The 57,671-nt window shown below is 42.0% G+C and carries 47 protein-coding genes, 1 tRNA gene and 6 pseudogenes (1 of these 54 running past the window's edge); 29 read left to right on the top strand and 25 right to left on the bottom strand.

From position 1 onward, the window contains the following. Together AB9N12_RS17055 and AB9N12_RS17050 are read right to left on the bottom strand one after the other, a co-directional pair. Window positions 1-1,019, bottom strand: a pseudogene (locus AB9N12_RS17055) (glutamine synthetase family protein) (it extends 483 nt beyond the left edge of the window). Next, window positions 1,016-1,234, bottom strand: a pseudogene (locus tag AB9N12_RS17050) (DUF4846 domain-containing protein); the annotation flags it as partial. The pseudogenes AB9N12_RS17050 and AB9N12_RS17055, both read right to left, overlap by 4 nt. A gap of 323 nt (window positions 1,235-1,557) precedes the next feature. On the opposite strand from AB9N12_RS17050, the gene AB9N12_RS17045 reads away from it, so the two are divergent. After that, the gene (locus tag AB9N12_RS17045) at window positions 1,558-2,364 is read left to right on the top strand and encodes a patatin-like phospholipase family protein (protein ID WP_369893331.1); all 807 of its coding nucleotides are present in this window, start codon (window positions 1,558-1,560) and stop codon (window positions 2,362-2,364) included. A 53-nt stretch (window positions 2,365-2,417) separates the two neighbouring features. Then, window positions 2,418-4,115, top strand: coding sequence for an alpha-amylase family protein (locus AB9N12_RS17040; protein WP_369893330.1), 1,698 nt, complete (start codon window positions 2,418-2,420; stop codon window positions 4,113-4,115). Window positions 4,116-4,342: 227 nt separating this feature from the next. Here AB9N12_RS17040 and AB9N12_RS17035 read toward each other — a convergent pair whose 3' ends face one another. The 6 genes from AB9N12_RS17035 to AB9N12_RS17010 all read right to left on the bottom strand — a co-directional run bounded on the left by AB9N12_RS17035 (window position 4,343) and on the right by AB9N12_RS17010 (window position 10,263). Beyond that, window positions 4,343-6,355 carry an alpha amylase C-terminal domain-containing protein gene (locus AB9N12_RS17035; RefSeq protein WP_369893329.1) on the bottom strand — a complete coding sequence of 671 codons (2,013 nt, stop codon included), beginning with the start codon at window positions 6,353-6,355 and terminating at the stop codon, window positions 4,343-4,345. Between the two features lie 18 nt (window positions 6,356-6,373). Beyond that, complete coding sequence (locus tag AB9N12_RS17030) at window positions 6,374-6,820, bottom strand: YhcH/YjgK/YiaL family protein (RefSeq protein WP_369893328.1); 447 nt, start codon at window positions 6,818-6,820, stop codon at window positions 6,374-6,376. 37 nt (window positions 6,821-6,857) lie between these two features. Further along, entirely contained in the window at window positions 6,858-7,532 is a 675-nt protein-coding gene (locus AB9N12_RS17025; RefSeq protein ID WP_369893327.1) for a DUF2461 domain-containing protein, read from the bottom strand. Window positions 7,533-7,808: 276 nt separating this feature from the next. Continuing rightward, the gene (locus AB9N12_RS17020; protein WP_369893326.1) at window positions 7,809-8,405 is read right to left on the bottom strand and encodes an aminotransferase class IV family protein; all 597 of its coding nucleotides are present in this window, start codon (window positions 8,403-8,405) and stop codon (window positions 7,809-7,811) included. Next, window positions 8,389-9,396 carry an aminodeoxychorismate synthase component I gene (locus tag AB9N12_RS17015; protein ID WP_369893325.1) on the bottom strand — a complete coding sequence of 336 codons (1,008 nt, stop codon included), beginning with the start codon at window positions 9,394-9,396 and terminating at the stop codon, window positions 8,389-8,391. The genes AB9N12_RS17020 and AB9N12_RS17015 overlap by 17 nt, the downstream gene beginning before the upstream one ends. A 132-nt stretch (window positions 9,397-9,528) precedes the next feature. Further along, window positions 9,529-10,263 (bottom strand): hypothetical protein, encoded by a 735-nt coding sequence (locus tag AB9N12_RS17010; RefSeq protein ID WP_369893324.1) that lies wholly within the window; start codon window positions 10,261-10,263, stop codon window positions 9,529-9,531. 284 nt (window positions 10,264-10,547) lie between these two features. Here AB9N12_RS17010 and AB9N12_RS17005 point away from each other — a divergent pair. From AB9N12_RS17005 to AB9N12_RS16980, 6 genes and pseudogenes are all read left to right on the top strand, one after another. Continuing rightward, window positions 10,548-10,621: transfer RNA gene (locus AB9N12_RS17005), tRNA-Arg, on the top strand. Window positions 10,622-10,962: 341 nt separating this feature from the next. Continuing rightward, window positions 10,963-11,156: pseudogene (locus tag AB9N12_RS17000) on the top strand (mobilization protein); the annotation flags it as partial. A gap of 175 nt (window positions 11,157-11,331) precedes the next feature. Next, a complete protein-coding gene (locus tag AB9N12_RS16995) occupies window positions 11,332-12,153 on the top strand; it encodes a DUF6597 domain-containing transcriptional factor (RefSeq protein ID WP_369893323.1) in 822 nt (273 codons plus the stop codon). Between the two features lie 79 nt (window positions 12,154-12,232). Further along, window positions 12,233-12,853 (top strand): CatA-like O-acetyltransferase, family 2, encoded by a 621-nt coding sequence (locus AB9N12_RS16990; RefSeq protein WP_369893322.1) that lies wholly within the window; start codon window positions 12,233-12,235, stop codon window positions 12,851-12,853. Window positions 12,854-12,961: 108 nt separating this feature from the next. Beyond that, window positions 12,962-13,798 carry a GyrI-like domain-containing protein gene (locus AB9N12_RS16985; RefSeq protein ID WP_369893321.1) on the top strand — a complete coding sequence of 279 codons (837 nt, stop codon included), beginning with the start codon at window positions 12,962-12,964 and terminating at the stop codon, window positions 13,796-13,798. An 8-nt stretch (window positions 13,799-13,806) separates the two neighbouring features. Further along, on the top strand, window positions 13,807-14,583 hold the full coding sequence (locus AB9N12_RS16980) for a GNAT family N-acetyltransferase (RefSeq protein ID WP_369893320.1): 777 nt from the start codon (window positions 13,807-13,809) through the stop codon (window positions 14,581-14,583). Window positions 14,584-14,712: 129 nt separating this feature from the next. On the opposite strand, the gene AB9N12_RS16975 is transcribed toward AB9N12_RS16980, so the two are convergent. Beyond that, window positions 14,713-14,973 (bottom strand): hypothetical protein, encoded by a 261-nt coding sequence (locus AB9N12_RS16975; protein WP_369893319.1) that lies wholly within the window; start codon window positions 14,971-14,973, stop codon window positions 14,713-14,715. Window positions 14,974-14,988: 15 nt separating this feature from the next. Further along, window positions 14,989-15,660, bottom strand: coding sequence for a hypothetical protein (locus tag AB9N12_RS16970; protein WP_369893318.1), 672 nt, complete (start codon window positions 15,658-15,660; stop codon window positions 14,989-14,991). A 608-nt stretch (window positions 15,661-16,268) separates the two neighbouring features. On the opposite strand from AB9N12_RS16970, the gene AB9N12_RS16965 reads away from it, so the two are divergent. Both AB9N12_RS16965 and AB9N12_RS16960 read left to right on the top strand, forming a co-directional pair. Further along, on the top strand, window positions 16,269-16,661 hold the full coding sequence (locus AB9N12_RS16965) for a hypothetical protein (protein WP_369893317.1): 393 nt from the start codon (window positions 16,269-16,271) through the stop codon (window positions 16,659-16,661). Then, window positions 16,658-17,437 carry a DUF6261 family protein gene (locus tag AB9N12_RS16960; protein WP_369893316.1) on the top strand — a complete coding sequence of 260 codons (780 nt, stop codon included), beginning with the start codon at window positions 16,658-16,660 and terminating at the stop codon, window positions 17,435-17,437. The genes AB9N12_RS16965 and AB9N12_RS16960 overlap by 4 nt, the downstream gene beginning before the upstream one ends. A gap of 190 nt (window positions 17,438-17,627) precedes the next feature. On the opposite strand, the gene AB9N12_RS16955 is transcribed toward AB9N12_RS16960, so the two are convergent. The 12 genes from AB9N12_RS16955 to AB9N12_RS16900 all read right to left on the bottom strand — a co-directional run bounded on the left by AB9N12_RS16955 (window position 17,628) and on the right by AB9N12_RS16900 (window position 41,122). After that, on the bottom strand, window positions 17,628-20,210 hold the full coding sequence (locus AB9N12_RS16955; RefSeq protein ID WP_369893315.1) for a glycoside hydrolase family 3 N-terminal domain-containing protein: 2,583 nt from the start codon (window positions 20,208-20,210) through the stop codon (window positions 17,628-17,630). Between the two features lie 81 nt (window positions 20,211-20,291). Continuing rightward, window positions 20,292-22,463 (bottom strand): alpha-N-acetylglucosaminidase, encoded by a 2,172-nt coding sequence (locus tag AB9N12_RS16950; RefSeq protein ID WP_369893314.1) that lies wholly within the window; start codon window positions 22,461-22,463, stop codon window positions 20,292-20,294. Between the two features lie 52 nt (window positions 22,464-22,515). Beyond that, window positions 22,516-25,023: a glycoside hydrolase family 3 C-terminal domain-containing protein gene (locus tag AB9N12_RS16945; RefSeq protein ID WP_369893313.1), complete on the bottom strand. Its 2,508-nt coding sequence runs from the start codon at window positions 25,021-25,023 to the stop codon at window positions 22,516-22,518. Between the two features lie 19 nt (window positions 25,024-25,042). Continuing rightward, entirely contained in the window at window positions 25,043-26,770 is a 1,728-nt protein-coding gene (locus AB9N12_RS16940; protein WP_369893312.1) for an alpha-1,3-galactosidase B, read from the bottom strand. A gap of 93 nt (window positions 26,771-26,863) precedes the next feature. Then, entirely contained in the window at window positions 26,864-28,399 is a 1,536-nt protein-coding gene (locus AB9N12_RS16935; protein ID WP_369893437.1) for a glycoside hydrolase family 31 protein, read from the bottom strand. Between the two features lie 179 nt (window positions 28,400-28,578). Further along, a complete protein-coding gene (locus AB9N12_RS16930; protein WP_369893311.1) occupies window positions 28,579-30,423 on the bottom strand; it encodes an FAD-dependent oxidoreductase in 1,845 nt (614 codons plus the stop codon). 51 nt (window positions 30,424-30,474) lie between these two features. Beyond that, entirely contained in the window at window positions 30,475-31,647 is a 1,173-nt protein-coding gene (locus tag AB9N12_RS16925) for a ComEC/Rec2 family competence protein (protein WP_369893309.1), read from the bottom strand. 92 nt (window positions 31,648-31,739) lie between these two features. Continuing rightward, entirely contained in the window at window positions 31,740-33,899 is a 2,160-nt protein-coding gene (locus tag AB9N12_RS16920) for a hypothetical protein (protein ID WP_369893308.1), read from the bottom strand. Window positions 33,900-33,980: 81 nt separating this feature from the next. After that, on the bottom strand, window positions 33,981-35,765 hold the full coding sequence (locus AB9N12_RS16915; RefSeq protein WP_369893307.1) for a RagB/SusD family nutrient uptake outer membrane protein: 1,785 nt from the start codon (window positions 35,763-35,765) through the stop codon (window positions 33,981-33,983). Between the two features lie 16 nt (window positions 35,766-35,781). Further along, on the bottom strand, window positions 35,782-39,216 hold the full coding sequence (locus tag AB9N12_RS16910) for a TonB-dependent receptor (RefSeq protein WP_369893306.1): 3,435 nt from the start codon (window positions 39,214-39,216) through the stop codon (window positions 35,782-35,784). Window positions 39,217-39,366: 150 nt separating this feature from the next. Then, a complete protein-coding gene (locus AB9N12_RS16905; RefSeq protein ID WP_369893305.1) occupies window positions 39,367-40,449 on the bottom strand; it encodes a FecR family protein in 1,083 nt (360 codons plus the stop codon). A 100-nt stretch (window positions 40,450-40,549) separates the two neighbouring features. Next, window positions 40,550-41,122, bottom strand: a complete 573-nt coding sequence (locus AB9N12_RS16900; RefSeq protein ID WP_369893304.1) for an RNA polymerase sigma factor — start codon at window positions 41,120-41,122, stop codon at window positions 40,550-40,552. Window positions 41,123-41,617: 495 nt separating this feature from the next. Here AB9N12_RS16900 and AB9N12_RS16895 point away from each other — a divergent pair, with 495 nt between their 5' ends. Together AB9N12_RS16895 and AB9N12_RS16890 are read left to right on the top strand one after the other, a co-directional pair. Beyond that, the gene (locus AB9N12_RS16895) at window positions 41,618-41,995 is read left to right on the top strand and encodes a hypothetical protein (protein WP_369889012.1); all 378 of its coding nucleotides are present in this window, start codon (window positions 41,618-41,620) and stop codon (window positions 41,993-41,995) included. A 35-nt stretch (window positions 41,996-42,030) separates the two neighbouring features. Next, on the top strand, window positions 42,031-42,873 hold the full coding sequence (locus AB9N12_RS16890) for an IS3 family transposase (RefSeq protein ID WP_369889013.1): 843 nt from the start codon (window positions 42,031-42,033) through the stop codon (window positions 42,871-42,873). A gap of 594 nt (window positions 42,874-43,467) precedes the next feature. Here the strand turns inward: AB9N12_RS16890 and AB9N12_RS16885 are convergent. Further along, entirely contained in the window at window positions 43,468-43,677 is a 210-nt protein-coding gene (locus tag AB9N12_RS16885) for a DUF6078 family protein (protein ID WP_369893303.1), read from the bottom strand. A gap of 413 nt (window positions 43,678-44,090) precedes the next feature. On the opposite strand from AB9N12_RS16885, the gene AB9N12_RS16880 reads away from it, so the two are divergent. From AB9N12_RS16880 to AB9N12_RS16855, 6 genes and pseudogenes are all read left to right on the top strand, one after another. After that, window positions 44,091-44,288, top strand: a complete 198-nt coding sequence (locus tag AB9N12_RS16880) for a helix-turn-helix domain-containing protein (RefSeq protein ID WP_369893302.1) — start codon at window positions 44,091-44,093, stop codon at window positions 44,286-44,288. Between the two features lie 18 nt (window positions 44,289-44,306). Beyond that, window positions 44,307-45,572 carry an ATP-binding protein gene (locus AB9N12_RS16875; protein WP_369893301.1) on the top strand — a complete coding sequence of 422 codons (1,266 nt, stop codon included), beginning with the start codon at window positions 44,307-44,309 and terminating at the stop codon, window positions 45,570-45,572. 155 nt (window positions 45,573-45,727) lie between these two features. Next, window positions 45,728-46,393, top strand: coding sequence for a GyrI-like domain-containing protein (locus AB9N12_RS16870; protein WP_369893300.1), 666 nt, complete (start codon window positions 45,728-45,730; stop codon window positions 46,391-46,393). 146 nt (window positions 46,394-46,539) lie between these two features. After that, window positions 46,540-46,746: pseudogene (locus tag AB9N12_RS16865) on the top strand (mobilization protein); the annotation flags it as partial. A gap of 505 nt (window positions 46,747-47,251) precedes the next feature. Continuing rightward, window positions 47,252-48,544, top strand: a complete 1,293-nt coding sequence (locus AB9N12_RS16860; protein ID WP_369893299.1) for a phage integrase SAM-like domain-containing protein — start codon at window positions 47,252-47,254, stop codon at window positions 48,542-48,544. A 13-nt stretch (window positions 48,545-48,557) separates the two neighbouring features. Next, window positions 48,558-49,573, top strand: a pseudogene (locus AB9N12_RS16855) (hypothetical protein). 824 nt (window positions 49,574-50,397) lie between these two features. On the opposite strand, the gene AB9N12_RS16850 reads toward AB9N12_RS16855, so the two are convergent. Next, window positions 50,398-50,832 (bottom strand): helix-turn-helix domain-containing protein, encoded by a 435-nt coding sequence (locus tag AB9N12_RS16850; protein WP_369893298.1) that lies wholly within the window; start codon window positions 50,830-50,832, stop codon window positions 50,398-50,400. 160 nt (window positions 50,833-50,992) lie between these two features. Here AB9N12_RS16850 and AB9N12_RS16845 point away from each other — a divergent pair, with 160 nt between their 5' ends. After that, on the top strand, window positions 50,993-51,352 hold the full coding sequence (locus AB9N12_RS16845) for a hypothetical protein (RefSeq protein ID WP_369893297.1): 360 nt from the start codon (window positions 50,993-50,995) through the stop codon (window positions 51,350-51,352). Between the two features lie 19 nt (window positions 51,353-51,371). Here the strand turns inward: AB9N12_RS16845 and AB9N12_RS16840 are convergent, their stop codons facing one another. Next, complete coding sequence (locus AB9N12_RS16840) at window positions 51,372-51,668, bottom strand: hypothetical protein (RefSeq protein ID WP_369893296.1); 297 nt, start codon at window positions 51,666-51,668, stop codon at window positions 51,372-51,374. Between AB9N12_RS16840 and AB9N12_RS16835 the strand changes: the two genes are divergently transcribed. From AB9N12_RS16835 to AB9N12_RS16790, 10 genes and pseudogenes are all read left to right on the top strand, one after another. Further along, on the top strand, window positions 51,657-53,750 hold the full coding sequence (locus tag AB9N12_RS16835) for a hypothetical protein (protein WP_369893295.1): 2,094 nt from the start codon (window positions 51,657-51,659) through the stop codon (window positions 53,748-53,750). The genes AB9N12_RS16840 and AB9N12_RS16835 overlap by 12 nt on opposite strands. A 245-nt stretch (window positions 53,751-53,995) precedes the next feature. Next, complete coding sequence (locus AB9N12_RS16830; RefSeq protein WP_369893294.1) at window positions 53,996-54,610, top strand: AAA family ATPase; 615 nt, start codon at window positions 53,996-53,998, stop codon at window positions 54,608-54,610. 6 nt (window positions 54,611-54,616) lie between these two features. After that, window positions 54,617-55,255, top strand: coding sequence for an ATP-binding protein (locus AB9N12_RS16825; RefSeq protein ID WP_369893293.1), 639 nt, complete (start codon window positions 54,617-54,619; stop codon window positions 55,253-55,255). A gap of 6 nt (window positions 55,256-55,261) precedes the next feature. Beyond that, window positions 55,262-55,597 (top strand): hypothetical protein, encoded by a 336-nt coding sequence (locus AB9N12_RS16820; protein WP_369893292.1) that lies wholly within the window; start codon window positions 55,262-55,264, stop codon window positions 55,595-55,597. Between the two features lie 116 nt (window positions 55,598-55,713). Further along, a complete protein-coding gene (locus AB9N12_RS16815; RefSeq protein WP_369893291.1) occupies window positions 55,714-55,947 on the top strand; it encodes a hypothetical protein in 234 nt (77 codons plus the stop codon). Window positions 55,948-56,181: 234 nt separating this feature from the next. Beyond that, complete coding sequence (locus AB9N12_RS16810) at window positions 56,182-56,364, top strand: hypothetical protein (protein WP_369893290.1); 183 nt, start codon at window positions 56,182-56,184, stop codon at window positions 56,362-56,364. A gap of 21 nt (window positions 56,365-56,385) precedes the next feature. Continuing rightward, the gene (locus tag AB9N12_RS16805) at window positions 56,386-56,616 is read left to right on the top strand and encodes a hypothetical protein (RefSeq protein WP_369893289.1); all 231 of its coding nucleotides are present in this window, start codon (window positions 56,386-56,388) and stop codon (window positions 56,614-56,616) included. 1 nt (window position 56,617) lies between these two features. Continuing rightward, the gene (locus AB9N12_RS16800; protein WP_369893288.1) at window positions 56,618-56,800 is read left to right on the top strand and encodes a hypothetical protein; all 183 of its coding nucleotides are present in this window, start codon (window positions 56,618-56,620) and stop codon (window positions 56,798-56,800) included. Further along, window positions 56,797-56,967: a hypothetical protein gene (locus tag AB9N12_RS16795; RefSeq protein ID WP_369893287.1), complete on the top strand. Its 171-nt coding sequence runs from the start codon at window positions 56,797-56,799 to the stop codon at window positions 56,965-56,967. The genes AB9N12_RS16800 and AB9N12_RS16795 overlap by 4 nt, the downstream gene beginning before the upstream one ends. A gap of 43 nt (window positions 56,968-57,010) precedes the next feature. Next, window positions 57,011-57,661: pseudogene (locus AB9N12_RS16790) on the top strand (DUF3164 family protein). The last annotated feature ends 10 nt before the right edge of the window (window positions 57,662-57,671 follow it).

The following is a 57,671-nucleotide window of genomic DNA, read 5'->3' as shown; positions in this document are numbered from 1 at the left end:
TACGGAACGGTTACGGTCTCCCCAACACACATTGGTTGGCGCTTCCTGATGCGGAACAAGGCGAAAGTAAGAAGTAGGATTCGTGTTTCCGAAAGCGGTGATTGAGGGAGCAAGCACCATCATTCCGGCAATTGCCTTGCGGGCTGTTTCCGACAACAAACCGTCTTTCAACATTTGATTCTTTCCATCTTTCATGATACGCATATGGATATGCAAACCCGAACCCGCCTTACCAGTCGTAATTTTAGGAGCAAAAGTCACATTATATCCATATTTATATCCTAAATTACGAATTACCCACTTGGCAATCATCAACTGATCTGCCGCCTGTGATACCGGAACGGGTAAGAATTCTATTTCATTCTGCTCATAGATATAACCATCCAGCGTAAAGTTACCCACTTCAGAATGTCCGTACTTTATTTGTCCACCTGCTTGCGCGATATAAGACATGCACTGGGTACGGAACTCATTGAATTTTGCATAGGGACCTGATTCGTGGTAACCATGCTGGTCGGTTGCCTGAAACATAGCCGTGTCCGGAGCTATCACATAATATTCCAATTCACCCATTGCCTGAAATTCCATTCCGGTAATTTCCGTAAAACTTTTGCTTGCTTTGTATAGAGTGTGTTCTGGTGCACTTTCGAGTGGTTCACCGTCTTTATTAAAGAAAGAACAGAGCATAGACAGCGTCGGAATCTCCGCAAACGGATCAACAAATGCTGTGCTAAAGCGAGGAATTACATAAAGATCACTGCTACCCGCTTCTATGAAAGAAAAAGGCTGGAACCGTCTACCCGTTCCCCACAAGTGAGAATAGTTTCCAGATAAGCTTGATTGTTGATGACAAAGTTCAGGGTTTTCAGACGACCGTCTCCCGCTGGATACATGAAATTAACCATGCGGATCTCTTTTTGCCGGATAAATGAGATAATATCGGCTTTGGTAAATTCAGAGGTTGGCTTTTGAAGAAATGCTACCAACTGATTGGCATTCATTGATAAATCTTGATTCATAATCGGTTGTTTTTCGTTGTTGTATGATTAAAACGCTTCAGATCTTTCTTCTCAAAAATCCATTCCGGAGTGTATAGTTTCCCAGTATCCGTTTCGGTCAGCTCGTACCTGGGAGAAAGGTTTCGGCTGGTTGGATTGACGAAGATATGAATCTGCTGGGCAGGCATATAGCTTTGTGCCAGAAGGAATACTTTCTTCCCGGCATTCGGATGAATAGTATCTGCAAGTTTTTCCTGTCCCCATGACTGAAAGACTGTGAAAAGTAAGCCTGCACACATTGACAAATATTTCATATCGGTTCTTATTATTTCATTCCGGACAAATATATGGATTATTATTGAAAACGAAGATAAATCACTTGCGCTTAATCCTTGTATTATTCCAGTTTTGTAGAAAAACATGCAACAGAACTGAATTGTTCGGCATGGAAGTAATATTAGAGCCTTGAAACTAAAAAGTACCTGAAAAAACTATCCATTATATTCCTTCTACTCTCAATAAATTCACTAAATTCGTGGCGAATTAACGAAAGCAATTCATGGAGGTATTCACAAATAACAAGAATAGCCGGAAATATCAGATTGGCTATGCACTAAGCGGAGGATTCATCAAAGGGTTTGCCCATTTAGGGGTTATGCAAGCTCTTTTGGAACATGATATTAAACCGAAAATCATCTCCGGAGTAAGCGCAGGAGCACTTGCCGGTGTTTTCTATGCAGATGGCAACGAACCGCACAAAGTACTTGATTATTTCTCAGGACATAAATTTCAGGATTTAACCAAGTTGGTGATTCCCAAGAAGGGACTATTCGACCTCTGTGAATTTATTGATTTTCTCCGGACTAACTTAAAAGCAAAAAATCTGGAAGAGTTACAACTTCCCCTGATTATCACAGCAACTGATCTTGATCATGGTCGCATGGTTCACTTTCATCGGGGAAACATAGCGGAACGGGTCGCCGCTTCCTGTTGTATGCCTGTCATGTTTTCTCCGGTCAACATAGACGGCACGAACTATGTGGATGGAGGATTGATGATGAATCTTCCGGTCTCTACCTTGCGCAGGATTTGCGATAAGGTGGTAGCTGTCAACGTAAGTCCCATCATGGCACAGGATTACAAAATGAATATTGTAAGCATTGCTATGCGCTCATTCCATTTCATGTTCCGTGCCAATACCTTTCCCGAAAGAAAAAAATGCGATTTGTTAATCGAACCGTATAATCTATACGGATACAGTAACACCGAACTGGAGAAAGCAGAGGAAATCTTCGTGCAAGGCTATAATACAGCTAACGAAATACTCAATCAACTGTTGGAAGAAAAGGGGAAAATATGGAAATAACCTCCTATCCATCGGAAATATGAATTAATACGAATATTAATAATCTACTACGTATGAATGACGAAAATAAAATAATTATCTACCAAGTATTCACCCGCCTGTTTGGAAATAACAACAACCACTGTGTCTACAATGGAGACATTGCCACCAATGGTTGTGGAAAAATGGCAGATTTCACGCTCAAAGCACTGGGTGAAATCAAGAAATTAGGTGCTACCCATATATGGTATACAGGCATTATTGAACATGCCACTCAAACGGACTATCGCCGTTATAATATCAGTCCGGATCATCCTGCGATTGTGAAAGGAAAAGCAGGTTCTCCGTATGCTATCAAGGATTATTATGATGTAGACCCTGATTTGGCTAACGATGTGCAAGGACGCATGAAAGAATTTGAGAATCTGGTACATCGCACACATCGAACAGGTCTGAAAGTGATTATTGATTTTGTACCTAATCACGTAGCACGCCAGTATCATTCGGACGCACAACCGGACGGCACGACCGAATTGGGAGCTAACGATGATTCCAGCCAATCTTTCAGCCCATATAATAATTTCTATTATATCCCGCAAGCGGAGCTTCATGCCCAATTTGACATGAAAGACAGCGCAGCAGAGCCTTACTGGGAATTCCCTGCGAAAGCCACCGGTAACAACCGTTTTGATGCTACTCCCAATATTACCGACTGGTATGAAACCGTGAAATTAAATTATGGAGTAGATTATCAGAATGGCGGTACTTGTCACTTCTCTCCGACTCCGGACACCTGGATAAAGATGCTGGACATTCTTCTTTTCTGGGCATCAAAGGAGATTGACGGTTTCCGCTGCGACATGGCAGAAATGGTTCCCGTTGAATTTTGGGAATGGGCTATTCCTCAAGTAAAAGAGGCTTATCCTGAAATACTATTCATCGCAGAGGTTTACAATCCCGGCGAATACCGTAGCTATCTGTTTCGCGGCAAGTTTGATTACTTGTATGATAAGGTAGGATTATATGATACACTACGTAATGTAGCTTGTGGATATGAATCAGCATCTGCTATCACTCATTGCTGGCAAAGCTTGAATGGAATAGAGAAAAAGATGCTCAACTTCCTGGAGAACCACGACGAACAACGTATCGCTTCTGATTTCTTTGCCGGTAACCCGCGAAAAGGAATTCCCGCACTGATCGTTTCTGCCTGTATGAACACTAACCCAATGATGATCTATTTCGGTCAGGAATTTGGAGAGCTGGGCATGGATAGTGAAGGATTCAGTGGAAGGGACGGACGGACCACCATATTCGACTATTGGAGCGTGGATACTATACGCCGTTGGCGAAACGGAGGAAAGTTTGATGGGAAAATGCTCTCCGAAGAACATAAATACCTCTATTCTATCTATCAAAAGGTACTGACGCTATGCAATGAAGAGGAGGCAATCAGCAAGGGAGTATTCTTCGACTTAATGTATGCCAATATAAACGGATGGCGTTTCAATGAGCATAAGCAATATACTTTTATGCGGAAATATAAAAACGAACTCCTATTCTTTGTTACCAATTTCGACAGCCAACTGGTAGATGTTGCTATCAACATACCTTCCCATGCTTTCGACTTTTTGCAGATTCCCCAAATGGAATCTTATCAAGCCACAGACTTAATGACCGGTGCTAAAGAAGAAATCAGTCTGTTACCCTATAAACCGACTGATGTTTCGGTTGGAGGATATAACGGAAAGATTTTAAAGATTACTTTTTAAAAGAAAGATTAGGATGCTCGCACATGCTTCATCCCCGGTCGTTTTATTTGTAATGAATGAATTTACTAAAACTAAAGACACGCATGTCAGCGATATATATATGATGTTCGCGGACCGAGTACTTCTTCGAAAACTAAGAACCGAATCATAGAATGCTATCATCTATGAAAAAGAGGGTGTGTCAAAATTCCCTTTTTGACGCACCCTCTTATAATTTAGAACTTGAATTATTTCTTCTTTCTAAGCACTACAGCGGTACGGGCAGGAATATAAAGCTTCAACCACTCTTTCTTTTCTTTCTTATACAACGGATCCGGAATAGTGAAATGAACGACAGAATCATCCGCAAGACCATTTCCTCCAAATGCCGGATGATCAGTATTCAGTATTACTTCATAAGCTCCCGGAGTGACCAGGAATCCATAATCGGCAAATGACTGTTTCGGATTAAAGTTAAAAACAAATACAAGGTCTTTACGTCCGTACGCAAATACCTGATCACCATCATTATGCCATATTTCCCGAACAGGTGTTGTTTGAAAGTCTTTCACGCTTTTAAGAACTTTCAGCATTTCCTTATCAAAGTCACCCATATAATGATATGTCAGATTCTTGTTGTCTACCAAATCCCATTGGCGACGAGCATATTTGCATGACCATCCGTTACCCTCGCGCGGGAAGTCAATCCATTCGGGATGTCCAAACTCATTTCCCATAAAATTCAGGTAACCTCCGTTGATAGTTGAAGCTGTCAGTAAACGAATCATCTTATGCAAGGCAATGCCACGATTAACGACATAATTCTCATCACCTTTCTGCATATGCCAGTACATATCAGCATCAATCAAACGAAAGATGATTGTTTTATCCCCAACCAATGCCTGATCATGGCTTTCCGTATAAGAAATGGTCTTTTCATCCTGACGACGATTGGTTACTTCCCAGAACATACTAGAAGGTTTCCAGTCTTCATCAATCTTTTCTTTGATGGTCTTGATCCAGTAGTCCGGAATGTTCATAGCCATCCGGTAATCGAATCCGTATCCGCCATCCTCCACTTTTACAGCCAATCCCGGCATACCGGAAACTTCCTCTGCAATGGTGATCGCTCTCGGATTTATCTGGTGAATCACTTCATTGGCCAATGTCAGGTAACAAATCGCATTGTCATCCTGATGACCGTTGAAATAATCTCCATAATTACAGAAGGCCTCACCCAGCCCGTGACTGTAATATAACATGGAAGTCACTCCATCAAAACGGAATCCGTCAAATTTGTATTCCTCCAGCCAGTACTTACAATTGGACAACAGGAAGTGAATTACTTCGTTCTTACCATAATCGAAGCATAGAGAATCCCAGGCCGGATGTTCGCGACGACCACCCGGATAGAAATACTGATTCGGATCCCCCGCGAAATTTCCTAATCCTTCTACTTCGTTCTTCACCGCATGTGAATGAACAATGTCCATAATCACGGCAATTCCCAGCTCATGAGCAGTATCAATCAATGCTTTCAATTCATCGGGAGTACCGAAACGCGAAGAAGCAGCAAAGAAACTAGACACATGATAACCGAAACTTCCATAATAAGGATGTTCCTGAATGGCCATTATCTGTATACAGTTGTACCCTTCTTCAGCAATACGGGGAAGTATTTTCTCACGAAATTCATTATATGTACCCACCTTTTCCTCTTGTTGTGCCATTCCGATATGACATTCGTAAATTAACAAAGGATTTGTGTCGGGCTTAAATGTTTTCTTCTTGAATTTATAAGGTTTCTCCGGATCCCAGACTTGCGCGCTGAATATTTTCGTCTGTTCATCTTGTACCACGCGTGTAGCCCATGCAGGAATACGCTCGCCTTGTCCGCCTTCCCAATATATATTCAGTTTATAAAGATCACCATGATGAATGGCAACTTCCGGTAGGTTGATTTCCCAAATCCCATTCTTTTGTTTTTTCAGCTTGTAGCTTGCTTTTTCTTCCCAGTTATTGAATGTACCTACCATATAAATATGAGTAGCATTGGGAGCCCATTCACGGAAAGCCCATCCCTTATCGGTACGATGCAATCCAAAATAAAGATAACCTGATGCAAAATCCGAAAGGGTTTGCTTTCCCTTATTCGTCAATTCAGCTTCCTTGTCTAATGCATGCTGATGACGACCGGTAATAGCACCGGCAAAAGGTTCCAGCCAAGGATCATTTTTTATGAGATTAAGTGTCTTTTCCATACCAGAATTGAATTAGAATTATGCTTTTACTTTTACAATTACTTTCTTCACGCCATCCGGAGTGATACCGGGAGCATGACCGTCTTGCGGGAAGAAGATAGCAAACATTCCCGGCTTCACAGCAACGTATGTCTCTGCTAGTCCTTCGAAGAAAGTGATATCTTTTTCAGCGTTATAAGGCGCATCTGCCGGAACGCAATCTTTAGCGGCAGTATACCCCATGATTTCTGTTCCCGACAACGGGATCTGTATATCAATAAATTCGTTATGCGTTTCCAGTTTGGCTTCTTCTTTTGTTTTAGGCTTAGTTTGTGCAACGTTCACTAACAGGTCTTTTCCTTGCAGTTCTGTTTTACCAACTTCCATAGCTTGAAGGTCATGAGACTTCAAAAAGTCTATAGCTTGTGCAAACAAAGAATTTAAAGGCGCATATTTTTCCAGATTTTCTAAAGTATCTACTACCATATGAGTTAAATTTTTAAGTTTATATTCCAGATATTATTTATTCAAAATCATCAATCGTGTAATTAATAAAATCGGCAAACCGCTTGAATTGGCGGAATACTTTGTCTATCTGATCAAGCATATCCGACCGGGTGAAGAAATCATCAGAAACATTATAAGAACAAACGTACTCTTTACATTTCAAATAATCGACATACTTGAAATCTTTCGGAAAGCCTTTCGGAGCCGTTTTTAGAAAATCGTCCCCTATCACCGGAAAATATTTCTTGAATTCAGGATCTTCCACAATCGAAACAAATTCTTCAATATTATCGTAAATAGATTGTCGCACTGCTTTCAGGATATTGGAAGGTAGACACAAACTTCCTCCGGCAAGCATGGAACCATCCGGTTGCAAGTGTACATAATATCCGCAATGATCGGATTTCTTTCCTTTGGCATTGATATAACCTCCGAAATGTATCTTATAAGGTGTTTTATCCGCCGAAAAGCGGGTATCCCGGTAAATACGATAAGTACAGTCTTGGGGCTGAATTCCTCGGATGGTTTCGTCAAACAAGGAAATACGGGCAATCACTGTTGCTAAAAAATTGTCGAACTCGGCACGGGCTGTTTCATACTCTGCTTTATGCTCATTAAACCACTCACGATTATTATTCGCGGAAAGATCTTTTAAAAACTGAAAGATAACGGGTATGTTCATCTTTATCATTTTCTATTATTACTCTACAAACGTACAAATTTTATTTCATATAAACTACAAAAGGGGGTAAAAGGAGATAAAAAAAGCATCGGTCTGGTCAAACCGATGCTTTAACACATTTATCAAAAAACAGACTCTTCTGTCTTTGACGTACCTTAGCTTTCACAAGTGGAGTACAATCTCTTTAATTAATCTTATATCTAATACTATGAAAAACACATAAATATAACAGTGTAAAAAGGAGATTTGTTCAGCAGTTCTCTGTATGTTTTAGTTAATTATGGTTTACAGAATTAAATGTTTCTCATTTACGGGCAATATAACACGCTCCCAATCAATCATAGCGTTAAATAACATGATATGCGAATAGTCTCTCAAACTTATTTGTGGAATATCTTTCTCTACGATAAGCTTCCTGTCCAAAAGTTCGGCCCGTTTTGTTCCCCGAAGTAACGGGCGAGCCGGTGTAAACCATGTACGTCCGTCGTAGAGGGCGATATTAGCTATAGAGGTATCTGTCAGAAAGCCATCTTTTACGATTAAAATATCATCCTCCATTCCTCTATGAGCATACAAGGCATTCAATTCTTCCCGATGTGCACTTTTATAAGTATAATCAATGGTATCAGACACAACCAAATGCAAAGAAGATACCTGCCGCATCTGATAGGGAGTATATGTAACATCTTTCACTTCTTTTCCATATACAATCCGGCATTTATAAATTCCGCTTAAGGGCGGTGGGGGTATAAATTCCTGTAAATCCAGTGGAACGCTGTCTTTCCAAAAGACTGCACGGGTTTTATTAAAGCGTTCTGTGTGATAATCAAGATTATAAATCTGTCCATCCTCTACTCGGATAGTCTCAATAAATAGGTACATATACTTTTTGCTTCATTTCATTATACTCACTTTCTACATCGCTCCGGAAAGTGATTCCTCCTCCACTTTTAAAATACATCTTTTCTCCTTCTTGTTCCACAAAACGGATCATTACGGCACTATCCAAGTTAGTCCCATCCGAATATCCCATAACCCCCGTATAAAATCCCCTGTCGTAGGTTTCAGCCTCCCGAATAATCTGCATTGTCTTTTTCTTCGGGGCACCGGTAATAGAACCGGCCGGCAACAACCTGAAAATAATATCCCCCAAATGTTCCTGATAATTTTCCGGCAATATACCCTGAATTTCAGAACTTGTCTGAAGAATGGATCCTCGATTCGTCTGCAATACATCCATATACCGGTACCGGGAAACTGACACATGATTGGCAACCATACTTAAATCATTGCGAATCAGATCTACGATAGTGGCATGTTCCGCCACCTCTTTCGGATCATTCATCAGCAATTGGGTAGCAGAGGGGATCGAAGCGTCAATGGTTCCCTTCATCGGATATGAGCTAATTTTCCCCTGACAAATTCTAACAAATATTTCAGGAGAAAAGACCGTAAAGCGACCTTTAACCCATAACTTATAAATCGCTTTTGAACGAAAATAAATATCTTTCAGGGTGAGATTGGTTTCTACCGGAGTGCGACAAGTCAAATTAGTAAGGAAACTATTTCCCGCCAGAATATTTCGTTGCACAATACTGAACGAACGTTGGTAAGAACAGAAAGATTCGGGGCAAGGCTGCCAATGTACAGAAGGCATTGCCTCTGTGGAGAAAGAGGATACATAATCTTCATCGGATATAGTTTGATTGGTAAATCCGTTCAAATTATATAGCAGTTCAGTTGAATCAACAGCAACTTCCTCCTCTATATAAGATGCATCCTGCAAATAATCTACAATGAAAATAAAAGGACGATGGAGTTGTCCCAGCTGATTCATCCGTTTGATAGCCTGTTCCTTACTATATAAGTGCATAAAATAATTCAGTGTTTAGTTTAGGGAAGGCAAATGTACATAAAAAGTATAGATTAGAAAAAGATAGCAATAAAAAAGGGTTGCCCGGCGTATCATATCGGCAACCCTTTCTCATTTATAAAATTGGTCAGATTACTTCATGGCAGCTTTTACTTGAGGAAGCATCTTCTTCACATTTTCATTTTCCGGAGAAATCTTAGCAGCTTCTTCCAGATAATCCAATGCTTCTTTAAATCTGCCATCAGCTTTTTCTTTCTCCGCAGCATATTTATCTGCATCCGAATTTGCCAATGGAGCAGCCTTCTTCAGAATATTAGCTCCGTCATTATAGCACAGAACTCCTAAACTGTACAGTGCGTTTGTTTTATACTGCTTATGGTTCAAAGGAAGTATTTTCTTGAAACACTCTTCCGCCTCTTCTGCTTTTCCGGCTTTCTGTGCGGTAAGTCCTGCTTTCAGATAATGAAGACTATAATTCTTCACCATTGTGGTATTCTTAGGATCCACTTTCAATCCTTCTTCCAACGTAGCTACATATTCAGCCGTTTTCTTTTGTGCATCTAAGGCCAAAGCTTTACGGGCATATGCATTTCCAATATTAAATTTCTTTTGAATGGCTATATCAAAGTAAGTTACAGCTTCGGGGTATTTTTTCACAGCATCGGCAGCTATACCACAGTAATAAGCAGTTGCAGAATCTTGATTATTCGTTTGTTTCAAATATTCGCTGAATTTCGCATACGCCACCGGATAATTTTTAGCATTGAATGCATCATTTCCTTCTTTTTTCAATTGCTTCGGGTCGGTTTGTGCAAAAACATTAGTCACTACAATACAAAAGGCAAATAAAAAAATCAAATTCTTCATAATTTTATGTGTTTTTTAGTTATTTATCGTTCAAAAGTAAAAGTTATAGTAGAAAAACACAACCCTATTTTGTTTTTTTGAGCTTTTTGAAACCTATATAACGTTCGTTATTCTTCGTAAAAAGAACGATCTTCATTTATTTATCCTATCACATATAGATCAACAGAATATTCCTCAAATATAAATTGCTGATTTATAGACACAATGAAAATATGAATAAAAAAGTATCGGATTTTTTTTGGATTTTCGTAAAAAGCACTACCTTTGCAACCGCAAATAAGGCTGGTTCCGTAGCTCAGCTGGATAGAGCAACGCCCTTCTAAGGCGTGGGTCGAGCGTTCGAATCGCTCCGGAATCACTGATATAAAGAGGGTGTGTCAAAATTCCCTTTTTTGAGGAAATTACCCCTGCTATAGTTATCTGTGGCAGGGGTAAATCTTTATATTTAGGTATTATAACACACCCTCTTTCTTTTTCTAAAATTCACTTCTGAATAAAAAACATAAGAGGTCAGTAGAAATTTAGTGGGGGCAGTAGAGAAAACAGTGGGGATACATTATTAAGGAATGATGATAAAACCCAAGCGATTTATAAACAAATATGCTGACAGATTATTTTTTTCATTGGGATGATTTAAACAAACATCCGGTGTTTAAAAACAAACATCGTAGTGTTTTCTACCATTAACCCAATGATTGCAGAAAGTTGCTACCAATAATAGCCAAGCAATGCCGAGAAGTGGGATTTACGGAAGAAATGACAAGGCAGCTTGTCAACTTCCAGCCTGTTGAATTCAGGGGAAACCTTATTCAAAAGAGAATATCCATACTCTCGGATGGTTCAAGATGAAGTTTCAAAAACTCAAAGAGAAACTGGGTGTAAACTGCACCTGAGAAGAAGAAAGCAGACCGAAAAGGGGACTAAGATTATAAATTTTCGAATCGAGTAGGTCATTCTTACGCGTGTTTTCGCTTTGGCCTACTACAATAGCAGGGTTCCTTTTTTTCAAAGAGTGCACTTTATCTTGCCGATGCAGAAAAACTCGATTTTTCTATCTAATTTTGTAAAATGATTCAAGATGATTTCAAATTTTACAAGCCTTGTACGTTTCTGCAACCTTACATCAGGTATTACTGGGTATTCAAAAGCAATCGACCGCTGAATACCTTTACTTTTCCTATCGGTTGCCCTCAAATCATCTTTCATAAGCAAGCACCGCTGTATATCCCCGAACTGAACGCTACACAAGACACACTGACTGTCAGCGGGCAGGTTAATTTCTCGTCGCACCTATATGCAGACGGAAACATCGAAATGATAGTAGTCGTATTCCACCCTCATGCCATGAGTACATTCTTGAATGTGCCAACGTCGCTTTTTTACAATCAGGAAGTTTCCGGATACAGCCTTGGGGATAAGAGCTTGAACGAATTGGCTGCACGAATATTCGACTGCCAGGATTATACCCTTTGCATACATCATATAGAAAAATGGCTGTTGTCACGGATAGCCGATAGTTTATCTACTGCCGCATACAGAATAGAAAGGATAGGTGCTGCCGTTCGGCAAATATACATTACCCCACAAATCCCCGTAACCGAATTGTCTTCCATTGCCTGCCTAAGTAAGAAACAATTTGAACGGTTGTTTCATTCGTTTGTAGGCATCAATCCGAAAGAATATGCTTGCATCGTCCGCTTCCAAAAGGCTTTGGCGCAGATGCAGCATCAAGCGGGCGAAGAAATCAATCTGGCACAGATAGCATACACAAGCGGTTATGCCGACCAGTCACACTTCATACGGGAGTTCAAGAAATTCAGCGGATATACGCCCATGTCTTTGTTGAAAGTGTCGAATCCTTATGCTGATTTGTTCACCGACCCGGTATAATGTCCCTTTTGTTCTATCCGGGTTCAAATGCTTCTCCTACTTTTGCTGCCTGATTCATTAAATGAAAACAGCATAAAGTATGAGAGAAGTAAATCCCCCAGAAACCAGTCGGGCTTACGCCTTCGAGATGTGGATGAACGCGCCTATGCCGATGGTGACGTTCTTTAAGACACTCAACGTATCACGCCTTGTGAGAATCAGCCGGAAATCAGGCATGAAGTTCAATATGCTGATGTGCTGGTGCGTCGGCAAGGCAGCAAGCGGCGTGAAAGAATTTTATCTGCTGCCTGTAGGCGGCAAACTGATTCGGTATGACAGCATAGCGGTGAATACGATTGTCGCCAACAAAGCGGGCGAAGTCAGTTCGTGCGATATTCCTTTCTGCGATGATTTATCCCTGTTTAATCGACATTACCTGCAACTAACCAGGCAAGTGGCCGAAAGCTGTGTCAATCACGACCTGACGGAAAGCATGGTGATCGGCACTTCCGCATTGGCACAATACGAAATAGACGGTGCCGTCGGTATGTATAGCGGCATCTTCAACAATCCGTTTCTTATTTGGGGCAAATATAAACGCCGATTACTCCAAACAACGCTTACCGTTTCTTTCCAGTTCCACCACACGCAAATGGACGGGGCGCACGCTGCCGGATTTTTGGACGGGATACAGCAGGAAATCCATCGATTGAGAATCTAATCGAAAGACAACTCTGAGGAATCATAAAGTAAAAAGGCAAAATTGGCAAGATTGGACAATCGTCCGTCTATGAAAACTCTATATCTTTGCAAATATACAATGTCATAGATGAAAAATAGTACCGAGAATAGATATAAACAGAAGGTCAATCAAGTAATTGATTACATACATTCCAATCTGCATCAGCCATTGCGGTTGAATGTAATAGCTGACAAAGTAAACATGTCGCAACGGCAATTACTCCGCATGATGCGTGCCGCCCTGAATGAACCATTATCTGCTTACGTGGCAAGGCAACGTATGGAACGAGCCGTGCTATATATGCAAACAGAAGAGATCAGTCTACAGGATTTGGCGGGATGGGTCGGCTACGACAATCCGCAATCGTTCTCCAAAGCATTCAAGAAACAGTTTGGTATTTCTCCCAAAACATATATCGGCAGATTAAAGATGCGGTTAAAGGAGTCCGTGCATGATGGAAAGATGTGCGATTTGCCTTCTGAAGTCTATCATTTTGAAGGATTACATTTAGTATATATCCGCATCTGGGGCAAATACGGAGAGAAAGAGCCGTATGAAACGGCATGGAATAAATTGATACATTTCCTAAAGGAGAACGACCTGCTTGCGTCCGACACACGCTTTATCGGGTTAAGTTTTGACGACCCTCATGTGACACCCCCCAATCAATGCCGGTTCTATGCCTGTGCATCGGTACCCAAGGAAATTGTGCCTACCTGCGAATTCGGTACAATCCGCCTGCCGCAAGGTAAATATGCCGTCTATACGTTGCAGGGAGAGTACACTGATTTGCAGGAGTGGTATGACATGATTAGCGTAAGTCGGGAACATTCCCTTCGTCATGGGATGTCTTTTGAGGAATATATCCATTATTCAAAAAACAAAAACGAGCATATCGCAAAAATATACATACCGATAAAATAGACCCAATCATGGAAAACAGTTTATCCCAATACATCACTCTGACGGAAGAGAACATAGACAAGGAACATATCTGCTGCGCATTCTCCGACAAAAAATACGCAGCAGGCTATCAGTTAAAAAAAGAATGGCTGACAAAGGAGTTTGCTAACGGCTATGTTTTCAGGCGGCTTGATGCTCGAGCCAAAGTTTTCATAGAATATGTTCCTGCCGAATATGCGTGGCTTCCGGTGACTGCCCCCGATTATTTAATGATCAATTGTTTTTGGGTTTCAGGGCAATATAAAGGTCGGGGACATGGATATCATTTGCTTCAGTCTGTGATTGAAGATGCTAAAAAGCAACAGAAGAGTGGATTGGTCACGGTTGTAGGAACGAAAAAGAACCATTTTATGAGCGATACGAAATGGTTATTGAAACATGGCTTCGAGGAAATAGAAAGACTGCCGAATGGATTTTCATTGTTGGCAATGAGCTTTCACGACAACGACGTGGTTCCCTGTTTTAACGACTGTGCCAAAAGCGGAGAATGTGCCGACAAGCAAGGACTGGTTGCCTATTATTCAAACCGTTGCCCGTATACGGATTATTATGTAAATGGAATGCTGTGTGTCCTTGCACAGGAAAAAAACATTTCCCTGAAAGTAATCAAGCTGGAAACGAGAGAACAGGCACAAGCCTCTCCTACACCGGCTACTATCTTTTCCCTTTTTTACAATGGGAAATTTGTAACTACGGATTTGAGCGTTTGTACGAAAGCTGCATTTGAAGGATGGGGAAAACGGTAGGATGGGGAAAACGGTTCAATAATATGCCAGCCCGATATGGCTTGCCGTGAACCTGCAACTTTCATCCATTAAAATAAAAAAGGGTACTCCAATACCCGTGTGAAATACCCTTGAACAAACCATTCGACATTATAAAGTCGATTCCGAGAAATCTAAATCATACGCTATCGTTCCTTTCTCATCTTTTCTGAACCGACCCCTGCAAATGAATTCCGAAAAGAAGTCAGATGTCCAAAAAGGAACAGAGACTTCGCCTCCATCCGGAATGTTTAAAGAGTCCAAAAGCTTTTCCGCCTCCTCTTCGCACTGCTTCGCCAAATTTTCCATGCTGTCCGTCTTTTTCCCACAGTGAACGGATAGTTCATTTTGATAATCTTTTTTCTCCATCATTTTACTTTTTAATGATTATAAATCTTCTCCATTTGGCATATTATATCTATTCTCATAGTACATAGCGATATAATATTCTCCATAAAATTCATGAATCATGAACCAAACAAAGTTATTGGAATATTTATCAAACATATACGAAGCAGCGATTTCCACCATTTCTTTTTGTTGCTCTTCCGTTGGATTTTTCAATACCTCTTCCGAGTATTTATCCTGCAAGATAGTTGTTATTTCATTGGAGAAATCGGCAGCCGGTCGTTGATAATAACCTGCTTCATACCGCTTATGATTTACTGTCATCTCATAAGATATATCTTCTTCTTCCGATAAAGTGTAATCTGACGATGATGCCGGTATGTATTTCTCATTTTTCTGAAATTGCCGGCAGAGTGTGTTGAATCTTATTCTAATATCCCCGGCATTCATCAGATTTGCATCACAAACCATAATCCGACACACTTTATCGTTATTGGTATCAATAAAGACTTTAACTTCGCTCCCATTAAAATTGCCAACTAAAGCATCTTTGTTATAGGCATCATTTTTAAATCCTTTCTCTTTCAATTTTTGTATCATCTCCGATTTTTCCCCGTCCACCGGAATTCCAAGGAATCGGGTTACTTCTTGCTGTGCAAACAATGCCACTGAACATACAAGCAGCATCATTACTGATAAGTATCTTTTCATTTTCTTGTTTTTTAATAAAAGAAAGGCGTGCAACCATCCGTGACTTATCTTTCGTAGGCTACCGCCAAGTGGCCTTCCCAGCAACAAGCACGAATAAATCCACGCCTTATGACGTGAACTTTTCATCTGCTTGTTCTCGCTGGTAAATGTTTGGCGGTATTCACGAAAGAGAACAAGAGCTAAAAGCTCAATTCAATATGTTCAAGTACGAACAGGAACGCTTTCCGTATGGGTTAATAATGTAATTTAATTTAAAATGCGGCAATGCCCGAAGGTAGCCCGCATTCCAAAGCGTCTGTTTCCTGTCTATTTTTAATTCATCGGCATTCGTTTTAAAAGGTTAATACTCAAAAATCAAATGCAAAGATAGCGAAAACAGTCAATTGGCATATATTTCAAGACCGATTATTTGAAAAGATTTGTTGCAAAACATGCCCGCGGAAAAATAGTTGCCGGAAAACACCGTCCCCACTCCCCTATGAACCGCACAAAATGCAAGAATCGCCCACCGCGACCTCAAACCAAGGAAAGCCCTGTAAGAAACACCGTTTCCAGCCCCGCCCAACATTCACACAAACAAGAAACACCGTTCCCGACACCAACCGATAATGAAACAAATCGAAATCGCCCGTCACAACTCCCAACCGACAATCAGCCATCCAAGAAACACCGTTTCCAGCCCCGTCCAACACTCACACAAACAAGAAACACCGTTTCCTGCAACATCCATTTTTCAGGCAAAGAAAAAACACGGTATCTTGTGTAAATTCATTCAAAAAGAGAAGGAAATCAGCCGATTATTGTTATATTTGTCAGTGAAATACGCCAGATACCTTGTTACCTGTTTCTTTCCGAACGGAAATATGCTAAAAACAGCGTCTCCAGCTTGTTTCACCGAGAAAACAATGTGGAAACGCCGTATCTTACCGCTCCGCCCCGCAGGGCAATGCCTCGAAACCCGTTTCCACCCATATCAACCCTTTAAAACGAGAAAAACATGAAAGAAATCTCAACCATCAGTCTGGAGCGCATGAACAACGGCGCACATTTCCTCTACGTGAGCGACATCTTGGCACATGCCGAGGCCGACACCACAGTCAAGCAGAAAACCGCCACACAAGTAGCCGCACTCAAGGCGGCCGTAGAACAGGAAGACGAAGACCTGAAACTCTCGCAGAAGAGCCTGCTGACCGACGAAATCGCCCGCGCGGATGCCGAACGCGACTCGCTGTACAGCGGCTACAAGAAGGCCGTGCAGAGCTTCCTCAACCTCCCCGTGGAGGCGATGGCGCAGGCGGCCAAAGTACTGAACCAGCACCTGAAGGACTATGCCATCAGCCCGCAGATGCAGCTGGACCGCGAGACGGGTATGCTGCTCAACCTCGTCACTGACCTCGAAGGGAAGTTCAAGGCGGAGGTGGAAACGCTCTCGCTCACCCCGTTCGTCACCAACCTGAAAGCGGCCAACGAGCGCGTACGCACGCTCACCGCCAGCCGCATGGAGGAGCGGATGGCAGTGCCGGTGGGTGCACTGAAGACATCGCGCAAAGCGTCCGACGAGGCCTACCGCGCACTGGTAAAGATGGTAAACGCGCTCGCACTGGTGGAAGGCGAGGCGGACTACGCGGCGTTCATCGACTACGTGAACGCGGAAATCACGCACTACAAGCGCGAGGTGCTCGGGCAAAGAACGACAACCGGCGGCTCGGGCGACAAAGATGACAGTGGAGATACGGGCGAACCCGGCGGCGGGGAATCGCCAGACCCGTCACTGTAAAGCAATGTCTCCCTTATGGTCAAGACAATCTTATATGCCCACCTTCCGCTCATCATCTGTAACAACGGAAGAGGCTGTCTGACAGGTCTCAGTAATTAGAAGTCACCCCTGCCAAAGCATATTCTGGCAGGGGTGAAATCGTTAAAAATAGGACTTCAAGGGTCACCCACTCGAAACTTGCAAGTCGCTATTACCCTCCTTTAGACATCTGTACATTCAAATCGCCCTGCCCCGCTACCTCAACTTCTTTAGTTATATAACCATCTTTTGAAAATAGTAAAGAACTATTTTCAGGTACCAATATAGAATATTCCCCTTTCAAATCGGTCTGAACGTTGTTGTTCATAACGTTCGAAGTAACCCTTACATCCACAATAGGAGTTGCCTGAATGTCTCGAACCACTCCCTTCACTTGTATCAAATGCCCTCCAACATCTTTTTTCCTCACGACAATTTCATTGGCCTGATACCCTACCGGTACCTTTTTCCCTACATAAATAGGTAAATTAAAGCTGATTCGGTCTGAAGATGTACCTATCTGTATCTCAAACTCTCCCTCTTCCAAAAAACGGTTACCCGACTCATCTGTCTGATAAAGTTCTTTCACCGGAATTTGAATAAGCACATCTTTGCTTTCACCAACCCCCAGCTCCACTTTTGCAAAACCTTTCAACTGCTTGACAGGAGTCATCACGGTGCTCACCACATCGTGCACATAGACCTGTACAACCTCCTTTCCTCTACAATTTCCCACATTTTCAATCTGAGTAACAACTGAAATCGTATCATAAAGCTGATAATGCTTTTTATCTGTATAGGCTTTCTTATATTCAAAATCCGTATAGCTCAATCCATGTCCAAAAGCCCACAAAGGCGCCGGACTTGAAAAAACATAGTCTCTCCCCGGCTTGTCATAGCTACCGGGCTCTTTATAGAAGCCTCTATCGGTTGATAAATGATTATAATATACAGGCAAATGTCCGGTACTTTGTGGAAAAGAGAAGGTCAATTTACCGGAAGGATTCACTTTCCCGAACAAAATATCCGCAATGGAAGCCCCTCCTTGTTCTCCCGCATACCACTGTACCAATACAGACGGTATATGCTCTTTTACCCAAGGAATGGCAAACGGTTTTCCGGCAACAAGCACCACAATGACAGGTTTCCCGGTAGCATATACCGCTTGAATCAATTCATTTTGTACACCCGTTAAAGAGATATCACTCAAGTCTATCCCTTCACCGCAGGTTGGCGACTCTGCGTTATAACGGACAAAAGCCGCGCTGGAACTTCCCACAAATACCACCGCAACATCACTTTGCTGTGCTGCCAAAACGGCCTCTTCAATACCGCTCCTATCCAATGAGGTCAAAGAACAACCTTTTGAATAATGAACTTGTATTCTATCGCCGACCAATTGTCTTATTCCTTGAAGAGGAGTGATTCCATCTTTATTATCTCTACTCCATGTATAATCTCCAAACTGAACACAGTCCGCATTAGGACCTATAACAGCTATTGATTTTAATTTATCAATATTCAATGGCAACAGCTGTTTTTCGTTTTTCAACAATACAACCGATTCATCCGCTATTTTACGGGACAGACTAACACTCTCGTCAGAATGGAGAGGCAAACGATAAGGAGCATGCTCCAGATAGGGATCCTCAAAAAGTCCCATCTCGAATTTGGCCCGCAATACTCTCCTGACAGCCCGATCGATATAGAAAACGTCAAAATCACCAGAACGCACCTTCTCCTCCAAAACAGAAAAGCAGTAACTGGACGCTTCCACATCCAAACCTGCCGAAAGTACTTGTCGGGCTGCTTCCAAATCATCCACAGCTGTTTTATGAAAAGTTTTAAGCATTTCCACTACCCCCCAGTCGGAGTACACATATCCGCGAAATCCCCATTTGTTGCGAAGAATCTCAGTAAGCATAAAACGCGATGCTGAATTAGGCACCCGGTTCCACGAATTATAACTGGACATAACCGCCATTATATTGGTATGCGTCACCACGGTTTCAAAAGGTTTCATATAGATATCAAACAAGTCACGGGTTCCGCAATCTACCGAAGCCAGGTTCAATCCTCCCTGCGGATTTCCGTGAGGTCCATAATGTTTCAGCATTGGAGAAATTCCATGAGACAGGTAGCCTCGCACCTCGGCAAGTGCCATCATGGAACAGATAAAAGGATCTTCTGCAAAAGACTCTTCCACTCTTCCCCAACGCAAATCGCGAACGACATCTACACAAGGAGCCAGCACTTGCTTCACACCTATTTCATTGAGTTCTCCTGCAATATGCTTTGCTTTTTCGTAAGCCAGATCAATATTAAAGGTACTCCCCATTGCTATATTCTGAGGATAAATGGTACAGCCCTCCTGAACCACTCCATGCAACGATTCGGCCACAACAAAGCCGGGAATGCCCAAACGGGTGTTCTCAACCAGATAAGTTTGAATTCTACGAAAGTTATCACGGCAACTGGATGCAGTCAAAGGAAATCCTTCAAAAAATCCATATCCTACTCCCGCACATATATCATGCAGTTTCTTCATATTCAATGTTTGTCCGTCGAACAGCTCCCACGAATGCAAATGTCGGATCTGAGCGATCTTTTCTTTCAAAGTCATACGAGACAACAAATCATCTACCCGCACTTCTACCGGAAGAAGAGGATTTTTATAAGGCAAGTCTTCTTTGGCTTGTATACCGTGAGTAAAAAGCAGACAAGCAGCTGCTGTTAATAGCAAAAATTTATTCATTAGCGTACCACCTATTTTATTATAAAAAATCAAATACAAAACTCTATCTAATCATCCGCTCAAAGACATCAGAGCATCAAACTACCTTAATCTTGTTTCATATTTAGAAAGCAGATAACGGGCAAACGCTTGAAGTTCTCCCTCCATTTTACGTTCCGGCTTTGTTTTAGATGCCACCCAATCAGATTCAAACTTGTCTAAAGCATCATCCAATATTTTTTGATTGAACTCTTGTCCGTTTTCGACCGCACGCACAACTGCGTCTATGTACATTCCCCAACGAACAGAATAATAGTCACCAATCAGTCCTGCCCAAGTCCGACTGGCATAATCATTCAAAATTCCTCCCCACGTAGTTATCAAACTCCGGGCATTTTTCTCATAATAATCTTGAATAGCTTTATCATCGCTATACCTCCGAGCCGTATCGATCCATTTATGAAGTGAAGTGTAATCATGAAAAGATGTCAGTCTGTCGATGTCATTTAAAATCTCACGCATTTCCGAAGCGCGCATCCGCAATGCCGGCAAATCTCTTGTTTGATACATTCGGTCAAACTCATTCTTGACCACCAGAAAATAATTTCCCAACAGCTGCCTGCCAACAGATATTACATCCAGCCGCAAAGCATCCCGTTTCAAATCAGGAGCCTGCAATAACCCTTTCCATACCTGCAACAACTTTTGGTTACAATATTCTATATTTACGCTATCGCAATTTGATCCCATGACAGGCCGATAGTTGGGCAATATTCCGGCCGTCTTCGAAACTTGGACATATATATCATTAAACAATAAATTCCAAGCCTCACGAACCGGTTGAGAAACCTCTCCGGCATGGCGATCGGCCAATGCATTTATCCATGTCTGATTATCCTTACCCATGTCCCAGGCTTTTTCCAAAATGTATTCATAAGGAAACTGAATGACATCCAAGCCTTCCAACGTAGAACCGATTCCTTTCAGATTATCGCCACCTTCATTCAAAGCCTTCTCCAATCTATCACCACTATCTTTCACACTCCCTACGATACTGGTGTTTCCACCAAAATTGCCCAAGTAGCACCAAATATAAGGCTGTCCGTAAAAACGATCGGTTTCCTTCCATAATTCAACTTTCTCACAGTGGTAATCCAATAAAGACAAACGATTTACAGGCACTCCTTTCAAGAAAGCCTCAACTCGGGGAGTCGTCCATTTTTTCTTATCAAAATAGAACATCCAGGTCATTTGCAACCACTCTGCCTTAGAATCGGCATTGAGCAACGTATGATACAAATTAGAAGAAACCTTTTTCAAATAATCAGGTTCCCAACTGGGAGGTTCCACTTCATTAAACGGATCGACCCCATAGATGTGATCAGTTCCAAATAGCCGTTCCTGCTCTTTAAGAAACTTCTTCTGTATGATTGCGAACAAAGGCTCTTCCGGAGATAAAAAAGAACAATGGTATTCATCTGTAAACCCGGCCCAATTACCTAAGCTCTGAATATCCGCATCCGGATAAACCCGTTTTAAGGCGGCCGGAACATGACCGTTGAAAGCCGGCAATACAGGCTTCATGTTCAGCTCCCGCTCGCGCGATAAAATCTGTTGCTGAAGTTTTGTCTGTTTCTCAAGCCATTCCATCGGCAAAGGACCATTCCATGAATCAATGTTCGCCATGCGATGCCAAGGCAAATAAACAGGACCCGTAAAATAGGAAAGAATCTCTTGAGACTTCAGTCCCATATCCTTCCAGACCTTATACCACACAGCTTCCTGACCGGTGATAGCCAAAGGCATATTCACACCATTGAGTGCCATCCAGTCAATAAACCGCTGCCAATCTTTCCAATCCCAAAAGGCCATACTGTAACCAAAAGTACAATAATTCAAAAAGAAACGCCTCTCTACCCTTGCTTTCACTTCCACCGGGAAAGGTATTTGAGGTAAAATCTCCGGCATTTCTACAGGTTGGTCTGCATACCACGATACGGTAGTCAGACAGTAATACTTCAAATAGTAATTCAACCCTACAGCCATTGAATTTGCATTATTCCCGCTAATCAGAATCTTCGAATCAGCAGAAGATTCTATTCTAAAAAAGTCCTCCTTACTATTCACCTTTTTGAATTGAAACATATCAGCACAATCGGGAATCAAACGTCTCAACATGGATTCTGCTGCTCCAACGTCCCCTTTGTTTACCGCCCACAAAGGCATTGCCATTCCCCAAAATATCACTAAAAAACATACTATTTTTCTCATCATCTTTATATTTTTTTAATTTTACGCTTACGCTTAATTATCACATTAACTGATTTTATTCGGAATCTCTTTCTGCGGATATTTCTATCACTTTACTAAGCACTATATCTTCGGAGGAAGTTCCTATCAGAATCTCATAAAGTCCGCTGTCATAACCATACTGCTTTTTATCCACTTTATAATAAGAAAAAGATTCCTTATCAAGCGACATGCTCACCCGCCTCTTCTGTCCTTTGGGTATAAAGATTTTCTCAAAACCTTTAAGCTCTTTATAAGGCCTCGATACGAAAGGATGCATAGGTCTGATGTATAATTGAGCAACTTCGGAACCGTCCCACAAACCCACATTGCTAATTGTGAAACTGACTTCCACATCCGTATCGCTCTCTTCCTGTCGAACCATAAGATCAGCATATTCAAATCTTGTATATGAAAGACCATACCCAAACGGAAAACGGGGTTTCACCTTTGCACTGTCGTAATAGCGGTATCCTAAAAATAATCCCTCTTTATATTCCACCTCCTTATCTCCATCGGTGTCATGATAGTATGGAAATGCAGGATTATCTTCCCATTTATATTCGAATGAAACCGGCAGTTTCGCACTGGGATTGATGTCTCCCGAAAGAATATCGGCAACCGCTTTTCCTCCCTCTTGTCCCGGATACCATAAATACAGAAGTGCCGGAACCTGATCCACCCAGCGATTCATATCAATATTTCCACCTGCATTTACCAGCACAATAGTCCGCTTATTGACAGCAGAAACAGCTTGTATCAAACTATCTTGATAGGCAGGTAACCCAAAATCCCGATCATTGCTTTCGCGTTCAAGGCTCTCATTCAATCCTACATTGATGACCGCAACATCAGCCTTTCCGGCTATTTGAACAGCCTCATCAAATGATACTCGATTTTCCCTCCAACCCAAAGATATATCCACAGGATGGCAGTCCGCAAAATATTCCAATACAACTGAGTACGCTCTCCCTGCCTCTAAAAACAGGATAGATTCTTTCGTCGTAATTCCCTGCTCTTTCCATGCATCAATCACCGTTTCCGAATCAATCCGCAAACGAAAACCATCAAAACCTCTGACTGTAAACAGATAATCAGCACTTTTCGGAGGTCGGATGATTCCCCGCCACCGTATAGAGCAGTGATCGAAGGGAGGGCCTTTCTCAAGGGATGCAACATGCCAACCATTTTGAATACAAATGATCGTATCCACTTTGGTTTCAACCGGTCTCCCGGCCAACCGTGTGTTATCATAATATTCTCCGACAAGTCCTCTTTCACCTCCTTCTGCACTTGTATAAAACAAAGACTTCTCTACCGCATCCCAATGTCCGGCAATTCCCGACGCATAATAAAACTCTACATCCCGAAATTTATCTTTTAGTCCATCAAGAACATTCGTACTATGAAAGGGAAATGTATAGGAACTCCCCCCTCCTGCAACATACGAATTTGCATTAGGACCGATAACAGCCACCGATTTTACCTTAGACCTATCAAGAGGCAACAGATTTCTTTCGTTTTTCAATAAAACAATTCCTTCCTGAGCCAGTTTCAATGCCACCTCTCTCCCGGCCGGATTATCATAAGGAACAGAAGCGTCCGATTGAGCATTATCATAAAACCCGAATCTAAACATTATCCTCAAAATTCTTCTGACCTTATCATCTATCGTCGCCATTTTGACATGTCCCGCCTGCAGTGCAGGAAGTAAATTAGCCCGATTCATACAGACGGCCTGAGGCATCTCCAAATCCAGCCCTCCGTTGGCCGCTTCAATCGCATTGTAAGTCGCTCCCCAATCGCTCATCACCATACCTTGGAAACCCCATCGTTTCTTGAGCAACTGATTGTTCAATTCATCACTCTGAGTGACATGAACACCATTTACAATGTTATATCCGTCCATAACGGCACCCACTTCCGCTTTCCGGATAGCATCCCTATATACAGGAAGATAAATTTCATGCAATGTTCTTTCATCAATATGACTGTTTGCATTATGACGATCCCATTCCTGATTATTGGCAACAAAATGTTTCAACGTAGCAACAACATGCTGATCTTGCACTCCTCGCACGTAAGCTACGGCTATTTGAGAGTTCAAGTATGGGTCTTCCGTAAAATACTCAAAGTTCCGCCCGCATAAAGGCGATCGAATGATATTGACTGCCGGCCCTAGCAATATATGGGCCCCACGTGCTTTCGCATCTCTACCCAATTGCTTTCCCAACTCATAAACCAGCGACCTGTTCCATGTAGAAGCAGTCAATACCCCTGCCGGATAGGCGATAGCTTTTCCATCTTTATGCGCTCCCAACGGACCATCCGTCAATTTTAAAGCAGGAACTCCCAAACGCTCAATGCCTCTGATATAAAAATCCCGATAGCCACCTATATAGTCGATTTTCTCTTCCAGGGTCATCTGATGAAGCAAATCTTCAACACGTGCTTCTACAGCGGCCGTCTTATCTTTATATATCTGTGCATATCCACATTTCGCCCAAAGAGCTCCAATGATACATAACACAATTATTATTCTCATATCTCTACCTGTCCTATATTCAGTGATCTATATCCATACGTCCTACACGCTCCAGCCGATAACGACTTTGATTCCAGTGAAAGGGGGCATATTCCGAATTGATATGAATTGTATTTCCTTTAAACAATAATCCGTCCACAGACTTAGCATATAATATCGGTGCATCGAAAACATCAAATTTATTATTTATAATCCGAATCGATTCAGCTTTTCCTCCATGATAACATCGTTCCTGCTTCTGCAGATTTTTTACAACAGGAGAGATACTAATGACAGCATTCGCTTCCATAAAAATGCTACTTAGCACATTGATAAATCGATTGTTACAAATCAGCACATCCCTACATGCACCACTTTCATACCAATAGGAGCAATCACCACTAATCAAAATTGCCGCTCCCGATATATGATCAAACACATTTGAGTCCACCACAACCTTCTTCGGAGTAGTAAACAACGCTCCACGTGCCCGATTATTACGAATCAAATTTTTCGCAAAACAGACTTCGGGAGTCCATGTCAGGTTTTCCATACAGAATTTATCTTTCCCGAAAAGTCTTCCATCGAGTGGATCTGCAAAAACTATTTTGAAAGAGCGTGCTCCCATAGCAGAATCATTGACGTCCATAGGAACAATATCGACAATCCGATTCATACCAGTAACCACCTCTGAAGTCTCTTTTGAAACAAACTGTACAGTATCTCCAGCAAATCCCCAATCAAATCCATAAGTCTGTTCATACATAAAACGACCAATCACGGTATAATCATCAACTCGCTCTTCCATATTCAGATAAATGCCGTGTACATTGATTGCATCGTCTCCCATGTGCTCGTAAAACCCATGCGTTGAAACAATCTTGCCCCGACAATGCGAAAAATGAGTAGCATCAACAACAGTTGTAATATAACGTGAAGGATTCCTTTCACTCAAACAGATTTTGATGCTATCCAACGTTACGTTTTCACACAACTGGGCCAATACTCCCATTCCTTTAGCATAATTAATTTCCACATTCTTCAATGTCGTATTCACATTATGATGCAAAAAAACTGCCGGAGCCGGACGGTCCCAAGTACGCAGCAACATAACAAATCCGGGCTTTAACCTTTCATCATGCCACAAAGGAGCATGTATCACCCGCTTCCCTTTTGCCACTAAAGAATGATTGGGAAATTCTAAATCTCCCGTATTATAAGCCACACGCTTCGTCTCTCCCTCATACGCCGTGCCATAGAAAGGACGAATCCCCCATTGCCCTAAAGCATAGATATCCAAAACAGAATCTTTGGTAAGCCGATAATCGACATCCGGAAACACCTCAAAAGTAATACCCGCTTTTCCTTCATTCTTCAATATTTTAATTTGAGGATACATTGTCTCTTGAAAATCAATTTGAATGTCTTGAAGCGTACAATTTTGGGAACGAACCAACGAAACAGGCAACATACAACCATGACAGACAAACAGCGCACCGTTTCCTTCCACAGTCAACGACCTAAAGTCTTCCAAAGGAATAGCCACATGCAACGGTTTCTCCAAAGGTTTCTGTTCTCCACGATATTCAGCATGATTGGATATATAATACATCCTACTGGAAGCATTTTCCTGATAAAAGTCATATCTACCCTTCTGGAAACGTATCACAATGCTATCCTTTGATGCTCTTTTATGAATTTCATGTAAAGCAGCCATCATCTTAGCTGATAAGTTTTTCCCTTCCGGTACTATTCCAAAGGATGACATGTCAAACACTTGTATTGCATGTACATTACAAATACATGCAAGAAGTATTGCACATGCTAACAATTTTCCATACATATTACATTGGCATTTTAATTACTTGATACACTCAAAATAAGGTAACCGCTCAATAGGGACTTGAATTGAGATCGTTCTTCCTCCTTTATAAATCTTTCCCTGGTCATCACGCCATTTTCCGGAAGGCAATTTCACCACACGGGAAGTTCCTTTGGTGACCATTGGAGCAACCATATACTTATCACCTATCATAAACTGATCTTTACAATTCAGAAATCCTTGTCCCGGATACATATACTCCATGTGTCTGACCATCGGCTCACCGGTTTGGGATGACTTCTTGGCAGTTTCCCAAAAATAAGCTCCCATTGTCTCATGAAAACGAGCAAACTTCTGACATATTTCCAGATGCTTCTGATCCAATATACGCCAAGGAGCAACAGAAAATTGCATCATAGGCATAAAAGCATGAATCTGACATGAACGCACAATCAATTCTTGATCAAAACTGTCTTTATCAATATTCAAGAAAGTAGAATAAGCACCTCCACCTATCATGTCGGGACACGTATAAGCATGCCCTAAGAGTCCGGCAGCTATCATGTCGGGAATAAGCCATGAAACTGCATCCCATGAATAAGGCTTATCACCTAACCGCTGAACCAAAGGTTGACCTCCCATTTTAAAGGAAGTACGGTATTCATTGTAAGGGAAATACAATCCCATCTCAGCCCATTTTTGGGAAAATACCGCTGCATTGGCAGACGGATTAAAGAACTCTAAGTTATCTCCACACATATACATGACATCTCCCGCATCGAATTTAAACCCATCGACTCCATATTTCTTCTGGGTGTCATACAACTGTTGCTTCAGATATTCAAAAGCCGCCGGATTTGTCAAATCAAAGCAGGCGCTCGAACCATTCCACCAGCGCAAAATAGCTGGTGTATCCTTGCCACGCTCCTTTATCAAATACCCCTTCTCCTCCAAAAAACGAGCCTCCGGGCTGTCTGCTGTCACATAAGGAGAAACCCAGAGCATGATTTTAAATCCTATCGAATGCAGTCGTTCCACCATTCCTTTCGGATCCGGAAATTTCGCAGCCTTGAAATCGAAGTTGCCATAATGATTCTGCCAGTTGTCATCTATCATAAAAATGCCGGTAGGAAAACCATTTGACAAAACTTGCTGTGCATACGCTTCAATATCTGCTTGATTTTGATTGTACATCAGTTCAATCCATGTATTATACTGTGGTTTGGAAAAGAAAAGTTCTTCGGGAGTCTTACCCGAAGCAGGAAAATGCTTGGTTGATGCCGCCAAATAAGCTTCACGTAAATTTTCACCTCCTTGTATCACAGAAAGCTTTTCAAAATTTGAATGCAGCAGCAATGTATCATTCCGAAAACAGAAACGGAAAGGATGTTCTCCATAAACATAACGTCCTTTAGAAGAAATCAATAACGGAACAATTTGGTTATTCTCATTCTGTCTCTCCAAATCATATTCTTTAGTATTGGAAGCATAGGGCATTTGGTTTCCCAATGCGGTCAGACCTCCCCACCAACGCTCGCCATTGAGTGGAGCAATGGTTATTATTTGCTCTTCCATGCTATCTCTTGCCACTTTAGAGGAAACAGGATGTTCGCCTGGCAAGCATTCTTTAGAGTATTTGTGCGTAATGCCATCTTTCGTTGCAATCGGTTCTTGTGCTGACAATGCCATTGACAGCCACATACATACAATAGTTAGCAAAGATTTCATGAGTAACATCATACTATGCTTATTATTTATCCTATTTCATTATATTTCTGATTATTAGGAATCCCCGGTTTACCTACACCTTTTTCCATAAGATTTTTCAATTCCTCCATGTACCGCCAATAGACTTCACGAGGAAGCACCTGATGTTTTCGGCAGATAGATACGGCCATTCCTACTACTTCGCCCATCATGGAAGTAGTTCGCATAATACGTGTCGAACCAAAAGCTACATGCGTAGCGCTGATATTCCGCCCTGCCATAAATAGGTTTTCCACATTGCGTGAATACAGACATCGGTAAGGAATGGGATAAGGCTTAATATAAATATGTTCAGTTGATGACAAGAAAGGAGCATCTGGAAACTTTACCATATTGGCAGAATCCGGAAAATGCAAATCAATGGCCCAAGTAGTAGTAGCTGTAGCATCCTCATGAAACACCTGTTTATCAATATCATCTTGTTTCAAAATATAATCGCCCAGTAAACGACGCGATTCGCGTTTTCCAGCAATATAAGCCACCCACGACAATTTGCGTTTTCCCCATTTATTATCTTTCTTTAATCTGTTTTTCAAATAGCTCCAATTAGAGTAAACTACTAAAAGTCCGTAATCGCGAATACGTTCTGCCTCCGTAATTTGATTGAGATTCATGCCAACTTCCCATTGCCACTCCCCCATAATGACTTTTTCACACTTATTTTCATCAAAAATCAAACCGTACTCAAATAATGGAAAAGAATTTTTATAGGGCAATTCTTCCGAATACCATTGTACTGAAGCTCCCATTGTCAAGGAATCTGCTTTTTCCGGAGCCAGGCTCTCTCCAAATTCCATGCGGCCTTCACGCCCCATGTGATAGTCAGCACCTGCTAAAAAACCAATATTCCCATCTCCCGTGCAGTCAGCAAATAAGGGAGCTTCAAAAACTCTTTCTTCTCCTGTTTCAATATGGACAGCCCGAACAGCTTTAATCTGCCTGCCATTTAATTCTACTGCTGTAGCATGGAAATTTAAAAACAATGAAATGTTTTTTTCCGCCTTCACCACATCCAGTTTTTTCCAGTCCTCATAGTATTCACCCGGTTGTGCATTTCCCCCACGAACAGGCCCGTACTCTTTTACCAAACCTCCTAATCGAGGATAAGGAGGCATTTCGATACTTGCACCTAAATGCACCCGTACCTCAGAACTATTGTTTCCACCAAGTATCGGCCTATCCTGCACCAAAGCAACTTTACATCCCAGCCGTGCGGCAGACAATGCCGTAGATATACCAGCCGTACCTCCACCTACAACGACCAAATCAAAATGTGCAACTTGCGAATCTCCCACAACATCTTTATAAAATTGCTTCCTGAAAGATTTCATCTCCGCAACTGAAACAGGAGGAATTTCATCTGCATCTTGCGTAAAATAAATGGCATCACACCGACCGTCAAATCCGGTTAAGTCTTTCAAACAGATTTCCACCTGAGCTTTGTTAATACGAACGCGACCTGCAAATTGCCACATCCAATCCTCGCCCTCGGTTCCTAACGAAGAAGAAACTTCTCGCCCATCAACATACAATGCGAAACGGCCGGGACCTTTGTTCTTACACCACGGTGATGTCCAATTGTAAGTACGGACATATACATAATATTCTCCCTTATTGGGAACATTGATGTCAGTTACGGCATCTGACACAGGAACTCCCATACCATGAGCCAACAAATAGGGTGACCCCATTTGATCCATGAATTGTTGATCAACAACCCACCCTCCTTTTTGAAAAAAGCTTTCTGCTTCTATCAAAAAATCAGCCGCATTCACGTTTCCGATAAAAAGCGAGCACCATATTATAAACAATATTCTTAATCTTTCAATCATTGTAATCATCATTTTTTAATTTGTAATTTCTAATCATATTATGAATCATAATCAACATGTTCCGGTATGTAACAAAGAAGATTCACTGTCAAAAGGTCCATAAACAGCCTTAACCCGATTTTCCTCATCCTTTGCGGATAATATATAAACGGCATATTTCTTCCCTTTATCAAAAACCTTTATTACGACATGGCCATCTTCCGGACATACCTGCGCCATCCACTTCCGATTAGCATACAACTCTCTGAGATGTTCGGGCAAATTTGTCGGGAAAATCATTCGTTCTGAAGCGTAAAGATTCCTATCCAGCATCCGTTCCATGACAACAGGTTGAATATGCTCATCTTCCCATACAGGAATAACATACTGTTTGGCTCTGATATTCCGAATAAAACCTTCGCTCATAGCGTCTTTCCAAGCATGATGATTAGCTTTGCAAACATCCACCTCTCCACATGCCTTACCCACCAGCGTTTCTACATCCAATTCATTCCCTTGTTCATCATACACATACGAGCTGAGGTCTCCACCGGTATAATAACTAAAAGGTCCATAATCAATTCTAATCGCCAAACTTTTAGTATTTTCATTTTGCTGAGACTCATCAAGATTCAAAGGGGTGAGCCCATAACATTTCACCGTTTTTTCATCTATGCCTGTCCACACTTCTCCATTAGCCGCTAAATTACGTACGGAAAATACGCCTTGGTATTGGCTGCTATCATTCAGCAAATGGATTTGATTCAGTTTACCCACCTTAAACACTTCCCGGCATAGCCCATATTTTTTTGCCTGCCATTGTAGAAAAGAACGATAATTATCTACATTCCGATCATCTATCGGGAGTGGATATTGATAATCGGGAAATCCTCTGTCAAATACTTTCCCAAACCGTATATATTCTCCTACTTCTGCTATTCCAGTCAACATATAATCGGGGGACCGCCCCTTGGTACACATAACCGCATTCTCAACTTCTCCAATATGGTCGCTATGGAAATGACTGATCATCAGGTAATCCACTTTATCTTTATGAGGATTCATTCGTTTCACATAACGTGCTATCCATGTTCCTGCATGTCGGGACGTATCAGGTAACAATTCAGCCATTTTAGGATAATCCTTGGGGTCATAGTCTCCTGCATCTATCAACATGGTAGTTCCATCCGGAAAAATCAGAAAACTACTTTCTCCTCTCCCCGTATAGATATGATGAATTTCCATTTCCCCTTCTTTCCAAGAAGGAAATTCATCTGAATCTTGTTGACAAGAGCACCCCCAAAAAGTAATAATAATAAAGATAATATACCTTATCATTATTTAGCCTCCTTAACCCCTTTGATATAAACCGGGCAACAAGTATAAAGTGAAGTATAAGTTCCTTCCTTATTGTCTACCACTTTTCTATTTCCATACATATCATAAATTTCCAAGTAAGGCATATCAGACTTATATGTATATGTCTTTATTCTCCTGTCCGTCAGTAATCGTTCATCTCTTTGCCAAAAACAAGCAATTTCTTCACCTTTAGCATTTACAAATATGTAAGCAAAATGATTACGCTCATCTTCAGGTAACTCCAACTCCTCCACATTACCTTTGAAAAGAGCATTTCCTACGATATCGTTGAATGCCGCTACGGTGACAAATGCAGGTTTGGCTGAGAAGGGAGTACGATGATTGTGTGAATGGATAATTCCAAAATTACTCTCGCTGTTGAAATATCCCACCTCATTATTTATGAATGAGTAGTGAAAGTACTTGTCCACACGATTAGGATCACTGTTGATTATGAATGAACGAGCGTACCAACGTGCCTGCTCATTTTCGGTACACATAAAGAAATTGCGATGTGCTTCATTCTCGCCCATCTCTCCGGGATACGAACACCAGCCATTCTCTGTAATCCACGCTTGTTTCTCGGGAGCCAAACGCTTCATAAGATCATGAAACAATTGTGTATTGGGAAACATATTCAAATCCGGCTTATTGGTATAGTATGTCTCAGGACCTCCGATAACATCATAAAGATGAATGCTCGATGCATCGCAATAATCATTCAACCCCAATCGGAAAAGTCCTTCCAGATACGGCTTCTCAAAACGCGACACTGCCCCCGAAATAATAAAGGCATCAGCATTTGCCCGCTTGATGGCCGGATATGCCGCTTTGATGATGTCCATGCTCTGATGATAATTCTCGGGGTGATGTACCCCTCCCTTGGTCAGGTTGAATTCATTGGGATAAGTGAAAATATTGGTATATTCTTTCAATGCATCAACCATAAAATAGCAGAAGCGAGCATAAGCTTCCCGTTTATCCTCGTTTTCCAGCCAATAGGGAACCGTATCATATAAAGGGCACTCTTGACTCAATATTCCCACCATCTTCAATCCTTGCTTTTTCAGGCATTGATTGGAATACAATATATTACGGGTCAAAGCAAACTCGCCCTTGCTCTTTTCCATCTGATACCAGCGAAGAGAAGTCCTAACCAAACTATATCCTGCATCTTTTACTAATTCTGCCAAAAATTCAATATCCTCATTACTATAAACATCCCAATCAAAATGGAGGTTAGTTCCGAAGCGCGTATTGATTTCGTCCGCACGCCGGGAATGAGAAAAATCAACAATAGCTTTCTGATAAGATTGCTCCCCCTCCATTTCAAGTATCAACTCATACACACCGTAAGGTAAAGACGGAAATTCAATACAAGTCTGATCACTTGACAAGAACTGTTTTTGGGTATATATACTTTCCCTATTTTCGTTAATAATACTATAAGTTAATGTCTTACAAGCATGTTTACCGGTCACATCCAAGCATTGTACTTGAAACTGTATTTTCTCATCTTCAAAGAATATGTTACCAGCCCTTTTACTTTTCACACTCAACTCATAAGGAGATAGCAGTTCTGACATTTCCACCCTGACAGAAGCTATGCCAACTATATCTTTCGCCTTTCCCATGATGTCCATATCGCAGGTAGTCAGTACAAAATCGGCTTGGTTAATTCCATTGGTCATCAAAGCGTCATATAGCTTAAATGTATGCTCTATCCAAGTACCACTATTATGTAATTGTACATATTCGCCCCGTTTTATCTTTCCCTGCGCCTCGTAACATAATGCAAAACCGCTATATCCTTTATCCAAATAGCATACTTTTATGCAAAGTGTGTGTTCAGGAGCCAAGGCATGCAGCATATCATCATCTATATCGCAATACAAAGTTGCAGTTTCCTGTTTGTCCGGATTTAATTCCCATCCCCGAACCGCCTGATATTCTATGGAAGACATGGTTGCAGCAGCCATATATACCTTCATATTAGACTGTTGTACTTCCTGTTTACCCCAACAAGCCGAAGCCACAAATGCAGTATTCTGAGGAGTTTTACAAGAAGATAAAGCCAGTATCCCCCAAAAAAGAAACGATATGTAAACAAATATATTTTTTACAGTTTCAATAATCATAAATTTTATTTTATCAGTTTCAATAATTTGTATCATGGGTACAAATCTTATGTATAAAATTTGTACCCAATGAATCAAAACTTACCAGAATATGGTCTCCTCCAATGCCGGATTCAGCGCACGCTGCTGTTCGGGTAATGGCCAATAATAGAATTTAGGTTCTTCAAACTTCCGATTGCCTATCTCACTATTTATTACAATATAGCCATGATCGCCTTCAGACAAACTGACCGTACCGGGCTTTCCTCCCTTTTCCAAATAATAGAATGTATATTTACTGCGATCGGCTTCCGGTATGGTGTTGCTCTCCGCATTCTTAAATATACCGACATCAGGTATTCCATCACCGGTAACATCAAATACTCCCAACTTATCTATATAGATGCCATGCTGCACATCACGAATCAGATGAGCCTCCTTCCAGCGAATCAGATCATCCCAACGGAAATTCTCATTCACCAATTCTATTCTGCGTTCGCGGCGAATTTGCAACAAGGCTTTATCTGTTACTTTCGGATATTGAGCACTCAGATTGGGGTCGTCCATAATATCGTTAATAACAATCCGAGGCATTCCTACACGTGTACGAATTAAATTGACAGATTTGTCCATATCATCTTGGGTTAACCTCCCTAATTCAGCTTTGGCTTCCGCATAAATCAAAAGCACCTCAGCGTAACGACAAATAGGCAAATCTGTATAAGCCATTGTACTTACAATCTGAGCCGGATCATTCACCATATATTTAATGCAGGGATAACCTCCCAAATCTATATTGGGGATATAGGCAGTGGATACCCCAGGCTTTTTATATCCCGGATACATGAACGTCTGTTTCATACGGGGATCTCTATTTTTAAAGATATCAACATACCCCATTGTTTCATGACCTTCGACCTGAGAAAATGGAATAGCATTTCCATCAGCATCCAGATATTCATACGATTCCATCAGACTTCGGCTAAAACCTGTAATCCAATTGAATGATTCATTGGGAGCACCATGTTTTATCCGCAATTCATTATCATAATCTTTAAATAAGATTATTTCCTTAGACTTATCCAGCGAATATCCGGTAAACAGCCTCTGATAAGCTACATCCGTGCCTCCCGTTTTATCAATTTCAAACAGTCTGGATTCCATGACCTTAGAAGCGGCCTCAACAGCCTTCTCCAAGAAACGGGTAGCCGTGCTTTGCAGATTCAGCTCATCATGGTATTTACGGTAAGTTCCTTCATGCAGGCAAATACGAGCCTGTGTAGCCAATGCATACCATCTGCTCATAATAGTCCGGTTCCCCATATCAACAGAAACATTTGCCGAAGCGTAATCCAAATCGGCCATAATAGAATCTACTACCAATTCACGGGAATCACGAGGTTTGTAAAGCATTTCCATATCCGTATCGGTCAATGCATGCGAATACCAAGGTAAAGTATTGTACCATTTTATTTGTTCGTAATACCAACGGGCGCGCATCAGACGGGTCAGACCAATATAATGGGCTATCTTTTCCGGATTTCCGGAAGCTTTGTGTACATTATCCAAAAATATATTATATTTTCGTAATGTTCCCCAGTCACCCCATCCGCCGCAAGTGGCCGGAGTCACATTGCCACGGATCATATTATTATTGGCATGTGTATTTGAGTAAGTGGTATAATTATCAGATACATAATCAGAATAACTGGGAGACAAGGTATAGGTATTGGTATACAATTCCAAGTCTGTTGTATTCTTGAAAAATGCTTCAGACGAGATGGACACAATCGGATAACGCTCCAGAAAAGAGTCGTTGCAACCAGTCTGCACGAACATTAGGCATGTTACTGCTCCTGCCAATATATATTTCTTATACTTATTCATTTTATGATCAGTTTTATTATAATCCAATATTTAAACCTAATGAAAACGTTCTTTGGAAAGGATGCGAATTATTATTCAAGCCTTCCGGATCGTAGTTTTTGCAAAGCTTGGTAATTTCAAACAGATTCTCTCCACTAAAATAAAAGCGCACGCTTGAAAGACCTATTTTAGAAATCAGTTGTTTAGGAAGAGTGTAACCAAAAGTTATATTTTTCATCCGCAAATAAGCTGCATTTTGCAGATAACGTGTTTGGTTAATAGACATATCTCCCGAAGTGGCCGTATATGACTTCAGACGCGGAAAATAACCGTTGGGATTTTCTTCGGTCCAGTGGTCCAAATTGTTTTCAAGAACATTTCCCCAAGGTGATACATAAATTCCAAAGAATTTATAATCGCTATTTTGCGGATACCATTGTTTTTTACCTATGCCTTGTACGAAAATACGCAAGTCAAATCCATTCCAATCTGCATTCAAATCCAAACCGAACGGCAAGCGGCTACGCGAATTGCCTATGATTTTAAAATCACCCGGTTCATCTGCCGTAAGCCCTTTCTCAATTTTGCCATTTTCATCCAAATCTTTATACTTCAAGTCGCCCGGCTCAATTTTCCGGTCACCGGGATAGGAAGTCACATTCCATTGATCGGCATGCGAATCAATGTCTTCCTGGTCTACAAAAAATCCTTCTGTTACCAATCCCCATATTTCTCCGATTTCCTCACCAACTCGACGATCAGACAACAAATTCGTAGGATTATCATAGCGAGTAATCCAAGAACGGCTATCTGAAAGAACAAAAGTCGCACTATAATTGAATGGTTTGGAAGCCAATCTAAAGCGGTCTCTCCATGTTACAGAGACTTCCCAACCACGTGTCTTCATGTCTCCACTATTGGCATTAGGAACAGCTGTACCTAATACGCTAGGTAACTTTTTACCCGGAACCAGCATGTCTTTCGTATCCCTGCGATACACATCTCCTGACAAGACTAACCGGTTATCCAGCATATTAATGTCAATTCCACCATTAGTAGTGTAAACTTTCTCCCAAGTCAACGCATTTGATATTAATCCTGCCGGCGAAACAGTCATTGGTAACTTGCCATTCAGCAATACTCCTGATTTAGAGGCATTCATTGAAGCTATATAAGAGTAGTACCCCACATTCTGATTGCCCAACGAACCATAAGAAGCTCTCAATTTCACATGATTAAGCACTTTCTTCAAAGGAGCGAAAAATGATTCTTCCGAAATGATCCAAGCACCCGATACAGAAGGGAAAAAGCCGAATCGGTCTTTCTTGGGGAAACGAGAACTGCCGTCATATCTTCCATTTGTCTCCAATATATAGCGGTCCTTAAACATGTAGTTCACACGATAAAATCCAGAACGAACAGCCCACTGGTAAGCATCTTCCTGCATGGTCATATCGCCAGTGGTCAATTGTACGGTCGGGTAAGATTCTGAAATCAAATCTGTACGCTTACTTTTAAGGTATTCATACGACTTATATTCCTGATTAAAACCGGCAACAGCAGACACACTATGTTCTCCCCAACGCTTATGGAAATCTGTATAAAGATTCAATACGGTATACATCGAATAGTCATTGACGCGCATTGCATAATTCTGGTCGCCCACACGGGTGGCTGCCAGTTCCGGGCCGCGTTTATAAGTATATTCGTTGTCCGAATTCCATTCATTAGAATGCTTGTTATATATCGTGGCCGTAAAATCTCCCTTCAAACTCCATACATTCTTCAATACATCAATTTGTGCCGTGAACTGCGAGGTGATATTTAATGACTTATCTATATGATTACCGCCATGCAGCAAGCGTCCGACAGTCTGCGCTCCTACTACCGTATATGTACCGTCAGGATTATTGACCGGTATCATACAGTTCTTCTCATACACTTCCTTAAAATAATTGCTGGAAAAATGAGTTGGACGGTCGTAGGTATAATAAGACCAACTGGTATTATTTCCTACTGTCAGCCATTTCCAAGGATGATACTCCACCTTGCTACGCACATTGTAGCGGTTATACTTATCTTTATTATATCGCAACAGTCCATTCTCTCCATAATATTCCATACCTAAATAGTAAGTCGCCTTACTTGAACCTCCGGACAAACTAAGACTATGCTGATGAGACAATGCCGTACTTTCAAAAATATCCTCATAATAATTATGGGCGTCCAAGTAAGTATACTGGCTCTTGTCTTTGGTAGAAGGTATGGCAGACGGCAAAGAAGGGTCTTCTACACGTTGCTGTGCATAATCTATCTCTTCATCTGTGTACAGGTGATACCAAGGAGCTCCCATGATGGTTTTGTATGAAGCCTGAATATAGGGGTCTTCTACCACTTGAACAATTCGGGTAGGAGTTCGCACACTGAATGAATTATTGAAATTCACCTTAATCGCTCCTTCCTCTCCTTTCTTGGTGGTCACAAGAATGACACCAAAAGCCGCACGTGCTCCATAGACCGCAGCCGAAGAAGCATCCTTCAGAACCGAAATATTCTCAATGTCCAATGAGTTCATACGACTAAAATCCGCAGCCGTGACAGGTACTCCATCTACCAAAATCAACGGTTCGCCGCCATTGATAGACGTTTCACCACGAATATTGAACGTAGGTGTATAGTCAGCTCCACCACTTGACATCGTAATGTTCAGGTTAGGAACCAATCCCTGCAGGGCCAACCCTACATTATTAGTAGCACGATTGGAAAGTTCTTTTGCTGTAACCGTTTCTACAGCACCACTCAAGTTCACTTTCTTTTGCGTACCATATCCCACGACAACTACTTCGTCCAACATGGCATTGTCTACAACCATTTTGATATTGATCACCTGCAAGTTACCGACCTTCATACTTTGCATCTTATACCCAATGTATGAAAACTGCAACTCTGTATTTGTATATACCTCTATTGAAAAACGACCATCTATCCCTGTGATGGTTCCTCTATTTTCACCTCGTACTATTATGCTTACTCCTACCAATGGTTCGCCAGTAGAAGCATCCGTTACAGTACCCGTCAATTTTCGTTTCTGTTTTTTATCCTGTGGAAGCTGTTGTATCGGCTCCTTCTTTAAAGAAATTTGCCTATCTCTTATTTCATACCGTACATCCGTACCTTGAAATAATTGGTCCAAAATTACCGTAATGGATTTATCTTTTATAGACAAACTGACCTTCCGTTCCGTATCAACGGCTTTATTATAATAAAAAAAGATGAATTCACTGTTCTTTTCTATATAATCAAGCACCTCCTTGACAGTTTTATTTTGAGCTTCTACCGTCAACGTTTTATTCTGGGCATAATCGTCTACATTTACCGCATAAGAATACAAAGAAAGAAAACAAAAACTAAAAAGAAATAATATGCGAGCAACTCTTGTTCCCGCAGAAAATATATTACTATTATTTTTCATATATTAGCAACAAGTTTTATAAAATTAAATAACTAGATGTTGTTTGATTTCTCGGCTGAATGATAATTGCAGTATCATTCAGCCCTTTTTTAAGAACTGTTGTTTCTCATATAAATATACATTAAAGGGTTAACTATAAAATCTCCATATCTATTCTTTTCTCACATATATACTATCATTTATTTCTTCAAAATATATGGGAACAGAAAAAGAAATGGTATGTAAAACGTCTTCCAACTTTTCTTTCAAATCCAATTTCCCGGAGACTTGCAACTCTGCCACACCGGATTCCAAAACGAATTCTTTGCCATAATACAAGTTTAATTTCCTAAATACTTTATCCAAAGGCTCATCTATATACATCAGCATGTTCTCCACCCAACACACGTATGGTTTAACATCCACATTTTGAGGAGAATGCAACTGTCCGGTTTGTATATTCACCAATTGTCCTGGGACAAGCTTCACTTGCTCTTTTTGCTGATTCCTGATATTAACACTACCATCAACCAGCACAACAGAAGAAATATGTTCCGATGGATATGCCGAAACATTAAAAGAAGTTCCCAAGACTTGTATCAGAAAATCCTTAGTCCGAACTATAAAGGGGGAATCTTCATTACGAAATACATCAAGATATATTTCTCCCTCTACATAAATCTCACGATATTTTTTCTCAAAACAACTGGGATAAATGACACGTGTCCCCGAATTTACCCACAAATGAGTTCCATCGGATAAAGTCAACTGTATCCTTTTTCCCTTAGGAGTTATCAATTGATTAAAATCCTGTTTCTTCTCCTCTGTACCCCCCCGATTTATAGTATCAGAATTTACTACTATGGCTCCATTGTTTGAATAGACAATATTTGCATTTGTATCTTTTACTTTCAGGTCTTCCTTACCCGGTCTTAATAATAGAATTTCCTTACTGAGCGTTTCTTTTATTTGTGTATATTTTGCAAACTCAATGATTAAATCATCATCCATATAGGAAGAGATAAATTGTTTACCCAACCCAAACATACATAAAAAAATAATTGCAGCAGCTGAAGCTGTAGCAAAATAAAGAACATGTCGTCGAGTTCTTTTTCTTTTCTCACTATACACACGCTCTTCTACACATCTCCACAATTCATCCAGTTCTTCTGGAGTCACATGTCTCTCATGTTTTCTGGCATGTTCAAGCAATTTTCGTGCAACGTAATACATTTTAAATTTTCCTTTCTCCATTTTTCACTGTCTTTTATATTTAAAACGATGATGTTATAAACATCTACTCACTTTTTCGGGAAAAAATGAGAATAATTATAAAAAAAAGAGCAAAATGTAATCAGGAACAGAATAGAATCATAATCAGTAAATACTCGTCAAGAGTCATTTTCGACCGTAAACTAGTCAATGCACGAGAAACCAAATTCATAGAAGACTGGGGATTTACGTTCAAGACAATTGCCATTTCTTTATAGGACAATCCCCTCACATAACGAAGATAAATTGCCATCCGTTGATTATCAGGCAGACTTTTATAAACGTTTATCAGTTTCTTACTCAATTGAAGATCTTCATCATTGCCTTTAAAAAGGGTTTCTAAAACAGAATTTTCTATTTTCAGCTCAAAGAAATGCTCATCTAATTCTTCCGTCACTTTCAACGAGGACAATTCATCAAATATAATATGCTTCAAAGAAGTCAAAAGATAAGAACGTACATATTTTGTTGAAGACAATCGCTTGCTCACGCAAAGTTTCACAAAAACATCCTGAATGCAATCCTTAACGAATTCCTCATCAGAAGTATATTTAAGACCAAAATTAAGCAATAACTCATAATGCTTCTTATACAATAAAGACATAGCTTTCATATCGCCTTTCAACATAAGATCCCATAAAACTACATCACTCATATTTTGATATGAAGTATATTTCATTAGAAAGATAAAAGTTATTGCGTTAACAAATCAAGTCAATAATTCACCGCAAATATAATTAAAATTTCAAAAGAAAAAAAATAATTTCTCTTCCCTCTACACGGCTCTTTCCATTTAAACCTGTTTTGTTCTCTCAAAAATAGTCTTATTTTATTGGCCACAGCCGACACCATGTCGATGCAGAAAGACATTATACCGGGAGTTCTTCTCTATGTTTGAAAGACACAAAACATCTGCCATCTGCAACAAAATCATGCTAAATCGATGAACACAAGAGACTTATGCTGTTGCAGATACCTGTTGCAGATAGTTGCAGATAAAGTTATCTGCAACATACTATTCAAATACCGGATTAGTACAGTTTGCCTGCACACCGCACAATGTTTATGTAGTGCAAAACAAGTATTCAAACACTTTGTCTTATACGGATTTAGGTTGACACCTTTTTAGAGACATAAAAAAAGAAAAATTATGTCTAAATTATCTCGTAAGATTTATTCTGAGACTTTCAAATTGGAAGTTCTCCGTGATTACTTCAGTAGCGGTTTGTCAATGTTTGCTACTGCCAAGAAATGGGGTTTACCCAACCATACTTATATTCTGCGTTGGCAAAAGTGTTATGCAATTGATTCGGATTCCTTATCTTTGTCCCCCGAACTTCTGTCAGATCTTCAAATGAAAAAGAATCCAAAATCAAAATCTAAAGAAGAACTTCTTGAAGCGGAAAATTTGCGTCTGAGAAAGGCTTTGGAACTTGAAAAACTTCGTTCCCATGCCTTTGAAAGACTGATTGAACTCACAGAAAGAGAAGAAGGGATTTCCATCTTAAAAAAAGATGGTGCCAAATAGTCACCGGCCTTCGTGAAGAGTTTCCTCACATCAGTGTGAAAACCCTTTGCGGACTGTTTGGCATGTCTTCCCAGGCCTATTACAAAAAGAAAAAAAATCTTTTGTCGCGTCATCAGATCAGAACAGCCATCTTGGATGCCGTCTTCTTCTACCGCTCAAAGGCTCCGGGCATCGGTGGTTTGAAATTATACCATGAGCTCCGCTCCCTTTATGGAAGCGAGATAACCGGAGGGCGGGATGCCTTCCTTCATCTGCTGCGTTCGGAACGCCTTATGCTGCCCCCGAAGAAACCCAGGCATACGACGGACTCCCACCATCTTTACAAGAAGTATCCGAATCTGATCAAGGGGGTAACGGCACAATACCCGAACCATATCTGGGTATGTGACATCACTTACATCTGGATTGAAGGTGGCGTATGCTACCTCCATCTTGTAACGGACATGTACTCACATGCCGTTTTAGGATGGGTGCTCTCTCCCAGTTTGCATGCCGAATATACGCTACAGGCACTGGAACAGGCCATCAATGAGGCTGGAGGTGGCAATCTTTGCGGCACAATCCACCATTCCGACCGGGGGGTACAGTATGCCTGCGATGCCTATATCGACACACTGGTCACTCATCATATACGTGTGAGCATGACTGAAGATTACAACCCGACGGACAATGCGGTAGCAGAAAGGATGAATGGCATCCTGAAAACGGAATGGATATACGGCATGTCGCTGTTCAGGGATAAAGAGATGGCACGGGAGCAGATTACGCGAATGATTGACTTCTATAATAATGGACGACCGCATATGAGCATAGGTATGAAAAAACCCATGGACGTATATCATGGAGAGGTGCCGGGAAAATCATTGTGGAAAAAATAAGGTTCCATATGATAAATAAATACTATATTTGCGATACCGAGAACCCGGGACATGACGGTTTAAGCCATTGTCTCACAAAAGCCAATAGGGTGTCGAACCCTATTGACTTTTACCGAGAGCCCGAGCACACTCAGATTTGTCCATTGTTTTTACGTATGACAACTATCTTAGGAGCAAAGGGAAGAAACTAACAACTGTTTTAGTTATGAATAACAGAATGTGACAACTTATTTAGTAACTAGCCTCTAAAAGTGACAACCATTTCTAGTATAAGTCACTTTTTGCGCCTTGCGCCTTGAAACAAAGTGTTTCGCGCCTTGAAACAAAGTGTTCACCGTGTTGAAACAAAGTGTTTCGCGCCTTGAAACAAAGTGTTCACCGTGTTGAAACAAAGTGTTCCACCATATTGAAACAAAGTGGTTCGCTGAAGTAACAAATACAAAATAGCAAAGCATACGAGTTTACTTGTGAGATTGAAAGAGTAGTTTATCATGTTGTCAGACCATCATGAGCTAAAACAGAAGTGTTGCAGATACTTGACCTGCAACATATCTGCAACAGGTATCTGCAACACCATAAGCCATTATATTTCAATTAGATACAACGAAATTGTTGCAGATGGCAGATAATTATCATAAATATATTCTTTTGTGTAGGAATCGGATGTAGGTTCCTCCGGTATTCTTTTCTGACGAAAATCCTACGAATATATTCCTGTTGTTCAAGCGACAAATCTCTCTCTTTACGGTAAAAGCGGTAATACGTCCCGCGTCCGATAAAGATAATTACCTGACAGACAAACATCAACCAATTACCCGGCTCGCATTGGAGCGGATAAGGTCGGCTATTCGATTAAGATTGCACAAATCTGCGACCCAAGCAATCCTTTATATGAGCAAGCCGCTGATACCTTGATTGTATGCAAGGCTATTAACGACTCTTTGTCTGGACAGAAAGTTACAAATCCAACAGCAAAGATGTTCCATTATGCCAATGAATTCATCACAAAAGTGGTTCTGAAACAAGCCCGGACAGATGACGAAAAAAACCAGACGCATGGAATGTCTTTGCTCGTAGATTTGGCAATAGATTTGTTTATGAGCCGATATTCCTAAATCATACACATAAATGAAAGTAACGACTAAAAATAAAAAGTTTATCCAATATGTGGATGACAATATACAATCTATTATCTCCCTCAAAAAATGATTATGATTATGACTATTGACGATATAAAGAAACTCATTGCTTCCGACGAGTCGCAGACTTTGGGGCTGAAGAAGACTACCGGCGAGTTGAAAGACGGTATGCACTCGGCATGTGCGTTTCTCAACACTGAAGGCGGTTGGCTGATATTTGGAGTCGCGCCAAAATCTTTGAAAATTATCGGGCAGGAAGTGACTGACAAGACATAGCAGGAGATAGCTCAGTCTTTGGCGGGACTGGAACCGGCGGTTGATGTCCATGTCAATTATGTTGATGTCCCGGAGTATCCGGGTAATAAGGTCATTGCAATGCACTTTGACGGCAGGGTATGGGGCGAGCGTCCGCATACCTTTCATGGGTGTCCTTATTATAAAGTCGAGAGCACTATGAAAGTCATGCCGCAGGATATGTATGACGAGCGTATTCGTGCGCATCAGCCTCAGATTTATTCATGGGAAAGTCAAATGGCAGATAGTATCACTTTTGCGGATTTGAATGAAAAACATATCCGAGGCTGCATACGTCTTGGTGTAGAAAGTGGACGTATTCCGGCAAGTGCCATGAGCACTTCAATTGAAGACACTTTAGCTAAATGGAAACTTTTGAAGAACGGTGTGCCGACCAACGGTGCAGCGATGTTGTTTTCCGATAATATAGATGAATTTCCGCAGTTCAGGTTGAGAATGGCTCGTTTCGTGGGAACTGACAAAAATGAGTTTATTGACAACCAGCGTGTTGAGGGTGGCTTTTTCGACCTCCTCGATGCCGGCATGGCATTTTTCTTCAAACATCTTAATCTTGGCGGTAAGATAACAAATCATAGCTTGCAGCGAGAGGAACATCTTGAAGTGCCATACAAGGCTTTGAGGGAAGCTCTTATAAACTCGCTTTGCCACCGTCAATGGGAAAAGTATAACCTGACTAACAGCATTGCAATCTACGATGACCGCATAGAAATTGCGAATCCGGGAATCTTCCCTCCACAGATTACACCAGAATCAATCAAAGAGCCACATGAGTCATATCCATACAATCTTAAGATTGCCGAAGCCCTCTACAAATCCACCTATCTGGAAAGTTGGGGTTCGGGAGCCAAGCGCATCATGGATGCCTGTCGTGAGCAAGGCGTAGAAGAACCCGTATGGCGATGGGACGGAGGCTTCGTTATTGTAACATTCAAACGTCCAACTTATGAATTAGTTACTCATGAACAAGAGGCTGTAAAAGAAGACTTAGGGGGTGATGCCACCCTAAGAGTCACTCAAGCACCCCTTAAGCACCCCCAAGTAGAGTTACTGATACGGAAAATGAGCGATTCTTACATGACCATGAAAGAAATTGCTGAATTATGTGGCATCAGAGATTTAAAATATTTCCGTGAAAGCTACATTACCCCGGCATTGGAAATTGGGGTGATAGAACGGCTATACCCAAATCAGCCAAAGCATCCCAAACAGAAATATAGATTAACTGAAATAAAGAATAAACAGTAAATTTCCCGTAAAAATAACTGTATGAGTCGGAATTGGCATAATAGGATAAAAAGAATATGAGTCGTATATAATGTCAATTGGAAAACTTAGCTCCAAGAAAATATATTTAAGATGAGTATACAATAAGCTCAATACGCTTTTGCAAATATAATAAAATGGTTACGATATACTTTGACAAACAACTAAGCCGTTTCATGGTGGGGATAACTGTCCCAACATCATTCAGTGTACCAAATGGTTTCTTTACTTATGAAATAGAAGCCGGAGAATATGCAGTGTTTCAATTCAAAGGGTTATATCACGAATTGAATAGAGTGTATCGTTACATATACCCTGATTGGTATACACGACAGAACAGGGGACTGCCGTATGCCATACTGATAGGAATTGCCATAAATCCGCAATTTATCAAAACTGTGTATGATAGTCCCCATTATGTGCATACTCTCAACGATGAATATGCACAGACAGAAAACCATGCGGGACTGATTGCGGATAAACTGGCTGACCGACTTGTCAGAAAAGGTTACAAAGCATTATCACAGTCAGACAATACCTTGATAACAGAGAATACATTTGACTTCACAACAAAAACATCCGTTCTACCACATAAAACCATTGCCGTACTTAGCGGTATTGGTTATATTGGTAAAAACAACCTGTTCATCACGACTGAATATGGAGCAGTACAATGCCTTGGCACAGTCCTGACAAATGCCCCAATATCAATAATGAAATACAAAATCAAGTCGTCGCAATGCGGTAATTGTAATATATGCAAGGATGTATGCCCACAAAAAGTGTTGAACGGGGTTTGCTAGGACATAACTGTTTCAAGAGACAAAATAGTAAATGTTTATCATTGTGTCACATGCTTGAAATGTTTGGTTTATTGTCCGAAAACACAGGCATACATGAAACGAAATATCAGTATGAAGTAAGATGAAAGAGTATATACCTCTACGGCTATGCAAAGGAATACAAGGAGAAGTTCTGGACGGAGCACTCAACGGCAACAGTGGAGAAGAACCCGCAGGAGAAAGGAAAATTCAGGCTGTGCATTGACGGAATCCCCATACTCGATTGGTTCAGGAAGAAATTTCAGGAAATTAAAGAAAAGTTAGGGCTAAACACACCTGTTGAAAACAAGCAGCGAAAAGGATTGAAAATATAATTACTTAATAACGAGAGGCTATAAATTATTAGAAGGTGTGTCAAAATGCGCACCTTCATTCAACAAAATCTTCGTATATGACAGTAGAATCGTCGCGAATGATTCCCCTTTTTACCTTTTCCGCCTCGTATGTACGTCTTTTCCATTCAGCCGCATCAAATAACCATTTGATCAACCACTAAAATATCAATTGACAATGAAACAGATTGTTGGATTGTCCACCCTTCTGCCGGGCGTGTGTGCGGCAGACACAAGGAGATAAAAAAGCCCCACAAATCATTGAATTTGTGGGGACTTGTCTGCTTACTGTCCGCTTTTGTCCGGATCGTTCAGCGGAGAGACAGGTTCTATCACCTATCATTTCAAACAATATCACAAACTCGTAATATATTGTTAATTACCAAGTTATTACAAAGTAAACAGAAAATAAAATATCTCTTAATATCTTTGCATATCTCACTTTTTGGGTGTATTTTTGGGTGTCAATTTTCAAACACACCCAATTATGAATATCAAAAGAAACATCATTTTCGCACTGGAAAGCCGGAAGAAAAACGGTGTGCCAATCACAGAGAATATGCCTATCCGTATGCGTGTGATATTCGCAAGCCAGCGTATAGAGTTTACAACGGGCTACCGCATTGACGCTACTAAATGGGATACGGACAAACAAAGGGTAAAGAACGGATGCACAAACAAACTGAAACTAAGCGCATCCGAAATCAATGCAGACCTGTTAAGACAGTATACGGAGATACAGAACATCTTCAAAGAGTTTGAAGTACAGAACGTACTACCCACACCCGCACAGATAAAGGACAGCTTCAATGCAAGGATGAAGGATGCACCAGTCACAGAGCAGGAAACAGCCGAAGGACCTAAAATCAGCTTTTGGGAGGCGTTCGAGGAGTTTGTAAGGGAATGCGGGAAACAGAATGACTGGACAGACGCAACCTACGAAAAATTCGCTGCGGTAAAGAACCACCTGAAAGAGTTCAGGGATGAACTTTCCTTTGATACGTTCACCGAGAACGGTCTGAATGACTATGTGGACTTCCTGCGTAACAAGAAAGATATGCGTAACAGCACCATAGGCAAGCAGATAGCCTTCCTGAAATGGTTCCTGCGGTGGAGTTTCAAGAAAGGGTACAATCAGAACATGGCTTATGACAGCTTCAAGCCCAAGCTGAAAAACACACCCAAAAAAGTGATATTCCTCACATGGGAGGAACTGAACAGACTGAAAGACTACAAGATACCCCAAACCAAGCAGTATCTCGAACGGGTAAGGGACGTTTTTCTGTTCTGCTGTTTCAGCGGGCTGCGCTATTCGGACGTGTACAACCTCAAACGGAGCGACATCAAGCCCGACCATATAGAAGTGACAACCGTCAAGACAGCGGACAGCCTTATCATAGAGTTAAACAACCACAGCAAGGCGATACTGGAAAAATACAAAAGCGTACACTTTGAAGATCACAAGGCACTTCCGGTCATCAGCAACCAAAAGATGAACGATTATTTGAAAGAACTGGGGGAACTTGCGGAAATCAACGACCCGGTAAGGGAAACTTACTACAAGGGAAATGAACGTATAGACACCGTCACACCCAAATACGCCCTGCTGGGAACCCATGCCGGAAGACGGACATTCATCTGCAACGCTTTGGCATTGGGTATTCCCGCACAAGTGGTGATGAAGTGGACGGGACACAGCGACTACAAGGCGATGAAACCATACATAGACGTTGCCGATGACATCAAGGCCAATGCGATGAACAAATTCAACCAACTGTAAACACAACAATAGCATGGAAGAAAGAATAACCTCAATGATACCCCGCTACGGGAAACTCAACAAGACATATACGGAAATAACATCCGGTGACGGCCTCTCTTTTGAGAAGCAGAAGTTTATTCATGACTTTTACAAAGAGTATGAAGACACACAGACCTTTGAAAAGGCACTTATCAGCCTCATGCTTGAAACGGAGGGTACGCACTTTTCCATATTGCTGAACAGCCTGAAACGGGAGATTGAAAACAATATCTCAATGTATAATACCTGCAAGGAGTTTTTCGACCGTCTCGATATTGAACATATCTGCCGGCAGCATGAAAGATGTCATGACCGGGACATCGAAAGACAAATGCAAATCACAAACGAATATTACCGGGAACTTATGGAAGCTAACGGCTCTTTGGAGGCAGTCGGTTTTAGGGAACATGATCGTCAGGAAGAGGAAAGGCTGGAAAAAAGATACGGGCAGTGCAAACGGGAATACGACAGGGAGAAAGCCAAGCTGGATGAACTATATGCACAGAAGGAACAGGCAAGGCGGGAAGCCCTACAATACTTGAAAAACCGCTGCGGAGACATATACAGACTGGACGGATCGCTGCTGGCAATCCTCGAAAAATACATGACCGGCCAAAAGAAAAAGGAAGGGGAAGAAAAAGAGGCCGCCACACCGACACCCTCACCCACCTATTTTCCCATGAAACTCTTGTCAGCCGTTTACGAAAAATGTAACGGTGAACAGTTCGAAGCCATTTCTGAACTGGACTTCTACGCCAGCATGAACCTGCAACCGTGCGAAGGCAAACTGATAATAAGACCGAGGGAAAAGGCTCGTGTATGCTATCTTATTTTCCTTATGGGTGAAACACTGCACAAACCAGACAGAGAAAATGGAGAAAAGACATCATGAACCTGCTGGGAATAGACGACACATACTATAAATCAAAATACAAAGAACCCGTTTCCGATTTTCCCAGTGACGGCAACCAAATATTTGCGAAGGAAATGCAGTCAATATTCCGATAGTCAGAGATACGCCACGACATTCCACGAAACAACCACTTTTACTATGGGCGTGAAAACGAAACGTACAAAAGCATAATACTCGTTTGAGGATATAAGGATTTGATAATTAAATATATAAGTAAAAATAATAGGATAGAGTACTATAAAACGAAACGTACAAAAGGTTTAAGTTGGTTTAGTTTTGGTTTAAGACGAAAGCAAAGTGTTTAAGCAGGTGTTTAATGCGGCTTTGCTTCAGGTTTAATTTGCTTTAATCGCATGGGCGGTCAGGTGGCTTTTTAGAGGCTTTCTGACCGCTTCCTTTTGTTTGGCGGCAATGCTTACAAATGGGCAAGAACTGCGTTAAATGGGGCTTTTGCCCGTATGTCTGTTCGTTTCCTAACATGGAGTCGGTATTGGAAAGGTGAGGTTGCAAATGGAACACAAACACTGTTTAATGGGTATTTAACCGCCTGTTAAATGAGCCTTCGGAAATGATAGAATTAAGGTAGTAAATGTTCGTGTAGGTAGGAGGTAAAATGGTACGTTTCGTTTAAAAAAATAGGTGTTGGGTATAGTGTTGGGTATAGTTATCGGTAGGGGAATACTCCCCCCAAATGGCAAAAATGACTATAAAAAAGCGGCTTTTTCGTGAAAATCTACCCCTTTAATTCCTTTTTGAATATAGGAAAAATAACGGCTATAATCTGTATAAGTAATTGATTATAAATGTTTAACACATGGTTTACTCTCCAAAAATGAAGAAGATAGCTAATCATCATCCTTTTTGCCCCATTTTAGGGATGTCGGCAGTATGAATGTAGACAGTGTGTTGGTGTACCGAATTAGCCGACATTGGCAATAGTATCGGTGTTCGCATTGGTTGCATTTTTTTCAAAACGCTGTTGCATTTGGGCTATGCGCTCACGTAACCGACCAATTTCTTCTGCTTGCTGTACAATTTGAGCGTCTTTTTTTTGGATAAACACATCAAACTGTTGTAGAACGGGAGCAAGTTTATCATTATCTGAAACAAGTACAGGTGCATTTATATCTAAATTACTCACACGCATGTGTCCAATGCCTGTGAGTAGCCACATAGCATTAACATCGAGTATTCTCACGATTTTCTCAAGGACATCTGCTTTAGGCATGATACCTTTGATATAACCGCGTATATTTCCTTCACTTACACCTATTTTATTGGCGAATACGGTATTCTTCCCATTGCCATATTCTTGGACTAACGCCCCGATTCTATCGTGAATTGTTTCGTTCATACATGCATATTTCATTATAAAATTAAATTTATCACGATTTTATTTGATTATTCGTGAGAAATTACGATATTTGCAACGGATTAAAAAATTAACCAGCGCCCAAATATACGAAAAAAAGGTGATATGGTGAATTTAAGGTGTAAAACATAAACAAGCAACAATGAAAAAGTACATTCATGTGACTAAGGAAGATCGTCATTTTTTGGCACAAGCATTCGGAGTGTCGGACGTTACGGTATGGAAAGCGCTCAAATATGAGCAGGACACGAGCACCATTCGGAAAATTCAGTTTCACGCGCTTCAACGTGGTGGTATTCTAATGATTGTTTCCCCCGCAATGGAAACAATGCACGATGCTGACGGCTATATGCGTCAGTATTTCCCCAATGGTGTGATGCTGGAATGCGACAAGAACACGGGGCGTGTGGACATCATCAAGGACGGCAAGCCGGTGAAGAACTACAAAAACGTAATGTTAAACCAGTTTCCTGCCATACAGGCGGAAGCACAAAACCTTTAAGCCATGAGCAAAAACAGGATCAATCGTCAAGGTGGTACTCGAAAACAATCTCAACCCCTTTCTTGTAGGCCAGATTTGAGAATAGAGATTTCATTAGTTCAACCCTTAAATATGCCTGTTCCAGACAGGAATATTGAAAGGATAAAGGCAGCGTCAGGGTGCCTTCTTCATCAAATGAATGTTGTAAATAGTTTGGTTCGGGTGCAAGATCGGACTTTTCCCATACAATCAAGAAAGCCCGAGCCACAACTTGTAGAATGCCTGATATATCAGACAGAAACTCTTCTAAATATTCTCGAACGTTATGTTCTTCCACAGCTGGAGCGGACAAGTGACAGTAAATATTGACTTCCATAAATGTAATTTTAACAACCGCTACAAATATACGCAAATTATGGAATATTACGGTAACACGCTTTGTATAAGCCATGCAGAATTAACGGCAGGCATCATGTCGAAATCTAACCTTAACTACTATGTAAGAGAGGGGAAGATTAAGCAGGTGCAACGTGCCTGTTATGGTACACCCGCGCTGTTTGCCGTTGAAAGCCTGCCATTAAAATACCGCACGGAGGTTTACCGCCGCAACCCCGACTTACAGGAAAAAGCCGACAGCAAGCCTTTCATGGATACAATCACCCCGGACGGACAGGCCATGCGGTTTTATGAGGCCTACGTGCTGCCCGATGGTCGCCATCTCTCCCCCGAGAAGCAGGCGGAATACTCAAACAACTGTGCCATCATGAATGCTTTTCGGCAGTGTATCGAAACCAGCAACAGTCACCGCATGCGTCAGAGCAAACCGCGCCTGAATAAGACGGAGTTCTGGCGCAAGGCCGCGGCAGCCCTGCCTCGCCTGACTGACCGCTTCCCGCACTCGTTACCCGAAAGCGATCGCCGCCTGCAACGCAAGTTCAACGAGTACCTGCACGAGGGTTATGCGTGCTTCATCAGCAAGAAATTCCAGAATATCAACGCCGCAAAGGTTGATGACGAAGACAAGGAAAGCGTTTTAACGGTCATACTTGCGCACCATAACAACCTTGACGACGTAACAATCGCGGGGTATTATAACCGTGAAGCCCGCAAGAACGGCTGGAAAGAGATCACCCCCTCCGCCGTCGGTGTGTGGAGAAAGAAAAAAGACCTTATAATTTCAGTCGGCCGCCGCGGTCTTACGAATTTCCGCAACGAAAAGAGTATGCAAGTGAAGCGCAGCCGTCCGACCGCTCCGTTCCTGATGTGGACGCTTGACGGTTGGGATGTGGAACTGCTCTATCAAAAGACCAAGACGAACAGCAAGGGACACAACGTCGCCAATTACGACAACCGTCTGACGTTGGAGGTGGTGCTTGACCCGTGTGTAAATTACCCGATAGGGTATGCCATCGGCACGCACGAGACCCCCGATTTGATAGCCGAAGCACTACGCAATGCAGCCAAGCACAGCGAGGAGCTTTTCGGGGTCATGCTTCGGGCAAACCAGATACAATGCGACCACTATGCCATTAAGGCCATGACGCCTGTTTATGGCGTGATGGGCAAATTGCTGACCCCCGCCCGCGTGAAGAACGCCAAGTCAAAGGTAATAGAACCGTATTTCGACTACCTGAATGAAACCTACTGTAACAAGTGGAACAACTGGAGCGGCTACGGCGTGACGACGAACCCGAAACGCCAGCCCAATGCGGAAGCCCTGAACAGGCTTCGGCACAGTTTCCCCGACGAGGCAGGCGTCCGCCGCCAGATAGAGGAAATGATACAGGCTGAACGCGCCTTAAAAATAGCGCAGTTCCGCGCATTGATGGAGAACCTGCCGACGGAACGCCGCCTGCCTTTGAACCGTGAGGCGTATCTGTACAGCTTCGGCGCGGCGACAGGCTTCAAGAACGCCATCGAGGGCAGCGGCCTGCGCCCCACGCTTCTGGGTATGAAGCGCGACTATGACTGTTTTGACATCCGTTTCAGGGAACACACGGGAACACGCTGGACGGTCAAGTACGATCCTGACAACCTGCATGAGGTTCTGGCTGTGAATGAAGACGGCACGCTGCGTTTCATGCTGACAGAAAAATACGTGCAGCCGATGGCACTTGCCGACCGAAAGACGGGTGATGCCGCGGAACTTCAAAAGGTGTTTGATTTTAACGAACGGCTGGAGGGGTACGTTCTGGAGAACCTGAATGCCGCTTATGAAAAGGCCGATACGTACATGCGTGAGGATAATACGTTAAACCGCCTACTGTTATGTGACAGCCGCGGACAGCATAAACTGCCGAAAGCGCAGAAACGTCTGAAAGCTGTTGATGTGGAGGCGATAGAAGTTAAGACGGTGGAAGTTCCCATTATACCGCAGGGCGCACCCTCGACAGATAAAGACGATTATTCAATTTTCTAAAACGAAATAAGATGCAAAAGGACGAAAAACAACAGATTGCCGCACGTCTTAAAGACTACTGCGCGCAGAAAGGCAGCCAAAACAAGGCGGCCAACAGCATGAACGGCGTAAGCGCGGCCACTGTCAGCAAGGTGCTGGCAGGAGATTGGGACACCATCAGCGAGGAAATGTGGCGCACGATAGCCGCCCAGACGGGACACGAGGCAAAAGCATGGCGCATTGCTGAAACACGCGCGTACAGCCGCATGGGCTTCCTGCTTGACAATGCCCGCGAGGACAGCCTTGTATTGGCCGTTACGGGTGATGCCGGATGCGGTAAGACGGAAGCCATAAAGAACTACGCCGCCGCGCACCGCCACGTTTACCACCTCTGCTGCTCCGAGTATTGGAACCGCCGCACGTTCATGGGCAAGCTGCTGCAATGTATGGGTGTGGACTTCACGGGCAGCACGGTGTCGGATATGATGGACGACATCATCGACACGCTCAAACGCAAGGAAAATCCGCTTGTGGTGCTTGACGAGGCCGACAAACTTTCGGATCAGGTGCTTTATTTCTTTATCAGCCTTTACAACCAGCTGGAGGGACACTGTGGAATCATCCTTTGCGCCACCAATTTTCTGGAGAAGCGCATTAAAAAAGGGCTGCGCACCAAACGCAAGGGGTACGAGGAAATTTACAGCCGCATGGGACGCAAGTTCGTGGAGTTGCAGGTGGTGAACAGCGAGGATGTAGCCGCCATTTGCGTAGCAAACGGCATTACAGCCACGAACGCCATCAACCGCATAGTGGAGGACTGCGAATGTGATTTGCGTCGTGTAAAACGCGCTATTTGGGCTTTGCAAAAGGAGGGTAAATAAATAGCTATGGGACGGGCGATAAGCAATAAAAACGTACTGACGGCAAAATTTGAGGTGGCCGACTTTGACGGGGCATTTCTTGCCAGCTTCGGACGACCGGAACTGCGTGGCGCATGGATAATCTACGGCGGCAGCGGCTCAGGTAAAACCACCTTTGTGATGCAGGTCTGCAAGTACCTTACCCGCTTTCGTCGCGTGGCATATAATAGTCTGGAGCAGGGTTTAAGCCTGTCATTGCAAAAAGCATGGGAGCGCGTGGGCATGGCGGAAGTCGGCAACCGCATTATACTGCTGAATAAAGAACAGCTGAAAGAATTGCGCACCCGTTTGAAGAAGAAACAAAGCCCTGACGTGATTGTGATTGACAGCGTACATTATTTAAGACGCTTCAATATGGATCAGTACCAGACTTTGCGTGACGAGTTCCCCGGCAAACTGTTTATTTTCATTAGCCATGAAAAGGCAGGCCAGCCCAAAGGCACGATGGCACAGAACATCCGCTATGACAGTGAGATAAAAATACGTGTGGAGGGTTACAAGGCATTCGTCACTACCCGTTACGAGGTTGCCGACCTCGGTGAGGGCGGCGCGGACTTCGTGATATGGGAAGCAGGCGCACAGGAGTATTGGATCGATAAAATGTAAAATGATATGACAGAAAACAAAACGATGGATGAAATCCACAGGGATATTTTGAAGAAGTTCCACACCCTTTGCAGCGTGTTGGGGCTGACTGACGCGGAGAAACGCGCCATTGTGGAAAGCTACGGTGTGGAAAGCAGCCGCGACATGGATACCCACGATTTGATAAACGTGTGCGGTCAGCTTTCGGCACAGGTGAATGAAAAGACGGGCGCGGGTGAAATGGACAAACTGCGCAAGCGTGTAATGGCCGCCATCGGCGGCTATCTGAAAGCCACGGGCAAAGAGAGTAACGCCACGGTGATTAAAGGTATTGCCTGCCGTGCCACGGAACACGGACTTTAACAAGATACCGCGTGAAAGGTTGCGCAATCTGGTGGCCGCGTTCAACAACAAGGTAAAAGACATACAGGCGGTAAATGACATTGCCGACACCCTGTTTATGCAAACACTGTTAGGTCATGGGAACAAAAGACAGGCAAATGCGTAAGGAGCGCAATCTGCGCTACTGGATGCGGAAGAAAGGCTACCTGTTCAACCGTGAACAACGGGTGGTCATCTTCCGGAGGACAGCAAGAACCGCAGTGCGGTACAGGAAAAACGGCTGCGGACATTGGGATATCATTTTCAGTATAATATGTTTCAAACAAATCAGTAATGAATATAAAGAAATTAATGACGAAGTCGGAAGTTAGTACATCTAGTATCGGCAATATTGCGATAAAGTAGCGATAGAAGCTCAAAAGTATATCAATTGGGACAAATGGTGTAGGGTTATTAAAATATTTCCTTCTGATGGCGTTTGTCTTACAACGACAGATGCAGATGTTTGTCCCGCTACTGCTTTCTTTAGAGTAATCGAAGAGAAAGGGAAAGATTTCTCAATCGGAGTTTAAAAGTATTTGTGTATAACTAATAACAAAACAGGCATGAATAAAATAAAGAATCGCTGGCTTGCTCTACGAGCCTATAAAATCAGAGTTAAACAATACCCTTACAATAAGCTATTGATTGATAGAAACAATCTCGCTTTTGTCCGTAGAGAAAATGACGGAAACCGATGTGATTGTTTCGGGCATTGGCGTAACTATTGGAATACGATGCCATTTTAATAAACTAATAACAAATCAGGTATGAGTGTAAAAAGCGACATCATCAAAGTAACACCTCCTGCATTTGTCGGGGGTGGCAATCTGAAAGAAGACATCATCAGCAGCGGTCATTCGTGCGGGTATTGTCACGGTAACGGCTTCTTTTGGAGTGAAGAACTGCGGGAGCGTGTGAAAAAAGACTGCCCCGTGTGTAACGGTAGCGGTAAACTCGATGCCGTGATAACAATCGAGTGGAAACCATCAAAACAATAATATGAAAAAGAAATCAATAACGTGTTGTCTTTGCGGCAAAGAGATAAAAGGCGGTATGTATAACACACCGAGTGGCGTTTATTGCCCTGACTGTTGGGAACGTAAGCCCAAACAAGAGAAGAAAAAGGAGGAAATGATTGCTTTGTCGCGTTTGGCAACACTTGGAAAAGTTTTTAAGATATGAGCAATGTAGTAATGAAAGACGTGCAGCGCACCATCAGGGAGCGTACCGTCGAAATGGAAAGCGAGGAATACGCGGCATTCATGAGGGAACTTGCCGAATGGGCGCAGACGCAGGCCGACATGGCCGAATACGCCGATGATATATACCGGCACTTCGACAACGATTAAACAGCATTTAATCCCTTTTTAATAACTTCAAAATCCGTTTAATATGGAAAATGTAACAATGACAGCGGAAGAACGCCAAGAATTTGAGGCGTACCGCGCGGAGAAACAAAAGAAAGACTCGGCGGCAGACGGCAGCCAGAGAGACTACACCGCCGCTATGGTGGATGACGAACTGCGTACCACGCTGCCGTCCTCCAAGAGTTGAGCGAACAGATTAAGACGGTCAAGAACACCGTTTTCGGCAACTTCGACGCCATTCTGAAAATGAAGTCGGAGGTGCTGGGGCTGACGAAAGACGACCAGCGTAGCCACACGTTTACCTCCGGCGACAGCAAACTCCGTCTTACCCTCGGCATGAAGACCCATCGATGGCTACCGTGACACGGTGGAGGACGGCATCGCAATGGTCAAGGCATATATTGAAAGCCTTGCCAAAGATGAAACGAGCAAAGCCCTTGTGAATGCCGTGCTGCGTCTGCTTTCCCGTGACCAAAGCGGGAACATCAAGGCCAGCCGCGTGCTCCAGCTCCGTAAGATGGCCGAGGAAACGGGCAACGAGCGTTTTATCGAGGGTGTGCAAATCATCGAGGAAAGCTACCAGCCCACCGAAACCAAGAAATACATTCGTGCCGAATACAAAAACGAAAAGGGTGCGTGGGTGAATATTCCGCTCGGCATGACCGACGTGGAATAAAAAGCCGCGC

This window comes from Bacteroides sp. AN502(2024) (assembly GCF_041227145.1).
In the GTDB taxonomy this organism is placed as follows: domain Bacteria; phylum Bacteroidota; class Bacteroidia; order Bacteroidales; family Bacteroidaceae; genus Bacteroides.
This window is presented reverse-complemented; position numbering and strand designations above follow the sequence as displayed.

Bases quoted from the DNA above. Each gene is read 5' to 3' on its own strand.
- AB9N12_RS16795 (WP_369893287.1), top strand. From the start codon at position 56,797: ATGAGCAATGTAGTAATGAAAGACGTGCAGCGCACCATCAGGGAGCGT.
- AB9N12_RS16975 (WP_369893319.1), bottom strand. From the start codon at position 14,973: ATGATGGAGAAAAAAGATTATCAAAATGAACTATCCGTTCACTGTGGG.
- AB9N12_RS16835 (WP_369893295.1), top strand. From the start codon at position 51,657: ATGTTCTTCCACAGCTGGAGCGGACAAGTGACAGTAAATATTGACTTC.
- AB9N12_RS16995 (WP_369893323.1), top strand. From the start codon at position 11,332: ATGATTCAAGATGATTTCAAATTTTACAAGCCTTGTACGTTTCTGCAA.
- AB9N12_RS17010 (WP_369893324.1), bottom strand. From the start codon at position 10,263: ATGAAGAATTTGATTTTTTTATTTGCCTTTTGTATTGTAGTGACTAAT.
- AB9N12_RS16940 (WP_369893312.1), bottom strand. From the start codon at position 26,770: ATGTCATCCTTTGGAATAGTACCGGAAGGGAAAAACTTATCAGCTAAG.
- AB9N12_RS16955 (WP_369893315.1), bottom strand. From the start codon at position 20,210: ATGAATAAATTTTTGCTATTAACAGCAGCTGCTTGTCTGCTTTTTACT.
- AB9N12_RS16815 (WP_369893291.1), top strand. From the start codon at position 55,714: ATGGGAACAAAAGACAGGCAAATGCGTAAGGAGCGCAATCTGCGCTAC.
- AB9N12_RS16990 (WP_369893322.1), top strand. From the start codon at position 12,233: ATGAGAGAAGTAAATCCCCCAGAAACCAGTCGGGCTTACGCCTTCGAG.
- AB9N12_RS16850 (WP_369893298.1), bottom strand. From the start codon at position 50,832: ATGAACGAAACAATTCACGATAGAATCGGGGCGTTAGTCCAAGAATAT.
- AB9N12_RS17040 (WP_369893330.1), top strand. From the start codon at position 2,418: ATGAATGACGAAAATAAAATAATTATCTACCAAGTATTCACCCGCCTG.
- AB9N12_RS16895 (WP_369889012.1), top strand. From the start codon at position 41,618: ATGTCTAAATTATCTCGTAAGATTTATTCTGAGACTTTCAAATTGGAA.
- AB9N12_RS16885 (WP_369893303.1), bottom strand. From the start codon at position 43,677: ATGTTTGTCTGTCAGGTAATTATCTTTATCGGACGCGGGACGTATTAC.
- AB9N12_RS17025 (WP_369893327.1), bottom strand. From the start codon at position 7,532: ATGATAAAGATGAACATACCCGTTATCTTTCAGTTTTTAAAAGATCTT.
- AB9N12_RS16945 (WP_369893313.1), bottom strand. From the start codon at position 25,023: ATGAGAATAATAATTGTGTTATGTATCATTGGAGCTCTTTGGGCGAAA.
- AB9N12_RS17020 (WP_369893326.1), bottom strand. From the start codon at position 8,405: ATGTACCTATTTATTGAGACTATCCGAGTAGAGGATGGACAGATTTAT.
- AB9N12_RS16810 (WP_369893290.1), top strand. From the start codon at position 56,182: ATGAATAAAATAAAGAATCGCTGGCTTGCTCTACGAGCCTATAAAATC.
- AB9N12_RS16900 (WP_369893304.1), bottom strand. From the start codon at position 41,122: ATGAGTGATGTAGTTTTATGGGATCTTATGTTGAAAGGCGATATGAAA.
- AB9N12_RS17035 (WP_369893329.1), bottom strand. From the start codon at position 6,355: ATGGAAAAGACACTTAATCTCATAAAAAATGATCCTTGGCTGGAACCT.
- AB9N12_RS16930 (WP_369893311.1), bottom strand. From the start codon at position 30,423: ATGATTGAAAGATTAAGAATATTGTTTATAATATGGTGCTCGCTTTTT.
- AB9N12_RS16985 (WP_369893321.1), top strand. From the start codon at position 12,962: ATGAAAAATAGTACCGAGAATAGATATAAACAGAAGGTCAATCAAGTA.
- AB9N12_RS16845 (WP_369893297.1), top strand. From the start codon at position 50,993: ATGAAAAAGTACATTCATGTGACTAAGGAAGATCGTCATTTTTTGGCA.
- AB9N12_RS16980 (WP_369893320.1), top strand. From the start codon at position 13,807: ATGGAAAACAGTTTATCCCAATACATCACTCTGACGGAAGAGAACATA.
- AB9N12_RS16920 (WP_369893308.1), bottom strand. From the start codon at position 33,899: ATGATTATTGAAACTGTAAAAAATATATTTGTTTACATATCGTTTCTT.
- AB9N12_RS16825 (WP_369893293.1), top strand. From the start codon at position 54,617: ATGGGACGGGCGATAAGCAATAAAAACGTACTGACGGCAAAATTTGAG.
- AB9N12_RS17030 (WP_369893328.1), bottom strand. From the start codon at position 6,820: ATGGTAGTAGATACTTTAGAAAATCTGGAAAAATATGCGCCTTTAAAT.
- AB9N12_RS16915 (WP_369893307.1), bottom strand. From the start codon at position 35,765: ATGAATAAGTATAAGAAATATATATTGGCAGGAGCAGTAACATGCCTA.
- AB9N12_RS16950 (WP_369893314.1), bottom strand. From the start codon at position 22,463: ATGATGAGAAAAATAGTATGTTTTTTAGTGATATTTTGGGGAATGGCA.
- AB9N12_RS16960 (WP_369893316.1), top strand. From the start codon at position 16,658: ATGAAAGAAATCTCAACCATCAGTCTGGAGCGCATGAACAACGGCGCA.
- AB9N12_RS16830 (WP_369893294.1), top strand. From the start codon at position 53,996: ATGGGCTTCCTGCTTGACAATGCCCGCGAGGACAGCCTTGTATTGGCC.
- AB9N12_RS16910 (WP_369893306.1), bottom strand. From the start codon at position 39,216: ATGAAAAATAATAGTAATATATTTTCTGCGGGAACAAGAGTTGCTCGC.
- AB9N12_RS16805 (WP_369893289.1), top strand. From the start codon at position 56,386: ATGAGTGTAAAAAGCGACATCATCAAAGTAACACCTCCTGCATTTGTC.
- AB9N12_RS16800 (WP_369893288.1), top strand. From the start codon at position 56,618: ATGAAAAAGAAATCAATAACGTGTTGTCTTTGCGGCAAAGAGATAAAA.
- AB9N12_RS16880 (WP_369893302.1), top strand. From the start codon at position 44,091: ATGACTATTGACGATATAAAGAAACTCATTGCTTCCGACGAGTCGCAG.
- AB9N12_RS17015 (WP_369893325.1), bottom strand. From the start codon at position 9,396: ATGCACTTATATAGTAAGGAACAGGCTATCAAACGGATGAATCAGCTG.
- AB9N12_RS16820 (WP_369893292.1), top strand. From the start codon at position 55,262: ATGACAGAAAACAAAACGATGGATGAAATCCACAGGGATATTTTGAAG.
- AB9N12_RS17045 (WP_369893331.1), top strand. From the start codon at position 1,558: ATGGAGGTATTCACAAATAACAAGAATAGCCGGAAATATCAGATTGGC.
- AB9N12_RS16925 (WP_369893309.1), bottom strand. From the start codon at position 31,647: ATGGAAATTCATCATATCTATACGGGGAGAGGAGAAAGTAGTTTTCTG.
- AB9N12_RS16965 (WP_369893317.1), top strand. From the start codon at position 16,269: ATGAAACAAATCGAAATCGCCCGTCACAACTCCCAACCGACAATCAGC.
- AB9N12_RS16935 (WP_369893437.1), bottom strand. From the start codon at position 28,399: ATGGAAGAGCAAATAATAACCATTGCTCCACTCAATGGCGAGCGTTGG.
- AB9N12_RS16905 (WP_369893305.1), bottom strand. From the start codon at position 40,449: ATGGAGAAAGGAAAATTTAAAATGTATTACGTTGCACGAAAATTGCTT.
- AB9N12_RS16860 (WP_369893299.1), top strand. From the start codon at position 47,252: ATGAATATCAAAAGAAACATCATTTTCGCACTGGAAAGCCGGAAGAAA.
- AB9N12_RS16970 (WP_369893318.1), bottom strand. From the start codon at position 15,660: ATGAAAAGATACTTATCAGTAATGATGCTGCTTGTATGTTCAGTGGCA.
- AB9N12_RS16870 (WP_369893300.1), top strand. From the start codon at position 45,728: ATGGTTACGATATACTTTGACAAACAACTAAGCCGTTTCATGGTGGGG.